67 protein-coding genes are annotated in these 47,952 nt (G+C 37.4%); 60 read left to right on the plus strand and 7 right to left on the minus strand.

Going from position 1 to position 47,952, the window contains the following annotated elements; all coding sequences use genetic code 11:
* Nucleotides 1-74: 74 nt before the first annotated feature.
* The gene (gene sodB / locus CYP28_RS08645; RefSeq protein ID WP_072595214.1) at nucleotides 75-692 is read left to right on the plus strand and encodes a superoxide dismutase [Fe]; all 618 of its coding nucleotides are present in this window, start codon (nucleotides 75-77) and stop codon (nucleotides 690-692) included.
* A 538-nt stretch (nucleotides 693-1,230) separates the two neighbouring features.
* Here sodB and CYP28_RS08655 read toward each other — a convergent pair.
* Entirely contained in the window at nucleotides 1,231-2,397 is a 1,167-nt protein-coding gene (locus tag CYP28_RS08655) for a MalY/PatB family protein (RefSeq protein ID WP_103593878.1), read from the minus strand.
* A gap of 99 nt (nucleotides 2,398-2,496) precedes the next feature.
* On the opposite strand from CYP28_RS08655, the gene CYP28_RS08660 reads away from it, so the two are divergent.
* From CYP28_RS08660 to tpx, 3 genes are all read left to right on the plus strand, one after another.
* Nucleotides 2,497-2,952, plus strand: a complete 456-nt coding sequence (locus CYP28_RS08660) for a DIP1984 family protein (RefSeq protein ID WP_103593879.1) — start codon at nucleotides 2,497-2,499, stop codon at nucleotides 2,950-2,952.
* 216 nt (nucleotides 2,953-3,168) lie between these two features.
* Complete coding sequence (locus tag CYP28_RS08665; protein WP_103593880.1) at nucleotides 3,169-4,311, plus strand: trans-sulfuration enzyme family protein; 1,143 nt, start codon at nucleotides 3,169-3,171, stop codon at nucleotides 4,309-4,311.
* 14 nt (nucleotides 4,312-4,325) lie between these two features.
* Nucleotides 4,326-4,850: a thiol peroxidase gene (tpx, locus tag CYP28_RS08670; protein ID WP_103593881.1), complete on the plus strand. Its 525-nt coding sequence runs from the start codon at nucleotides 4,326-4,328 to the stop codon at nucleotides 4,848-4,850.
* Nucleotides 4,851-4,895: 45 nt separating this feature from the next.
* Here the strand turns inward: tpx and CYP28_RS08675 are convergent, their stop codons facing one another.
* The 3 genes from CYP28_RS08675 to CYP28_RS08685 all read right to left on the minus strand — a co-directional run bounded on the left by CYP28_RS08675 (nucleotide 4,896) and on the right by CYP28_RS08685 (nucleotide 7,474).
* A complete protein-coding gene (locus CYP28_RS08675) occupies nucleotides 4,896-5,447 on the minus strand; it encodes a ribonuclease HII (RefSeq protein ID WP_103593882.1) in 552 nt (183 codons plus the stop codon).
* Complete coding sequence (locus CYP28_RS08680; protein WP_103593883.1) at nucleotides 5,447-6,301, minus strand: S-adenosylmethionine tRNA ribosyltransferase; 855 nt, start codon at nucleotides 6,299-6,301, stop codon at nucleotides 5,447-5,449. Before CYP28_RS08680 ends, CYP28_RS08675 begins: the two co-directional genes overlap by 1 nt.
* A 78-nt stretch (nucleotides 6,302-6,379) precedes the next feature.
* Entirely contained in the window at nucleotides 6,380-7,474 is a 1,095-nt protein-coding gene (locus CYP28_RS08685) for an ATP-binding protein (protein ID WP_103593884.1), read from the minus strand.
* A gap of 149 nt (nucleotides 7,475-7,623) precedes the next feature.
* Here CYP28_RS08685 and CYP28_RS08690 point away from each other — a divergent pair, with 149 nt between their 5' ends.
* The 45 genes from CYP28_RS08690 to CYP28_RS08910 all read left to right on the plus strand — a co-directional run bounded on the left by CYP28_RS08690 (nucleotide 7,624) and on the right by CYP28_RS08910 (nucleotide 35,208).
* Nucleotides 7,624-7,974 (plus strand): hypothetical protein, encoded by a 351-nt coding sequence (locus CYP28_RS08690; protein WP_103593885.1) that lies wholly within the window; start codon nucleotides 7,624-7,626, stop codon nucleotides 7,972-7,974.
* A gap of 15 nt (nucleotides 7,975-7,989) precedes the next feature.
* A complete protein-coding gene (locus tag CYP28_RS08695; protein ID WP_103593886.1) occupies nucleotides 7,990-8,529 on the plus strand; it encodes a tetratricopeptide repeat protein in 540 nt (179 codons plus the stop codon).
* Nucleotides 8,530-8,957: 428 nt separating this feature from the next.
* On the plus strand, nucleotides 8,958-9,266 hold the full coding sequence (rpsJ, locus tag CYP28_RS08700) for a 30S ribosomal protein S10 (protein ID WP_009295257.1): 309 nt from the start codon (nucleotides 8,958-8,960) through the stop codon (nucleotides 9,264-9,266).
* 20 nt (nucleotides 9,267-9,286) lie between these two features.
* Nucleotides 9,287-9,865 carry a 50S ribosomal protein L3 gene (rplC, locus tag CYP28_RS08705; RefSeq protein ID WP_103593887.1) on the plus strand — a complete coding sequence of 193 codons (579 nt, stop codon included), beginning with the start codon at nucleotides 9,287-9,289 and terminating at the stop codon, nucleotides 9,863-9,865.
* Complete coding sequence (rplD, locus tag CYP28_RS08710) at nucleotides 9,862-10,476, plus strand: 50S ribosomal protein L4 (RefSeq protein ID WP_021092445.1); 615 nt, start codon at nucleotides 9,862-9,864, stop codon at nucleotides 10,474-10,476. The genes rplC and rplD overlap by 4 nt, the downstream gene beginning before the upstream one ends.
* A gap of 1 nt (nucleotide 10,477) precedes the next feature.
* Entirely contained in the window at nucleotides 10,478-10,759 is a 282-nt protein-coding gene (locus CYP28_RS08715) for a 50S ribosomal protein L23 (RefSeq protein ID WP_002941535.1), read from the plus strand.
* Between the two features lies 1 nt (nucleotide 10,760).
* Nucleotides 10,761-11,594, plus strand: coding sequence for a 50S ribosomal protein L2 (gene rplB, locus CYP28_RS08720; RefSeq protein WP_103593888.1), 834 nt, complete (start codon nucleotides 10,761-10,763; stop codon nucleotides 11,592-11,594).
* Between the two features lie 2 nt (nucleotides 11,595-11,596).
* Nucleotides 11,597-11,878 carry a 30S ribosomal protein S19 gene (rpsS, locus tag CYP28_RS08725; protein ID WP_002941639.1) on the plus strand — a complete coding sequence of 94 codons (282 nt, stop codon included), beginning with the start codon at nucleotides 11,597-11,599 and terminating at the stop codon, nucleotides 11,876-11,878.
* A gap of 11 nt (nucleotides 11,879-11,889) precedes the next feature.
* On the plus strand, nucleotides 11,890-12,222 hold the full coding sequence (gene rplV / locus CYP28_RS08730; RefSeq protein ID WP_009295259.1) for a 50S ribosomal protein L22: 333 nt from the start codon (nucleotides 11,890-11,892) through the stop codon (nucleotides 12,220-12,222).
* A gap of 1 nt (nucleotide 12,223) precedes the next feature.
* Nucleotides 12,224-12,922 carry a 30S ribosomal protein S3 gene (rpsC, locus tag CYP28_RS08735; RefSeq protein ID WP_002941650.1) on the plus strand — a complete coding sequence of 233 codons (699 nt, stop codon included), beginning with the start codon at nucleotides 12,224-12,226 and terminating at the stop codon, nucleotides 12,920-12,922.
* Nucleotides 12,923-12,924: 2 nt separating this feature from the next.
* Complete coding sequence (gene rplP / locus CYP28_RS08740; RefSeq protein WP_021091116.1) at nucleotides 12,925-13,350, plus strand: 50S ribosomal protein L16; 426 nt, start codon at nucleotides 12,925-12,927, stop codon at nucleotides 13,348-13,350.
* A complete protein-coding gene (rpmC, locus tag CYP28_RS08745) occupies nucleotides 13,337-13,531 on the plus strand; it encodes a 50S ribosomal protein L29 (RefSeq protein ID WP_002941625.1) in 195 nt (64 codons plus the stop codon). Before rplP ends, rpmC begins: the two co-directional genes overlap by 14 nt.
* Before the next feature lies 1 nt (nucleotide 13,532).
* Nucleotides 13,533-13,784: a 30S ribosomal protein S17 gene (rpsQ, locus tag CYP28_RS08750; RefSeq protein WP_021091107.1), complete on the plus strand. Its 252-nt coding sequence runs from the start codon at nucleotides 13,533-13,535 to the stop codon at nucleotides 13,782-13,784.
* Nucleotides 13,784-14,152: a 50S ribosomal protein L14 gene (gene rplN / locus CYP28_RS08755; RefSeq protein ID WP_021091075.1), complete on the plus strand. Its 369-nt coding sequence runs from the start codon at nucleotides 13,784-13,786 to the stop codon at nucleotides 14,150-14,152. Before rpsQ ends, rplN begins: the two co-directional genes overlap by 1 nt.
* Complete coding sequence (gene rplX / locus CYP28_RS08760; RefSeq protein ID WP_103571563.1) at nucleotides 14,152-14,388, plus strand: 50S ribosomal protein L24; 237 nt, start codon at nucleotides 14,152-14,154, stop codon at nucleotides 14,386-14,388. The genes rplN and rplX overlap by 1 nt, the downstream gene beginning before the upstream one ends.
* A 5-nt stretch (nucleotides 14,389-14,393) precedes the next feature.
* A complete protein-coding gene (rplE, locus tag CYP28_RS08765) occupies nucleotides 14,394-14,939 on the plus strand; it encodes a 50S ribosomal protein L5 (RefSeq protein WP_002941643.1) in 546 nt (181 codons plus the stop codon).
* A gap of 1 nt (nucleotide 14,940) precedes the next feature.
* Entirely contained in the window at nucleotides 14,941-15,126 is a 186-nt protein-coding gene (locus CYP28_RS08770) for a type Z 30S ribosomal protein S14 (protein WP_002941532.1), read from the plus strand.
* 9 nt (nucleotides 15,127-15,135) lie between these two features.
* Nucleotides 15,136-15,531 (plus strand): 30S ribosomal protein S8, encoded by a 396-nt coding sequence (rpsH, locus tag CYP28_RS08775; RefSeq protein ID WP_021091129.1) that lies wholly within the window; start codon nucleotides 15,136-15,138, stop codon nucleotides 15,529-15,531.
* A gap of 190 nt (nucleotides 15,532-15,721) precedes the next feature.
* Entirely contained in the window at nucleotides 15,722-16,258 is a 537-nt protein-coding gene (gene rplF / locus CYP28_RS08780) for a 50S ribosomal protein L6 (RefSeq protein WP_103593889.1), read from the plus strand.
* A gap of 10 nt (nucleotides 16,259-16,268) precedes the next feature.
* A complete protein-coding gene (gene rplR / locus CYP28_RS08785) occupies nucleotides 16,269-16,625 on the plus strand; it encodes a 50S ribosomal protein L18 (protein ID WP_103593890.1) in 357 nt (118 codons plus the stop codon).
* A 15-nt stretch (nucleotides 16,626-16,640) separates the two neighbouring features.
* Nucleotides 16,641-17,084 (plus strand): 30S ribosomal protein S5, encoded by a 444-nt coding sequence (gene rpsE, locus CYP28_RS08790; RefSeq protein WP_002941646.1) that lies wholly within the window; start codon nucleotides 16,641-16,643, stop codon nucleotides 17,082-17,084.
* A gap of 15 nt (nucleotides 17,085-17,099) precedes the next feature.
* The gene (gene rplO / locus CYP28_RS08795; protein WP_021089212.1) at nucleotides 17,100-17,501 is read left to right on the plus strand and encodes a 50S ribosomal protein L15; all 402 of its coding nucleotides are present in this window, start codon (nucleotides 17,100-17,102) and stop codon (nucleotides 17,499-17,501) included.
* Nucleotides 17,501-18,763, plus strand: a complete 1,263-nt coding sequence (gene secY / locus CYP28_RS08800) for a preprotein translocase subunit SecY (RefSeq protein WP_054197277.1) — start codon at nucleotides 17,501-17,503, stop codon at nucleotides 18,761-18,763. Before rplO ends, secY begins: the two co-directional genes overlap by 1 nt.
* 1 nt (nucleotide 18,764) lies before the next feature.
* On the plus strand, nucleotides 18,765-19,523 hold the full coding sequence (gene map, locus CYP28_RS08805; protein ID WP_103593891.1) for a type I methionyl aminopeptidase: 759 nt from the start codon (nucleotides 18,765-18,767) through the stop codon (nucleotides 19,521-19,523).
* A 32-nt stretch (nucleotides 19,524-19,555) separates the two neighbouring features.
* On the plus strand, nucleotides 19,556-19,774 hold the full coding sequence (gene infA / locus CYP28_RS08810) for a translation initiation factor IF-1 (RefSeq protein ID WP_002848031.1): 219 nt from the start codon (nucleotides 19,556-19,558) through the stop codon (nucleotides 19,772-19,774).
* 189 nt (nucleotides 19,775-19,963) lie between these two features.
* Nucleotides 19,964-20,077: a 50S ribosomal protein L36 gene (gene rpmJ / locus CYP28_RS08815; RefSeq protein ID WP_002941545.1), complete on the plus strand. Its 114-nt coding sequence runs from the start codon at nucleotides 19,964-19,966 to the stop codon at nucleotides 20,075-20,077.
* 3 nt (nucleotides 20,078-20,080) lie between these two features.
* Nucleotides 20,081-20,449 (plus strand): 30S ribosomal protein S13, encoded by a 369-nt coding sequence (gene rpsM, locus CYP28_RS08820; RefSeq protein WP_012140556.1) that lies wholly within the window; start codon nucleotides 20,081-20,083, stop codon nucleotides 20,447-20,449.
* A gap of 22 nt (nucleotides 20,450-20,471) precedes the next feature.
* On the plus strand, nucleotides 20,472-20,864 hold the full coding sequence (rpsK, locus tag CYP28_RS08825) for a 30S ribosomal protein S11 (protein WP_103593892.1): 393 nt from the start codon (nucleotides 20,472-20,474) through the stop codon (nucleotides 20,862-20,864).
* A gap of 25 nt (nucleotides 20,865-20,889) precedes the next feature.
* A complete protein-coding gene (rpsD, locus tag CYP28_RS08830) occupies nucleotides 20,890-21,516 on the plus strand; it encodes a 30S ribosomal protein S4 (protein WP_054197275.1) in 627 nt (208 codons plus the stop codon).
* 14 nt (nucleotides 21,517-21,530) lie between these two features.
* Nucleotides 21,531-22,547, plus strand: coding sequence for a DNA-directed RNA polymerase subunit alpha (locus CYP28_RS08835; protein ID WP_103593893.1), 1,017 nt, complete (start codon nucleotides 21,531-21,533; stop codon nucleotides 22,545-22,547).
* An 11-nt stretch (nucleotides 22,548-22,558) separates the two neighbouring features.
* Nucleotides 22,559-22,915 carry a 50S ribosomal protein L17 gene (rplQ, locus tag CYP28_RS08840; protein WP_002941584.1) on the plus strand — a complete coding sequence of 119 codons (357 nt, stop codon included), beginning with the start codon at nucleotides 22,559-22,561 and terminating at the stop codon, nucleotides 22,913-22,915.
* 275 nt (nucleotides 22,916-23,190) lie between these two features.
* Nucleotides 23,191-24,195, plus strand: coding sequence for a hypothetical protein (locus CYP28_RS08845; protein WP_103593894.1), 1,005 nt, complete (start codon nucleotides 23,191-23,193; stop codon nucleotides 24,193-24,195).
* 122 nt (nucleotides 24,196-24,317) lie between these two features.
* Nucleotides 24,318-24,926, plus strand: a complete 609-nt coding sequence (locus CYP28_RS08850; protein ID WP_103593895.1) for a hypothetical protein — start codon at nucleotides 24,318-24,320, stop codon at nucleotides 24,924-24,926.
* Nucleotides 24,923-25,672, plus strand: coding sequence for an ABC transporter permease (locus tag CYP28_RS08855; RefSeq protein WP_103593896.1), 750 nt, complete (start codon nucleotides 24,923-24,925; stop codon nucleotides 25,670-25,672). The genes CYP28_RS08850 and CYP28_RS08855 overlap by 4 nt, the downstream gene beginning before the upstream one ends.
* Nucleotides 25,669-26,361, plus strand: a complete 693-nt coding sequence (locus CYP28_RS08860) for an ABC transporter ATP-binding protein (RefSeq protein WP_103593897.1) — start codon at nucleotides 25,669-25,671, stop codon at nucleotides 26,359-26,361. The genes CYP28_RS08855 and CYP28_RS08860 overlap by 4 nt, the downstream gene beginning before the upstream one ends.
* A gap of 76 nt (nucleotides 26,362-26,437) precedes the next feature.
* Nucleotides 26,438-27,355 carry an NrtA/SsuA/CpmA family ABC transporter substrate-binding protein gene (locus tag CYP28_RS08865; protein WP_103593898.1) on the plus strand — a complete coding sequence of 306 codons (918 nt, stop codon included), beginning with the start codon at nucleotides 26,438-26,440 and terminating at the stop codon, nucleotides 27,353-27,355.
* Between the two features lie 209 nt (nucleotides 27,356-27,564).
* Nucleotides 27,565-27,840, plus strand: a complete 276-nt coding sequence (locus tag CYP28_RS08870) for a NifU family protein (RefSeq protein WP_021091089.1) — start codon at nucleotides 27,565-27,567, stop codon at nucleotides 27,838-27,840.
* Nucleotides 27,827-28,381, plus strand: a complete 555-nt coding sequence (locus tag CYP28_RS08875) for a hypothetical protein (RefSeq protein WP_021091130.1) — start codon at nucleotides 27,827-27,829, stop codon at nucleotides 28,379-28,381. The genes CYP28_RS08870 and CYP28_RS08875 overlap by 14 nt, the downstream gene beginning before the upstream one ends.
* Nucleotides 28,359-29,642: a UDP-N-acetylmuramoyl-L-alanyl-D-glutamate--2,6-diaminopimelate ligase gene (locus tag CYP28_RS08880; protein WP_103593899.1), complete on the plus strand. Its 1,284-nt coding sequence runs from the start codon at nucleotides 28,359-28,361 to the stop codon at nucleotides 29,640-29,642. The genes CYP28_RS08875 and CYP28_RS08880 overlap by 23 nt, the downstream gene beginning before the upstream one ends.
* A gap of 2 nt (nucleotides 29,643-29,644) precedes the next feature.
* Nucleotides 29,645-29,992 carry an aspartate 1-decarboxylase gene (panD, locus tag CYP28_RS08885; protein WP_002941539.1) on the plus strand — a complete coding sequence of 116 codons (348 nt, stop codon included), beginning with the start codon at nucleotides 29,645-29,647 and terminating at the stop codon, nucleotides 29,990-29,992.
* 3 nt (nucleotides 29,993-29,995) lie between these two features.
* Entirely contained in the window at nucleotides 29,996-30,310 is a 315-nt protein-coding gene (locus CYP28_RS08890) for a YbaB/EbfC family nucleoid-associated protein (protein WP_002941513.1), read from the plus strand.
* Nucleotides 30,307-31,416, plus strand: coding sequence for a DUF7488 domain-containing protein (locus CYP28_RS08895; RefSeq protein WP_103593900.1), 1,110 nt, complete (start codon nucleotides 30,307-30,309; stop codon nucleotides 31,414-31,416). Before CYP28_RS08890 ends, CYP28_RS08895 begins: the two co-directional genes overlap by 4 nt.
* The gene (locus CYP28_RS08900; RefSeq protein ID WP_103593901.1) at nucleotides 31,413-32,312 is read left to right on the plus strand and encodes a polyprenyl synthetase family protein; all 900 of its coding nucleotides are present in this window, start codon (nucleotides 31,413-31,415) and stop codon (nucleotides 32,310-32,312) included. Before CYP28_RS08895 ends, CYP28_RS08900 begins: the two co-directional genes overlap by 4 nt.
* A 133-nt stretch (nucleotides 32,313-32,445) precedes the next feature.
* Nucleotides 32,446-34,356 carry a transketolase gene (gene tkt / locus CYP28_RS08905; protein WP_103593902.1) on the plus strand — a complete coding sequence of 637 codons (1,911 nt, stop codon included), beginning with the start codon at nucleotides 32,446-32,448 and terminating at the stop codon, nucleotides 34,354-34,356.
* 57 nt (nucleotides 34,357-34,413) lie between these two features.
* On the plus strand, nucleotides 34,414-35,208 hold the full coding sequence (locus CYP28_RS08910; RefSeq protein WP_103593903.1) for an undecaprenyl-diphosphate phosphatase: 795 nt from the start codon (nucleotides 34,414-34,416) through the stop codon (nucleotides 35,206-35,208).
* Between the two features lie 106 nt (nucleotides 35,209-35,314).
* On the opposite strand, the gene CYP28_RS08915 is transcribed toward CYP28_RS08910, so the two are convergent.
* The 3 genes from CYP28_RS08915 to moaC are packed head-to-tail and all read right to left on the minus strand — an operon-like array spanning nucleotide 35,315 to nucleotide 37,281.
* Entirely contained in the window at nucleotides 35,315-36,553 is a 1,239-nt protein-coding gene (locus CYP28_RS08915; RefSeq protein ID WP_103593904.1) for a hypothetical protein, read from the minus strand.
* A 10-nt stretch (nucleotides 36,554-36,563) separates the two neighbouring features.
* Complete coding sequence (locus tag CYP28_RS08920) at nucleotides 36,564-36,830, minus strand: HP0495 family protein (RefSeq protein ID WP_087578003.1); 267 nt, start codon at nucleotides 36,828-36,830, stop codon at nucleotides 36,564-36,566.
* Entirely contained in the window at nucleotides 36,805-37,281 is a 477-nt protein-coding gene (moaC, locus tag CYP28_RS08925) for a cyclic pyranopterin monophosphate synthase MoaC (RefSeq protein ID WP_180996951.1), read from the minus strand. Before moaC ends, CYP28_RS08920 begins: the two co-directional genes overlap by 26 nt.
* A 418-nt stretch (nucleotides 37,282-37,699) precedes the next feature.
* Here moaC and CYP28_RS08930 point away from each other — a divergent pair, with 418 nt between their 5' ends.
* The 11 genes from CYP28_RS08930 (at nucleotide 37,700) to CYP28_RS08980 (ending at nucleotide 47,812) form a co-directional block, all read left to right on the plus strand.
* The gene (locus CYP28_RS08930) at nucleotides 37,700-38,518 is read left to right on the plus strand and encodes an ATP-dependent protease (protein ID WP_103593906.1); all 819 of its coding nucleotides are present in this window, start codon (nucleotides 37,700-37,702) and stop codon (nucleotides 38,516-38,518) included.
* A 12-nt stretch (nucleotides 38,519-38,530) separates the two neighbouring features.
* Nucleotides 38,531-41,119, plus strand: a complete 2,589-nt coding sequence (gene nosZ, locus CYP28_RS08935) for a Sec-dependent nitrous-oxide reductase (protein ID WP_103593907.1) — start codon at nucleotides 38,531-38,533, stop codon at nucleotides 41,117-41,119.
* Nucleotides 41,120-41,202: 83 nt separating this feature from the next.
* The gene (locus CYP28_RS08940; protein ID WP_072595072.1) at nucleotides 41,203-41,958 is read left to right on the plus strand and encodes a cytochrome C; all 756 of its coding nucleotides are present in this window, start codon (nucleotides 41,203-41,205) and stop codon (nucleotides 41,956-41,958) included.
* Nucleotides 41,951-43,207 (plus strand): nitrous oxide reductase family maturation protein NosD, encoded by a 1,257-nt coding sequence (locus CYP28_RS08945; RefSeq protein ID WP_103593908.1) that lies wholly within the window; start codon nucleotides 41,951-41,953, stop codon nucleotides 43,205-43,207. Before CYP28_RS08940 ends, CYP28_RS08945 begins: the two co-directional genes overlap by 8 nt.
* The gene (locus tag CYP28_RS08950) at nucleotides 43,200-43,877 is read left to right on the plus strand and encodes a 4Fe-4S dicluster domain-containing protein (protein ID WP_103593909.1); all 678 of its coding nucleotides are present in this window, start codon (nucleotides 43,200-43,202) and stop codon (nucleotides 43,875-43,877) included. The genes CYP28_RS08945 and CYP28_RS08950 overlap by 8 nt, the downstream gene beginning before the upstream one ends.
* Complete coding sequence (locus tag CYP28_RS08955; RefSeq protein WP_084109872.1) at nucleotides 43,874-44,422, plus strand: c-type cytochrome; 549 nt, start codon at nucleotides 43,874-43,876, stop codon at nucleotides 44,420-44,422. The genes CYP28_RS08950 and CYP28_RS08955 overlap by 4 nt, the downstream gene beginning before the upstream one ends.
* On the plus strand, nucleotides 44,422-44,883 hold the full coding sequence (locus tag CYP28_RS08960) for a c-type cytochrome (protein WP_084041225.1): 462 nt from the start codon (nucleotides 44,422-44,424) through the stop codon (nucleotides 44,881-44,883). Before CYP28_RS08955 ends, CYP28_RS08960 begins: the two co-directional genes overlap by 1 nt.
* Before the next feature lie 2 nt (nucleotides 44,884-44,885).
* Entirely contained in the window at nucleotides 44,886-45,785 is a 900-nt protein-coding gene (locus CYP28_RS08965) for a NapH/MauN family ferredoxin-type protein (protein ID WP_103593910.1), read from the plus strand.
* Nucleotides 45,786-45,795: 10 nt separating this feature from the next.
* Nucleotides 45,796-46,449, plus strand: a complete 654-nt coding sequence (locus tag CYP28_RS08970) for an ABC transporter ATP-binding protein (protein WP_103593913.1) — start codon at nucleotides 45,796-45,798, stop codon at nucleotides 46,447-46,449.
* Nucleotides 46,442-47,269: an ABC transporter permease gene (locus CYP28_RS08975; RefSeq protein WP_103593911.1), complete on the plus strand. Its 828-nt coding sequence runs from the start codon at nucleotides 46,442-46,444 to the stop codon at nucleotides 47,267-47,269. Before CYP28_RS08970 ends, CYP28_RS08975 begins: the two co-directional genes overlap by 8 nt.
* Nucleotides 47,270-47,404: 135 nt before the next feature.
* Entirely contained in the window at nucleotides 47,405-47,812 is a 408-nt protein-coding gene (locus CYP28_RS08980) for a tetratricopeptide repeat protein (RefSeq protein WP_103593912.1), read from the plus strand.
* Nucleotides 47,813-47,952 lie beyond the last annotated feature (140 nt).

Below are 47,952 nucleotides of genomic sequence, written 5' to 3' on the forward strand. Positions count from 1 at the left end.
TTTAAAAGATTTTTATTTATTAATTTTTTATGGCTATAATACGAAACAACAAATTTTATTATTAAGGAATTATTATGTTTGAACTTAGAAAACTTCCATTTGATGCAAATAGCAATGCAGTAGTTAGCGCAAAAACCTGTGAATACCACTACGGCAAGCATCATGCAACTTACGTAGCAAATTTAAACAATCTTATAAAAGATACAAAATTTGCTAACGCATCTTTTTATGAAATTCTAACAAATAGCGAAGGTGGGCTTTATAACAACGTTGCTCAAGTTTACAACCACGACTTTTACTGGGACTGCATCGCTAAAAAAAGCGAGATGTCAAGCGAGCTAAAAGCTGCGATCGAAGCAAATTTTGCAAATTTCAAAGAGGAATTTTTAAAAGCAGCTACAACGCTTTTTGGCTCAGGCTGGGCGTGGCTTGTATTTGATCCAAGCAGTAAAAAGCTAGAGATCGTACAAACTAGCAATGCAAAAACTCCAGTGAGCGACGGCAAAGTACCGCTTCTAGTTGTTGATGTTTGGGAGCATGCTTACTACATCGACAACTTCAACGCTCGTCCAAAATACCTAGAGACTTTTTATGAGAATATAAACTGGGAATTTGTAAGCAAAGCTTACGAGTGGGCGCTAAAAGAGGGCCTTGGCTCAGTTGAGTTTTACACAAAAGAGCTTCATAAATAATATCTGGCGGGGCTTTCCCGCCTTTAAATTTCTGCTTTTATCTAATTTTAAAATCATCAAATTTGTCAGCAAAAACTACCTTGTTTTAAAAGAAATTGCAACTTCAAAAATGGCTCAAAATTTTGTTTTAGCAAACAATTTCTCTTAAATTTAAAGCTAGCGTGAGCTAATTCAACTTCAAATTCTACTTTGTTGAAAATTTTAAACCGCTGCTAAATTTATAAGCCAAAGCCACGTTAATGTTTAAAAAAGAATAACTCCCAAGTGCCTATGGTACTCTTTTGGTACTCTAACGCGTGCTTGCGAAATAGTAAAATGGCAAAAAACTAGACTTATAGCTTGCCCTATTGCAACCAAGTAAATATTCTATTTAATTTACAAAAGCCAGAGTGAAATACTTCGCTTTTAAGATTAAAACTATCATGATATTAAAGAAAGGTGGGGCAATATTTACTGCTTTAAAAATACTACGGGTAACTATTTCATATCAGGCAAGGGTAGCTTAAATTTCAAAGCCACCTTGCCAAATTTACTCAATTTATCTTTTTGAAGTGTATAAATTTATACCATTTTGTAAGCGTTTTAGCCCCTCAAGCACTCTGGCTCTTTGGGTTGCGATATTCATACGGAGGAAAAATCTATCTCCCCTGTAAGCATTGCCATCATTTAGCCAAAGTCCAGCTTTATCACGCAAGAAATTCATAAAGTCGCTCGAATCCTCGCAAAACGCGCTACAATCAAGCCACAAAAGATAAGTCGCATTTGAAGGCAGAAGTTTTACTGGTAAATTTTGCTCTTTTATAAAATTTATAACGATTTTTTTGTTTTCAAAAAGATACTCCCTAAGCTCATCAAGCCATGTTTGACTATCGTTAAATGCCGCTATTGTCGCAGTTATTGCAAATGCGTTTGCCTCACCTATCTCATCATAATTTACAGCCGCATTTATTCTTGCACGTATCTGCTCATTTGGCGTGATGATGGCTGAGCTTTGAAGGCCAGCTATGTTAAAGGCTTTTGTAGGCGAGATGCATGTGATTGAGTTATTTTTACACTCTTCACTAACGCTAATAAATGGAACATAGCTTAGACCAGGATCAGTTATGTCGCAGTGGATCTCATCGCTGATAACCAAAACATCATGCTTATAGCAAAGCTCGCCTATTTTTTTAAGCGTCTCTTTGTCCCAAATTTTTCCTATTGGATTGTGTGGATTGCAAAGAAGCATCATAGTTGTTAGTGGTTGAGCTAGCTTTGCTTCAAGGTCTTCAAAATCAATCTCATAAGAGCCATCTTTATAGACAAGGTCATTTGATAAAATTTCACGGCCATTATTTTTGATGCAGTTAAAAAATACGTGATAGACGGGAGCTTGAACTAAAATTTGATCTCCTGGATTGCTAAATCTTCTAATCGTAGTAGAAATCGCTGGTATAACGCCAGTGCAAAAGCACATCCATTCGTTTTCAAAGCTAACATTATGACGCCTCTTCCACCAGCCTTTAATCGCTTCGTTCCACTCTTTTGGGATAAATGAGTAGCCAAAGACGCCATTATCAAGACGCTTTTGTAGGGCATTTAAAATTTCAGGTGCAGCCTTAAAATCCATATCAGCAACCCACATTGGCAAAACATCATTTTTCATTCGCCATTTTGATGAGTTAGTGCCATCTCTGCTAATAAGCGTATCAAAATCGTACTTCATAGCTTTTCCTTAAAATAAAATTTTAAATCAATTATAACCCAAAAGATACTAATATAATTTGAAATTTTCTCTCAATTTAATATTTCAAAAGGAAAAATGATGAAATTAGCTCAGGCTCTCATTTTAAGAGCTGATACACAAAAACGTTTAGAGCAGCTAAAAGGTAGGTTACTCGATAATGCAAAAATGCAAGAAAATGAAAGACCTAGTGAAGATCCAAAACTTCTTTTAAAAGAGCTTGATAGGCTAAGCGATGAGCTATTTAGACTGATCTTGGCTATAAATTTAACAAACTCAAGTGCAAAATTTGAAGGCGCGAGTCTAACTGAAATGATCGCTAAAAAAGATACGCTAAGCCAAAAAGCAAGTGTACTTAGGGATTTTGCCAAAAGCGCAAGCCAAAAGGTCGATCTTTACTCAAATAGTGAGATAAAAATTTTAAGTAGTGTTGATGTGGCTATGCTTCAAAAGCAAATAGACGAGCTATCCAAAGAGATCAGAGAGCTAGATATGAAGCTACAAGAGGCAAACTGGCAAGTTGATCTTGTAGAGTAAAATTTATGGTGAAAATGTAGCTAAAGGCGAGTAAAAAGAAAAATTTATTAGGCTTGCGGGGAGAGAGCAAAAGTTTAAATTTATCCCAGCAATTTAAAAAATGCATTCTTAAAAATAAATGTTACTACCACTTACTGATTTAGCTACGTTTTGGGTGGGTTTGGGGAAGATTAATCTTTATTATGTAAGATTTCATAAATTTTTAAAAGGAAATTTATGAAACTTGACACCTTGATCGTAAAGGGCATTGAAGCTAAGAATAATCCAAATAAAGCGGTCATTCCGCCTATTTTTTTAGCAAGTACATTTGTGCAAGATGATCTTGAAAATTTTCAAGAATTTGCATATTCACGTGGCAACAACCCTACAAAAAAAGCATTTGATGAAATTTTTGCAAAGGTTGAAGGCAGCAAATACGCTTTTAGCTTTGGTTCGGGCATGGCAGCAACAGCAGCTGCACTTAGCCTTATAAAAACGAGACAAAAGGTCCTACTAAATAGCAATGTTTATGGCGGCACTTATAGATATGTCACGACTGTTTTTGAAAGCCACGGCATAAAGAGCGAATTTATAGATGATCTAAATTTTTTAAGCGAAGATGATATAAGTGACGATGTGGCAGCGATATTCATCGAAACTCCGTCAAATCCTCTCTTAAGAGTGACAGATATCGCTAGAATTTCAAAGATCGCTCACAAAAAAGGCGCTCTAGTCATCGTGGATAACACATTTTTAACGCCTTATTATCAAAGAGTGCTTGATCATGGAGCTGATATCGTGGTTTATAGCGCTACAAAGTATATCGGTGGACACGCTGATGTGATCGCTGGTATCGTCACGCTAAACGATGATGCTTTGGCTGATAAGATAAAATTTGCTAAAAACACACTTGGTGGCATCATAAGCCCGATGGACGCATACTACCTAATACGTGGGCTTAAAACGCTTAGCGTTAGGTTTGATAGACAAACGCAAAATACTCATAAAATAATTAAATTTTTACAGAATAATGACGCCGTTAGCGTGGTGCATTTTGCCGGCTCATATAGCGAGCAAGAGGCAAAGATGCAAGAGGCTCAAGCAAGCGACATTGGTGCACTTATCTCATTTGAGTTAGATGAAAAATATGATGTAAATAAATTTGTAAAAGCACTAGAAATTTTTGATCTAGCAGTGAGCCTTGGCGGCGTAGAAAGCCTCATTTGCAGGCCTGCGACGATGACACATGAGGCATATCCAAAAGAGGCGCTAGATAAGATCGGCATAAAGCAAAACTTGCTTCGCCTAGCAATCGGTATCGAAAACGCTGATGATCTAATAGCAGATCTTGATCAAGCATTTAAAAAAGCAAAAAAATAATAAAGGAGATAGATATGGCAACTACAAAATTTAAAGGTAGTGAGGTAAATTTAAGTGGAAACGAGGTCTTTGTAGGCTCTTATGCGCCTGAAGCAAAAGTCGTAGCACAAGATCTTAGCGAGTTTAGTGTAGGTGGAAATAATGGCGTAGAAGTCCTTGTTTGCTTACCATCACTTGATACCGGCGTTTGCGCAGCAGAGGCTCGTAAATTTAACGAAAAAGTAGCTGGCAAACACGGCGTAAAACTAAGCATCATTTCAAATGATTTGCCATTTGCGATGGGTAGATTTTGCACGACTGAAGGCATAGCAAATTTACATGTTGGAAGTGACTTTAGATACGGAGAATTTGCTAAAAACTATGGCGTTTTAATGAGCGATGGCCCACTAAAAGGACTACTTGCAAGAGCGGTATTTGTCATCAATGATGGCGTAATAATTCACAAACAAATCGTCCCTGAAGTGACAGAAGAGCCAAACTACGATGCTGTATTTGATGCTATTAAAAGTAGTGGTAGTTGTGATTGTGGCTGCCATTAAAAAGGACGTTATCTAAGCATCTATTTGATGCTTAGATAATTAATCTTAGTCAAATAGAGATTTTTCAAAAGATTTTACTACAAAGCTTTTTCTATGAAAGCTTGAATAGCCAAACTTAGCAATGGCTTCTAAATGTGCCTTTGTGCCGTATCCTTTGTGCCCAGCAAAGCCGTACTTTGAGTAAATTTTATCCCAGCCTTTCATCAAACTATCACGGCTAACCTTAGCTAATATGCTAGCAGCGCTTACCCCAGCGACTTTGCTGTCAGCTTTTATCATCGTTGTGATACCAACGCCATAGTCTAAATTTCCATCATAAATGATCTCAAAACCCTCAAAGTGCGCCTTAAAAATTTTGAGCGCTCGTCTTAAGCACTCACTTAGCCCAAGTTCGTCTATTTGCGCATTTGAGAAGTAGATGATGAGAAAATTTGAGCTTTTTATGATCTCTTTAAAAAGCTCCTCACGCTTTTTTGCGGTTAGTTTTTTGGAGTCGTTTAGGCCTGAAATTTCTTTATTAAGCACGCAGGCCGCTACGCTTAAAGGCCCAGCTAAAGCCCCACGTCCAGCCTCATCTATGCCACAAATTTTTACCATTAAAGCCCGATTTCATCGCTAAAGTAAGGTCTTAGCTCATCAAGTGGCACGCTAATTTGCTCCTCGTTTAAAAAGGTAAGCCCAAGTGGCGAAAGTACAAAATTTTCGCTAACACCTGCTGTTGCGAGGATTGCTTTTAGATGAGGGTCGTTCATATCTTTAAAAATCTGCTTTAACTTTAGCTTTTTGTTGGTTTTAAGTAAGACGACATCGCAGCTAGTTTTATTATTTTTATAGGTGCAGATGCTTTTTATTTTGTCATTTATATAGTAGATGTTATCTAGGCTCTCAAATTGGTTATTTGGCCATTTTTTACGCTCACTTTTTAGGTCATAAAGTATCGAGAGTAATTTATTTTTATTTTTTTTAGCCGATTCTTTGGCAAATATATCGTTAATTATAGCTTCGTATCTCGTGCCGTTTGCTTCGGTCATTTGTATGCCAATATTTAGCATTTCATACTCTTTTTCTTTTTTGATAGTCGCATTATAGGCTTTGTTTTTAACGATTATTTTGCCCTTTAGCTCGCCATTTTCATTTTTAACGTCTAAATTTATCTTATCAGATACAGCATTTAGCGATGAAATTTCACTGCTATTTTGCTCAAGATTACCTTTTTCGTAGTCGTATTTTGTACCATCAAAAAAGATATGTCCGCTTATCTTGGCCGGCACTTTAAAGCTCTTGCTTTGCTTGAAATTTTCAAATTCATCTTTAAAATAGTTCATATAAACTTCAAATTTTATACCATTTGCCTCACCAATAAATTTATAAAATTTTGCCCAGTTTTCGTGATTTATCTCATAGCCAAATAAGCTTACTATAAGTATAAAAATCCCAATAAATGCTCTCATGTCCGTCCTTCATAGTTTTGTTGATTATAGCTTCTTTACTTTAAGCTTTTAAAACAATAATCAAATAAAGGTTTAAATTCATAAACCTAGACTCCACCTAGAAAATGGCAAAATTTCGCATTTTATGCCCTCAAAGCTAAGCTCAGCTTGGTTTGCGACGCTAATTATTTGAAGCTTACTTACACCCAGCTCTTTTAAGCTTGCGTGGAGTTTTTTAAATTTCAAAAAGATGATCTCTGGTGCAGAAAACGGCACACAGATGATCGCAATCTTCCTTTTATTAAGGAAGAAATCAATATCTTTTGTATAAAAAATCTGCTCGTTAAATTTGGCTAGCTCGCAAAAAACAGTGTTGTTAAAATTTTTAGCAAAGTCCTTTTTTAGGCTTATCGCGCTTTTAAATGCAAAGTCGTTAAAATAAAGCCTTTTCGCGGCGTTTGGCTCGTTAAATTTTTCTACTAGGCTAACCGCACTCATGTTTTCCAGCTCGCTAAGCGCGCCGTAAACGCTATCTTTTGAGATTTTGCGGGCGGATTTTAGCGTACTAAAAATCTCAAAAACGCTCACGTTTTGCGCCTGAGCTTTCGCGCACTCTTTTAGTACGGCTAGCTGTGTGTCGGAGAGTGAGGATTTTAGCGCGGTTTGTAGATTTACCGTAACATTTTCGGCGTCGCAAAAGGCCGACGCGGGGCTCCTGCCGTGAAGCAAAAAGTGGCTAAAAAGCGTCTCTGGATCGATCTTTTTTGAAAAAAATGCGATAAACTCTTCGTAGTCTAAAAAATCCAAATTTAGCTCGCTAAAGCCATTTAAATTTGCGTCTTTAAACCCAGAGGCGACGATAAAATTTTGCAAATTTAGCTCTAAAATCGGCCCAAATTTATCCCAAAATTTCTGCTCGAAATCATCGATCGCTAGAATTTTTATCTGCGGATTTTGGCGTAAAAACTCGGGCAAATTTGACAAAATATCATCCGCGTCTATGCGAAGGTCGCCTAAATTTACATATAAATACTCTTTGCTCTCAAATGCCGATAAAAAGCCCGTGACGAGCGAGGTTTTGCCGCTTCCTATGCCGCCTTTTATCAGCGTTTTGGGTGCGGTGATCTCAAATTTTCTATTTATAAATTTGACGTTTTTTGGCGGATTTTGATAAAGCGCGTTTAGAGTTTGCATTTTTAGCCTTTAAAATTTGGAAAATTATAGCGAAGTTTCCTTGTAAAGAGGAAAGTAATTAAAATTTGGCGCCAAAAAACAAGGACAAATTTAATGATTTTTAAGTAGGAAGGGGATAGAATGTATTAAATTTATTTTAAGGGAGCAATGTGTCGGACAATTCAGTCAATGAAAACGAAGCCTCTACCCAAAAAGGCGGAGAGGATGGCAAGAAAGATGGCGAAACACGAAACGTAAAAGATGACAAAAAAAATGAAGCTTTCGTTCAGGTTTCTTTGTCGATTTTTAGCGGTATTATCGGCGGTATAGCTACAAATATATTAGACGGAAAAGTTTCGTGCTTAAGCATTGTAGTTATTATAGTCGTCGGTTATATCATTCACAAAGTGATAACTTGCCGCGATAAACTAGATGAAAAGATAGGGGTTCCTATCTTGATAGGCTTATTGCTTGTAGTAATACTTATATTTGCGTGTTTGGCGCATTGGGTGCAAAAATAATTTCAAAGGATAAAAATGAAAAAAGCTATTTTAGTTTTGGTGGTTTTGGCAAATTTAGTATCTGCAGGAGGAGAAAATTTTTCAGAGAATAAAAAGGAGTGCGAGGGCGGAAGTGTCTATACTTGTCTTAGTTATGGCGAAAGCTATCTTTTTGGTAGAGATTTTGGCTCTCGCGATAATATTCCTAGGGATTATATAAAAGCAAAATTTTTCCTTGAAAAAGCTTGCAAAAAAGATAACGTTAAAAAAGAGGATAAGTTTTTTGTTAGAGAGGCTTACTTTTACCTAGGATATATGTATCTTGAAGGGCTAGGCGTTGAGAAAGACGATAAAAAAGCTTTTGAATTATTCAACACGGCTTATGACGGCAAGCTTGATGAGTTGTATTATAGATTAGGAGAGATGTATTTTAGAGGGTACGATGTATATAGTTTTAGAAAAGTGCGCGAAGATGGAGAAAAAAGTAGAGAGTATTATGACAAGTCTTGCGACGACGGATATCCGTATGCGTGCAATGATATAGCTACAATTCTTTATAAATATGATCACGTATGATCACGAAAATGACGAAGCTGCACAATACTATAAGAAAACTTGCGAGCTTATAAAGAAGAATGATTCTGACGTAAAAAAAGATTTACAAGAAGCTTGCGATATGTATGAATTGCTAAAATAGTCCAAATTTTACCCGAGTCAGATTTGTACTCGGGTAAACCAGCTCGAATTTATTAAAAATAAAATTTAAATTTCTAGCTTCAGATTTTCCTCTAAATTTATAAAAGCTTCCTTATTAAAAGGAAATAATTAATCAAAATTCATCAAAAAATAACGTTTTTCTTGACAACTATAATGGCTTTTTTGTAAAATCCCTATCTCTTTACGAAAGACCTATGTCTTGCTCGTACGATCGCTTGATCCTATGCGGGTTATTTTGATGTAAAGAGGTCGCGAGTTTGCGACAAGTTCTTTTTAAAGGAAAACACATGGAAAGAATCAGGTTAAAGCTAAAAGCTTACGACCATAGAGTTCTAGACCGCACTGTTGCAGCAATCGTAGAAGCTGTCAAACGAACAGGTGCCGACGTTCGTGGCCCGGTACCAATGCCTACAAAGATCAAACGCTATACAGTCTTAAAATCTCCACACATCAACAAAGACTCACGTGAGCAGTTTGAGATGAGAATACACGCTCGTATGCTTGACATCGTAGCTGCTACTCCAGAAACTGTAGATAGCCTAACAAAACTCGACCTAGCTCCAGAAGTTAATGTCGAAGTTCGTGCGATGAAATAAGCGGACAAAAGGATAAGAGTATGGAATATATTGTAGAAAAAATAGGCATGAGTAGAACGATTGCCACGAAGAGTACGCCAGTTACACTACTTAAGCTAGTTGAGGCTAAAGTATGTGAGATCGACGAAAACAAACGTGCTATCGTAGCATATGCCCACACTAAAGCAAGCAACAAAGCTATCGCTGGTCAGCAAAAGAAATACAATCTGACTGCAGAATTTAACAAATTTGCTACGCTTGAAGTAGCCAATAGCGAAGTTGGAAACCTAGACTTTACGCCATTAAATGAGGCTAAAATTTTAAAAGTTAGCTTTAACTCAAAAGGTAGAGGCTACCAAGGTGTGGTAAAAAGACATGGTTTCGGTGGTGGTCCAAAAAGCCACGGCTCACGTTTCCACAGACGCCACGGTTCAATCGGTAACTGCGAATGGCCAGGTCGTGTTCAACCAGGTATGAAAATGGCAGGACACATGGGCAATGAGAAAGTTACTGTTAAAAACGAGCTAATAAGCTTTGACGCTCAAAATGGCATCGTAGTTGTAAAAGGTTGCGTTCCTGGTCACAATGGTGCAATGGGTAAAATAAGGATTGTAAAATGAGTAAAATTCACGTATTAAACGATAAATTTGAAAATTCAGGCGAGTTAGAGCTTCCTGCAAGCTACGCTGAAGTAAATCCGCACAACCTATATCTTTATGTAAAATCTTACCTTGCTGGTATAAGAGCAAATACGGCTCATACTAAAAGCCGTGCTTTTGTAAGCGGTGGTGGTAAAAAACCATGGAGACAAAAAGGACGTGGTGGTGCAAGAGCGGGTTCAACTAGAACTAACGTTTGGGTAGGCGGTGCAGTTGCATTTGGTCCAACAAACGAGAAAAACTATTTTCAAAAAGTCAATAAAAAACAAAAAAGACTAGCTCTTGAGTACGCTTTGGCAGTAAAAGCACAAGATGGTAAAATTTTCGCAGTAGATAGCATCTCAATCGAGTCTGGAAAGACAAAAGATGCAGCTAATATCATCAAAAATCTAAAAGTAAAAGACGCACTTATCGTTAAAGATTTACTAGACGATAAAACACTACTTGCTTTTAGAAATTTAGCAAACTGCTATGTAGTAGATGCAAATGAGGTAAATGCTTATCTTGTCTCTACATTTAGTTCGGTTATCATTGAAAAAGCTGCACTAAAAACTATAACAAAAGAGGGCTAAAATGGCGGATATAACTGATATCAAAACAATTATTTATACAGAAAAAACTCTAGGCCTTCAAGAACAAGGCGTTGTTGTTATCCAAACTTCACCAAGAGTTACAAAAAACAGCTTAAAAGCGGTTTTACAAGAGTATTTTGGAGTAACGCCTGTTCGCGTAAATTCACTTAGAATTAGCGGCAAGGTTAAGCGTTTTAGAGGAAGAGCAGGCCAACGTGACGAGATAAAGAAATTCTACGTTAAGTTACCTGAAGGCGTAAGCCTAGAAAATACGGAGGCGTAAGATGGCTATAAAATCATATAAACCATATACACCTAGTCGTAGATATATGACTGGACTAAGCTCTGAAGATATAACAGCTAAACCAAGCGTTAGAAGCTTGCTTGTTAAACTACCTGCAACTGGTGGTAGAAACAATAATGGTCGTATAACTTCAAGACACAAAGAAGCAGGTGCAAAAAAACTTTATCGTATCATCGACTTTAAACGTCGCAAATTTGGTATAGAGGGTAAAGTTGAAGCGATCGAGTACGATCCAAACAGAAACTGCCGTATCGCTCTTATAGCTTACAAAGATGGTGAAAAACGCTATATCATTAGACCAAATGGCCTAAATGTTGGCGATGTTATCGCATCTATCGATGAGGGTTCACTAGATATTAAGCCAGGCAACGCTATGAAACTAAGATTTATCCCAGTTGGTACTATCGTTCATAACGTAGAGCTAAAACCTGGTAAAGGCGCTCAGATAGCTCGTTCAGCTGGTGGTTATGCTCAGCTAATGGGTAAAGAAGAGAAGTATGTTATCTTAAGAATGCCAAGTGGCGAGATGAGACAAGTACTAGCTGAGTGTATGGCAAGTATCGGTGTAGTTGGCAACGAAGACTGGGCTAACATTACTATCGGTAAAGCTGGACGTAATCGCTACCGCGGTGTTCGCCCACAAACACGTGGTTCTGCTATGAACCCAGTTGATCACCCACACGGCGGTGGTGAAGGTAAGAAAAATTCAGGCCGTCACCCAGTTACTCCATGGGGTAAACCAACTAAAGGTGCTAAGACTCGCCGTAAAAAAGCTAGCGATAAGCTTATAATTTCAAGAAGGAAAGGAAAATAGAGATGGCAAGATCACTCAAAAAAGGTCCTTTCGTAGATGATCATGTAATGAAAAAAGTTATTGCCGCAAAAAATGCAAACGATAACAAACCAATCAAAACTTGGTCAAGACGTAGCACGATTGTACCTGAAATGATTGGACTAACATTTAACGTTCATAATGGCAAGAGCTTTATTCCTGTATATGTTACAGAAAATCATATAGGCTATAAACTTGGCGAATTTGCTCCAACACGCACATTTAAGGGTCACAAAGGCTCAGTGCAAAAGAAAATCGGCAAGTAAGGGGAGATAATATGAGTAAAGCAATTATAAAATTCGTAAGACTTTCTCCTACAAAAGCAAGACTTATAGCAAGAGAAGTTCAAGGCATGAATGCCGAGCTAGCACTTGCAAGCTTGCAATTTATGCCAAATCGTGGTGCTAAATTTATAGCAAACGCTATTAGCTCAGCAGTAGCAAATGGCGGATTTGAGCCAGAAGAGGTTGTAGTAACTAGTTGCCGCGTTGACGCTGGTCCTGTATTAAAGAGATTTAGACCAAGAGCAAGAGGAACAGCGAGCAAAATTCGCAAACCTACTTCTCATGTAATGGTAGAAGTATCTAAACCTGAAAAGAAGGAAGCATAATATGGGACAAAAAGTAAATCCAATAGGTCTTAGACTAGGAATTAACCGCAACTGGGAATCTAGATGGTTTCCAACCAAACAAAGTCTTCCTGAAAATATCGGTGAAGATTACAAAATTCGTGCATTTTTAAAGAAAAAACTTTACTATGCAGGAATTAGCCAAATTCTAATCGAAAGAACGGCTAAAAAACTTCGTGTAACCGTAGTTGCAGCTCGTCCTGGTATCATCATCGGCAAAAAAGGTCAAGATGTTGAAAACCTAAAGAATGAAGTTAGCAAACTTATCGGTAAAGAAGTAAATGTAAATATCAAAGAAGAAAGAAAAGCTCAAGCTTCAGCTCAACTTGCTGCTGAAAACGTAGCTATGCAACTTGAAAAGCGTGTCGCATTTAGACGTGCTATGAAAAAAGTTATCCAAGGCGCTCAAAAATCAGGTGCTAAAGGTATCAAAATTTCAGTTGCTGGTCGTTTAGGTGGTGCTGAGATGGCAAGAACCGAGTGGTATCTAGAAGGTCGCGTTCCGCTTCATACTCTTAGAGCAAAGATCGATTACGGTGTAGCTGAGGCTCATACGACTTATGGAAACATAGGTATTAAAGTATGGATTTTTAAAGGTGAGGTTCTTCAAAAAGGTGTTCAACCTGAGAAAACTGAAGAAGAGGCGCCTAAGAAAACACGTAGAGCAAGAAGAGGTAAATAATTATGTTGATGCCTAAAAGAACGAAATTTCGTAAGCAAATGAAAGGTCGCAACCGTGGTTATGCGACTCGTGGAGCATCTTTAGCAACTGGCGAATTTGCACTTAAAGCTGTTGAAGCTGGTAGAATAAATTCTCGCCAAATAGAAGCTGCTCGTCAAGCTCTAACTCGTCATGTAAAAAGACAGGCTAAAATTTGGATTAGGGTTTTCCCTGATAAGCCACTTACTAAAAAACCTCTACAAACTCGTATGGGTAAAGGTAAGGCTGGAGTTGAAGAGTGGGTTATGAATATCAAACCTGGTCGTATAATATTTGAAATGGCTGGTGTTAGCGAAGAGTTGGCTCGTGAAGCTCTAACTTTGGCTTTACACAAACTTCCTTTCAAATCAAAATTTGTAACGCGAGAGAGTGAAAATGAAATATACTGAGTTAAAAGATAAGAGCGTTGCAGAATTAAACGCGTTGCTAAAAGAGAAAAAGGTGCTTTTATTTACTTTAAGACAAAAGCTAAAAACTATGCAGTTAAGCAACCCTAATGAGATTAGTGCTGTTCGCAAAGAGATAGCTCAGATCAACACTGCAATTAGTGCAACAAGACAAGGGGCGTAAAATGGCATTAAAAAGAGAAATTCAAGGTGTTGTTTTACAAAAAGCTGGAGATAAAACAGCTACTATTTTGGTAGAAAGACGCGTTATGCATCCAAGATACCATAAATTTGTAAAACGCTTTAAAAAATATTTAGTTCACGATGAGAAAAATGAGACAAGAGCAGGCGATACGGTTGTTGCGATCGAGTGCAGACCACTTTCAGCTCGCAAGAATTTTCGCTTAAAAGCTGTATTGGCAAAGGGAGTTGAGTAATGATTCAAAGTTTTACAAGACTTGCAGTTGCTGATAATAGTGGTGCAAAAGAGTTAATGTGTATAAAAGTTCTTGGCGGCAGCAAAAGAAGATACGCTACACTTGGCGATATCATAGTTTGCTCTGTTAAAAAAGCTCTTCCAAATGGTAAGATCAAAAAAGGACAAGTTGTAAAAGCTGTTGTTGTAAGAACTAAAAAAGAGGTTCAAAGAGATAATGGTTCGCTAATCCGCTTTGACGAGAATGCAGCTGTTATACTTGATAGCAAAAAAGAGCCAGTCGGCACTCGTATTTTTGGACCAGTTGGACGTGAAGTTAGATATGCTAACTTTATGAAGATTGTTTCGCTAGCTCCGGAGGTTTTATAATGGCTAATGTAAAATTTAAAGTCAAAAAAGGCGATACTGTTAAGATCATCGCTGGTGACGATAAAGGCAAAACTGGTAAAATTTTAGCAGTTCTTGCAAAAAAAGGTCAGGTTGTAGTTGAGGGATGCAAAGTAGCTAAAAAAGCTATCAAACCAAGCGAAAAAACTCCAAATGGTGGTCACGTAAATAAAGAGATGCCAATTGACATATCAAACGTCGCGAAAGTTGAAGGATAAGAGATATGAGTAGATTAAAAGATAAATTTAACGAAACTATCAAGCCAGCTCTCGTAAAAGAATTTGACATCAAAAATCCAATGCTTATCCCTGCACTCGAGAAGATCGTGATCAGTGTAGGTGCTGGAGACTCTGCGAAAGATCAGAAAGTGCTTCAAAATATGGCTGATACCATTTCACTTATCGCTGGACAAAAAGCAGTTATCACTGATGCTAAAAAATCAGTTGCTGGCTTTAAAGTTCGCGAAGGTTTTCCTGTTGGTATCAAAGTAACTTTAAGAAAAGAGCAAATGTATGCTTTCTTAGATAAGCTAATCAGTGTTGCTCTTCCAAGAGTTAAAGACTTCCGTGGTCTTCCAAAAAATGGCTTTGATGGACGTGGAAACTATAACTTTGGTCTTAGCGAGCAGCTAATGTTTCCAGAGGTTGAGTATGATAAAATTTTACGAACTCATGGTATGAATATTACGATTGCTACTACGGCTAAAAACGATAAAGAGGCATTCAAATTGCTAGAGCTATTTGGTGTGCCGTTTGCAAAAGGAAAGTAAAATGGCAAAGAAATCAATGATAGCAAAAGCTGCACGCAAGCCAAAATTTGCGGTTCGTGGCTATACTAGATGCCAAATTTGCGGTCGTCCGCACTCTGTTTATAAAGATTTTGGAATTTGCCGTGTTTGTCTAAGAAAAATGGCTAACGAAGGCCTAATACCTGGTCTTAAAAAAGCAAGTTGGTAAGGAAGAGAAATGTTAAACGATTTAATATCAGATGGATTAACACGCATTAGAAATGCAAGTATGAGAAAGCTTGAAACTGCGAAATTGCTTCATTCTAAGGTTGTTGAGGCTACTCTTTCTATCCTTGCAGCAAAAGGCTATGTAGAGAGCTACAACGTTATCGAAGAAGGTAACAAGAAATTTATAAACGTAGTTTTAAAGTATGATGAGTACGGCAGAAGCGTTATAAACGAGCTTAAAAGGGTTTCAAAACCTGGTCGCCGTGTTTATCAAGGCAAAGACGACATTAAGCGTTTTAAGAATGGTTACGGAACAGTTATCGTTAGCACAAGCAAAGGCGTTATGAGCGGTATTGAAGCAAGTAAAGCTGGCGTTGGCGGCGAAGTTCTTTGTACAGTTTGGTAATAAACTGCATTAAACGCTATTTAACCTTATGATTTTAAGGTTAAATTTTTAGCTTGGTAAAATTTTAGATTTTGCCAAAGCTAAATTTAGAAATTCAAATAAAGGTTTCGTCAAATTTGACGATAAAATTTACGGCATTGTGGTGTTTATTCGTAAATGTAGGAACACCCTAGACAAGTAAAGGAAAAAAATGTCACGTATTGGAAAACAGCCTATCGCTATCCCAAGTGGTGTAGACGTTAGCGTTGAAAATAATGTCCTAAAATTTAAAAAGGGCAATCATATAAAAGAGCTTGACACAAAAGGTCACGTTGATGTCAAGATAGAAAATGGTCATATAGTTTTTGCTCCAAAGGGCGAAGATCGCCAAAGTAGAGCTTACTGGGGAACATATAGAGCACTTGCTAATAATATCGTAACTGGTATCACTGCGGGATTCACTCGCCAGCTTGAGATCAACGGCGTTGGTTACAAAGCAGCTGCAAAAGGTAAAATTTTAGAGCTTTCTCTTGGTTTTTCACACCTTATCAACTATGAGTTACCAGTAGGCATTGAAGCTAGTGTTGAGAAAAACGTTATTACTATCAAAGGTGATGACAAACAAGTAGTGGGCCAAGTGGCTGCTCAAGTTAGAGGATTTAGACCACCTGAGCCATACAAAGGCAAGGGCGTTAAATATATAGAAGAACGTATCATCCGCAAAGCGGGCAAGACATCTAAGAAGTAAGGAGCGGTAAATGACAGCAAAAGTACTAAAAAGAAAAATCGCTCTTAGAATTAAGAGAAAAAGAAGAATCAGAGGTAAAATTTCTGGTGTTGCAACTTGCCCAAGAGTTTCTATTTTTAAATCAAATAGAACTATTTACGTTCAAGCAATTGACGACGTTACAGCTACTACACTAGCTGCAGTTGATGGTAGAAAATTAGGCATAAAAGCAAACAAAGAAGGTGCGGTCACTTTAGCTAAAGAATTTGCTAAGGCTTTAAAAGCTAAGAAGATAGATGTTGCAGTTTTTGATAGAAATGGTTATTTGTATCATGGCGTTATCGCAGCATTTGCTGAAGCTTTAAGAGAAAATGGCATCAAGCTATAACCCAAAGGAAAATCGATGGAAAAATATAATAGAGAAGAATTTGAAGAAGTAATCGTCGATATCGGTCGGGTTACAAAGGTTGTTAAAGGTGGTCGTAGATTTAGATTTACAGCTTTAGTTGTTGTTGGTAATAGAAATGGCCTAGTCGGCTTTGGATATGGCAAAGCTAAAGAGGTGCCAGATGCGATGAGAAAAGCGATTGACGATGCATTTAAAAATATTATCCATGTTAAGATCAAGGGCACAACTATTCCTCACGATGTAGAGGTAAAATACAACGCAAGTAGAATGCTACTTCGCCCAGCTAGCGAGGGTACTGGTGTTATCGCTGGTGGTAGTGCACGTCCTATTATCGAGCTTGCAGGTATTAAGGATATCCTTACTAAATCACTTGGCTCAAACAACTCAGCAAACGTCGTTCGTGCTACTATAAAAGCACTTAGTTTGCTAAAAAGCTAAGAGAAAGGAGTTAAGATGGCATTAGAAAAATTAACACCTGCTGCAGGTTCAACTCATGCAACCAAAAGAATAGGTCGTGGCCAAGGCAGTGGCAATGGCAAAACTGCTGGCAAAGGTAATAAAGGTCAAAGAGCAAGAAAAGGCTACAATGAGAAAAGAGGTTTTGAGGGCGGACAGCAACCACTTCAAAGACGTCTTCCAAAAGTAGGTTTTACTTCTAAATTTGAAAAACCTTATGTTATTAATGTCGAGAAAATTGCAGCTATAAAAGAGCTTGCTGAAATTTCAATAGCAACAATAGCTAGCGTTCATAAAATTTCAAAGAGCGTTACTAAGATAAAACTAATCGGTGCAAGTGCAAAAGCTCTTGCTTCTAAGATCAAAGACGAGAACGTTAGCGTTAGCGGAACAAAATAATGGATAAAACACTGACCAACAAGATTTTAATCACGTTGGCATTTTTGTTCGCATACAGGATACTGGCTTATGTGCCAGTTCCTGGTGTTAATGTCGACGTAATTAAAGAATTTTTTAATTCAAACAATAGCAATGCCTTGGGTCTGTTTAATATGTTTAGTGGTAAGGCTGCTGAGCGTTTAAGTATCATCTCTTTAGGTATTATGCCTTACATTACAGCTTCGATCATTATGGAGCTTTTAGCAGCAACATTTCCAAAATTAGGCCAGATGAAAAAAGAACGTGACGGTATGCAAAAGTATATGCAAATAATACGTTATGCAACCATCGTTATCACTCTTGTACAATCAATTGGTGTTTCTATCGGACTTCAAAGCTTAAGCGGACGCGGTGGCGAACAAGCTATCATGATAGATATAAATTTATTTATCGCGATCTCTGCTGTATCTATGCTAACTGGAACTATGCTACTTATGTGGATAGGTGAGCAAATAACACAACGTGGTATAGGCAACGGCATAAGTCTTATCATCTTTGCTGGTATCGTCTCTGGTATACCTAGTGCGATCGGTGGAACTGTAAATTTGGTAAATACTTCTGAGATGAATTTCCTAACAGTTATCGCTATTTTGGTGATTATCTTAGCTACTATTGGTGCTATTATATTTGTCGAGATGGGCGAAAGGCGTATCCCTATTTCTTACTCAAGAAAAGTGATAATGGAAAATCAAAACAAACGTATAATGAACTATATACCGATCAAAGTAAATTTAAGTGGCGTTATTCCACCGATATTTGCTAGTGCGATTTTGATGTTTCCTAGTACTATTTTACAAGCTAGTACAAATCCGATCATCCAAGCTATCAACGACTTTTTAAGTCCAAATGGCTATATGTTTAACTTTTTAACATTTTTATTTATTATCTTCTTTGCGTTTTTCTATGCATCGATCGTATTTAACACAAAAGATATAAGTGAAAATTTAAAGAAACAAGGCGGATTTATTCCAGGTGTTAGACCAGGCGAGAGTACAGCTAGCTATCTAAATGAAGTAGCTGGTAGGCTAACTTTGGGCGGCGCTTTATACTTGGGTATCATTTCAACACTACCTTGGGTACTTGTAAAGACTATGGGTGTTCCATTTTATTTTGGTGGTACATCAGTGCTTATCGTGGTTTCAGTAGCACTTGATACGATGAGGCGTATAGAAGCTCAGTCTTATACAAACAAATACCAAACTCTAAGTGCAGTAGGTCTATAAAATGGCTATCACGCTAAAAAGACCAGCTGAGATAGAGAAAATGAGAGCGGCGAACAAGATCGTCGCTCGAACTCTTGATCACATTTCTACGATCATAAAACCTGGAATTTCACTTCTTGAGATAGATAAAATTTGTGAAGATATGATAAGGGCTGCTGGGGCAAAACCTGCTTTTAAAGGTCTTTATGGCTTTCCAAATGCAGCTTGCATAAGTGTCAATGAAGTGGTGATCCACGGAATCCCAAATGAATACAAGCTAAAAGAGGGCGATATCGTTAGTGTTGATATTGGCTCAAATTTGGATGGTTATTTTGGTGACTCGGCTAGGACATTTGGAGTTGGTAAAATTTCAAAAGAAGATGAGGCTTTGATCGCTTGCTCAAAAGATGCACTATATTTTGCGATTGATATCATAAGAGCTGGTATGCATTTTAAAGAAATTTGCTACGAGCTTGAGAAATTTATTCTTGGTAGAGGTTATGTACCTTTACGTGGATATTGCGGTCACGGTATAGGAAAAAGGCCACACGAAGAGCCAGAAATTCCAAACTACCTTGAGGGGCATAACCCAAAAGCTGGACCAAAGATAAAAGAGGGAATGGTTTTTTGTATAGAGCCAATGATCTGCCAAAAAGACGGCACGCCAGTTTTAGGAAGCGATAACTGGAAAGTAACCTCAAAAGATGGTTTGAGAACTAGCCATTATGAGCATTGCATGGCGATAGTTAATGGCAAAGCCGAAATTTTAAGCCAAGCATAAAATAGAGTAAAAAGTTAGAGAAAGGAGAATTTGTGGCAAAAGACGATGTCATTGAGATTGATGGAAACGTTGTTGAAGCACTGCCAAATGCAACTTTTAAAGTTGAGCTTGACAACAAACATATAATTTTATGTCATATCGCCGGAAAAATGAGAATGCATTATATAAAGATAATGCCTGGCGACCGCGTAAAAGTAGAACTTACGCCATATAGCCTAGACAAGGGCAGGATCACTTATAGATATAAGTAAATTTAACCCCTTGGCAAATATGCTAAGTAAATTTAAAGCTGGTTTTGGATAAAATCCAAACTTTGCGAAAAGCTGTATGAAGAATTATTTTCAAAGTTCCCCACTTATTTTGAAAATAGTTGGTTTAAATTCTTTCTTTAGACCTGATGCAGCCCCTAAAAAAGTGGAATAAATTTTTAGGAGACTAAAATGAAAGTTCGTCCTTCTGTAAAGAAGATGTGTGACAAATGTAAAATTGTCAAACGTAGTGGCATAATTCGTGTTATCTGCGAAAATCCAAAACATAAACAAAGACAAGGATAAGGCATGGCACGTATTGCAGGTGTAGATTTACCAAACAAAAAGAGAATCGAGTATGGTTTGACTTATATTTATGGTATAGGTCTTTATAAATCTCGTCAAATTCTTGACGCAGCTGGAATTTCTTACGACAAGAGAGTTTACGAGCTTAGCGAAGACGAAGCAGCAGCTATCCGTAAAGAAATTCAAGAGCACCACGTCGTTGAGGGTGATTTGAGAAAACAAGTTGCTATGGATATCAAAGCTCTTATGGATCTTGGAAGTTATAGAGGTCTTCGCCACAGAAAAGGTCTTCCTGTTCGTGGTCAAAAGACTAAAACTAATGCTAGAACCAGAAAAGGCAGACGTAAAACTGTCGGTGCGGCTACTAAGTAAGGCAAGGGTTAAAGGATAATAAATGGCAAAAAGAAAAATAGTTAAGAAAAAAGTAGTTAGAAAAAGTATAGCCAAAGGTATCGTTTATATCAGTGCAACATTTAACAATACTATGGTAACTGTAACTGATGAAATGGGAAATGCTATTGCATGGAGTAGTGCAGGTGGCTTAGGCTTTAAAGGTAGTAAAAAATCAACTCCTTACGCAGCTCAACAAGCAGTTGAAGATGCTTTAACAAAAGCAAAAGAGCACGGCATTAAAGAAGTTGGCATTAAGGTTCAAGGTCCAGGTAGCGGACGTGAAACGGCTGTTAAAAGTGTAGGAACTGTTGAAGGAATTAAGGTATCTTTCTTTAAAGACATTACACCTTTACCACACAATGGTTGTAGACCGCCAAAACGCCGCCGCGTATAATTAGAGAAAAATAGGAGAAATTATTATGGCTAGATATACAGGACCTGTTGAAAAATTAGAAAGACGTCTTGGTGTGTCTCTTGCATTAAAAGGCGAAAGAAGACTTGCTGGTAAAAGTGCTTTTGAAAAAAGACCTTATGCGCCAGGACAACATGGACAAAGAAGAGCAAAAATAAGCGAATATGGCTTACAACTTCGCGAGAAGCAAAAAGCTAAATTTATGTATGGTGTTTCTGAGAAACAATTTAGAAGATTATTTCAAGAAGCAGCACGTCGTGAGGGTAATACCGGTGCTCTTTTGGTTCAACTATTAGAGCAAAGATTAGATAATGTTGTTTATAGAATGGGCTTTGCAACAACTCGTCGTTTTGCTCGTCAGCTAGTAACTCATGGACATATTTTAGTAAATGGCAAAAGAGTAGATATACCATCTTACAGAGTTGAACCTGGTGCAAAAGTAGAGATTGTTGAAAAATCTAAGAACAATCCACAAATTGTTCGTGCGATAGATCTTACAGCGCAAACTGGTATTGTTGCTTGGGTAGATGTTGAAAAAGAGAAAAAATTTGGAATTTTCACTAGAAATCCAGAAAGAGAAGAGGTTATCATTCCTGTTGAGGAAAGATTTATAGTAGAGCTTTATTCAAAATAATAGAGGGTATAAAGATGAGAAAGATTACTACATCAGCTTATATGCCAACTGAAATTGAAGTTAAAAGTGTTAGCGAAAATGTTGCTAACATTACAGCATATCCTTTTGAGGCAGGTTATGCTGTTACCTTGGCTCATCCATTGCGTCGTCTTCTTTACACAAGCACAGTAGGTTTTGCTCCTATTGGTGTAAAGATAAAAGGCGTTAGCCACGAATTTGACAGTATGCGTGGTATGCTAGAAGACGTAGCTTTTTTTATTATAAATTTGAAAAAAATCAGATTTAAATTAAAAAGCACTAGTGAGCGCGAAGTTATAGAGTATAGCTTTAAAGGACCAAAAGAGATAACCGGGGCTGATCTAAATAATGATCTAGTTGAGATCGTTAACCCAGATGCATACCTTGCTACAATAAACGAAGATGCTGAGTTAAATTTTTCAGTTATCATTCAAAAAGGTATCGGATATGTTCCTAGTGAAGAGATCAGAGAAGAGATTGAAGACGACTATATCGCACTTGATGCTTTTTTTACACCTGTTAAAAAAGCGGTTTATGATATACAAAATGTCTTGGTTGAGGATGATCCAGACTATGAAAAGATCGTATTTACTATAACAACTGATGGTCAAGTTAGTCCGATAGAGGCTTTTAAAAATTGTTTAGAAGCTATGTATCAACAAATGTCAGTATTTAAAGGAATTTTGGATATTGATGTTAGCGCCCCAGTTGCTAGTTCAAGTGCAAGCGGCGAGTTCTCAAAGCTACTTTCTAGTGTAGAAGATCTAAATTTAAGTGCTAGAAGTTTTAACTGCCTTGACAAGGCCGATATTAGATTTATTGGCGAGCTTGCATTAATGGACGAAAACGAGCTTAAAGAGCTTAAAAATTTAGGTAAAAAATCTCTTGAAGAGATTAAAGCGGTTATGGAAGAGATAGGCTATCCAGTTGGTGCCGATGTGTTAAAAGATGGCAAAGAGCAACTAAGAAAGAAAATAACCGAGCTTAAAGCACAAATGAGTGTAAAAGAATAAAAGGACAATAGATGAGACATAAACACGGATATCGCAAACTTGGTAGAACGTCATCTCATAGATCTGCATTGCTTAAAAATTTGGCGATAGCTATCATCAAAAGCGAAAAGATAGAGACGACTTTACCAAAAGCAAAAGAGCTTAGAAGCTATGTTGAGAAGCTAATCACAAGAGCTAGAAAAGGTGACTCTAACGCTCACAGAGCAGTATTTGCTTCTTTGCAAGATAAAGAAACAACAAATAAATTAGTTACCGAAGTAGCTCCAAAATTTAAAGAGCGCAATGGCGGCTATACAAGAATCATCAAGACTCGTGTTCGCAGAGGCGATGCGGCAGAGATGGCTTATATAGAGCTAGTAGCTGAATAATTATTAGAGAGCTTCGGCTCTCTTTTTTATTTTTTATATAAAACCCCCACTTTTAAAATAAAATCCTTCTTTTAAAAGCTTTCTCAAACTATAAATTTCTTTAATTATCTACCAAAATTATTAACCAAAAAACATAAAATTTCTAGTTAAAAGTTGCAAATTTTCTAATCTAAAATCATATATTTTAAATTTTTATCTTTGGGCTCTATGCTAAAATTTTATTTTATAAAGACGATATTTGTTTCAGGCATCTAATAAATTTCAAAGGATTTGAGATGATAGGTAGTGTAAATGGAGTTGGGACAAATTTTTATGTTGGCTCGCAAAGTAGTAGAGCGCAAGAGCTTGATACTAAAAATACTAAACCCAATATAGACAAAAATTCTTTAAATGATTTATCTAGCAGTTTAGTTGATGAACGAAAAAGTCATACCGATACTATAGGTGGGCCAATAAATTTAAATGAAACAAATACGATAAAATTTCAAAAAAATAGCGAGAATCTAACATTTGCTAGCAATTTCTCACTCTCGGGCATAGCTGCTAATGGCAAGATAAGCATCTGGGGCAAGCTCATGGGATACGACAAACAAGTCAGCCAAGATGAGATAAATGATCTCAAAAATTTTATCAACGAGACCAAAGCACTTGGCTTTGGCAGAGCTCACGAAGAGATCATAGGATATTATCCAACAGATGTCGATCTCTTTGCAAAAGAGTACACATCAAAACTTGATGGCAACACACTTCTTGGACTTGGTCACAAGAGTCACGTGGAAGGGTTTGAGATACTTGATAAGGACCTAAGCATAGATGAATTTAAGGATAAGTGGATTGATTATGCACTTAGGCAGTATCTTGGTGAAAGAGTCGGTGTGGAGAGCATTACGATAGGCAAAAAGGCTATCTCTATGCTAACAAGCACTAATAAGCCACCAATCGAGTACCAGACGCTACAAAATATAAATTTCACTGACGAAGAGAGCAGACAGAGATTTCTTACGCTTATGAAAGCTGGCATGAAGAGTGGGGCGGATTTTAAAGAGGTGGTAGAGGGCGTGCTCTCGCTTTATAATGTACAAAATACAGACAAACTTGATGGCAATAAGGTCTATGCCTCAGTGATCGGACGAAGTGAGAAACTGGCTACTTACAACATCAACAAAGATGAGAAATTTGCCTATCTTAAGGAGCTAATGCAACTTGAGAAAAACGGAGTTGATATACTAAAACTAATGGAAAAAGTGGAGCAAAAACAGAAATTAGATATAAAAGTGTAGGCTAAATTTAGTTTTTTGCACCGCTTATCTTTATGATTTTAGTCATAAGAGGCTCTTTTTACTTGGTTTAAATTTTTAAATGATAGAATCTTGATTTCTATTATTAAAATTACGGAGAACTCGTGAGAAAGCTACTTTGGCTAAATCCCGTTGTAAAAAATATGTATGACTTCTCTGCGTTAAAAGAGCTCTTGCAAAACAAGGGCTTTAACATAGTGGAGTGCAAAAAAGATCATGTTTGTGATGTCAAAAATTCATATAAAAATTTATGCTCTAAAGGCATGGTCTTAGATAGTCGCTGTCCAAGAGCTGTAAATTTTATAAGATCAAATTTCAAAGATTTTTCAAACAATATTTCAAACTTAAATCCCATTTTAATTGAAAGCGCCATTGAACTTAGCTCGAAGCTAAAAGAAGATGAGTGGCTTTATATAACAACGCCTTGTGAGGATTTGGCTGAGCTTGGAAATTCTTTAAAGCTAGAGCGAACTACATTTTTAACATGGAAAAATTTTAAAGAGTTAAACGACATAAATTTACAAACAAGTAAAATAGAGTCAAGTCCGATTCCACCTGGATTTTTTGAAAATTTAGGCATAAAAACACTAAGCTTATGTAGCAAAGAAAAGATACAAAACGCATTTTCATACAAATTTAGCGAGCTTAAAAACTATCAGATCATCGAGCTTTTATACTGCGAAAACGGCTGTCACAATGGAGATGGGCTGTGATAGAAATTTTAAAAAAGAGCGTTTTGATCCTAGCGATCTTTGCTCTCTGGCAGGTCGTTTGCGAGCTAGAAATTTTCACACCTTATATCTTGCCAAGTCCTATTACGACACTTAAAACAATGTTTGATATGAGCTTAAGTGGTGAGCTAATAACGCATGTGATGATTAGCTTTAAGCGTATATTTGTTGGTTATATTTTGGCTTTTGTTTTGGCATTTGTTTTTGGTGGAGTGGCGGCGCTATTTCCAAAAGCTAGTATTTATTATGAGTGGATACTAGAGTTTTTTAGAAATGTTCCGCCACTTAGCCTTATTGCTATTTTGGTACTTTGGTTTGGTATAAACGAAACACCAAAAATTATTATTATCATCCTAGCATCGTTTTTTCCAATGTTTTTAAGCATTTCAAAAGGGCTAACTAGCTGCGATGTGAAGCTTATTGAAGTTGGTAAAATTTTTTGTTTTAGCAAATTTGAAATTTTTTACAAAATCATCCTAAAAAATGCCATAAAGGATATCTTTGTCGGTATGCGTATAGGTTTTGGCTACGCTATGCGAGCGATTGTGGGGGCGGAGATGATCGCAGCTTCTAGTGGGCTAGGCTATTTCATACTTGACGCTGAGGAGCTTTCGCGTGCAGATAGGATATTTGTAGGCATTTTTACGATAGGAATTTGCGGTGTGCTCATAGATAGGATATTTTTATTTTTGATATCTAAATTTAGCCTTTTGCGAAGTGAAAAATGATAGAAATTTTAAATTTATCCAAGCATTTTTTTATTAATGGCAAGCGTATCGACGTTTTAAAAGAGCTAGATTTAAGCATAAAAAAAGATAAGATCACCGTTATACTTGGCAGAAGTGGTTGCGGTAAAACTACGCTTTTAAGGCTTATTGCTGGACTTGAGGGCGTAAGTCTAGGTGAGATAAAATTTAAAGAGCAAGCAAAGATCGGCTTTGTATTTCAAGAGCCTAGGCTCATGCCTTTTTTAAATGTCTATGAAAATATCGTATTTGCGCTTAAAAAGTATGAGATAGACGAGGTAAAGATAGATAGGCTCATATCAATGATAGGGCTTAATGAGTTTAAATTCGCCACTGTTTCGCAGCTATCTGGCGGTATGAGCTCGCGTGTTTCTCTTGCAAGAGTGCTTGCATATAAAGCAAATTTGATCCTTATGGATGAGCCATTTGCGGCACTTGATGCTTTTACGAGAGCCAGCATGCAGGCTGAAATTTTAAAGCTCCAAGCCGGCAAAACCATCATTTTTGTCACTCATAACGTCGATGAAGCCCTATATTTAGCAGATGAGGTAATTTTGCTTGAAAAAGGCGGGATGAAATCAAGCTATGATCTATCAAATCTAGCCAAGCCAAGAGATTTGCTTTGCAATGAATTAATAAATTTAAAGCGTAAAATTTTAAGTGAAATTTAGCATTTTATAAAATGATAATTAAAACCAAAACGAAGCAAAAAGTTATATAATTTGGAAAATTTTTAAAGGAGCAAATATGAGAAAGTTTTTTAAGATTTTGTGTGCAGCCTCTTTGCTTTGTCTAGTCGCAAACGCAAGTGAGCTAGATAAGATCGGCATGACCTACGTCAAATCGCCGCTAAACGTCCCCTCAATCGTCGATAAATTTAAAGGCTTTTATGCTAAATCTTTTGGCGTGCCAGTCGAGTACTCCGAGATCACCTCAGGTGCAAAGCAGACTCAAGCTCTAGCTTCAAATTCGCTCCAGTTTCTAAACTGCGTGGGCGGAACTTCGGTCATACTTGCTGCGGCAAACAAAGCTGACATAAAGATTATAAGTGCATATTCAAGAGCACCTGAAGCTTTTGCAATATTTGCTAAAGATAAAAGCATAAAAACCGCTAAAGACTTAAAAGGTAAAAAAATAGCAGGGCCAAAAGGTACGATATTAAATGAGCTTTTGGTTAGGTATCTTGCTCTTAGCGGACTTGGTATAAATGACGTAGAGTTCGTTTCTATGGGCATCCCATCTGCACAAGCTGCACTTGAAAATGGCAGTGTCGATGCAGCACTTCTTGCTGGACCAGCTGCTTATAATGCTAAAAAATCAGGACTTAGTGTCGTAACAACAGGCAAGGGCGTCATCACTCCAGTCATCGTCACTGCCACAAGCGGAGAATTTTACAAAAAGCATAAAGATCTAGTTGAAAAATTTAAAAAGGCTCAAGATGAAATTTTGTCTTTTATGAAAGCAAATGAGGAAGAGGCATTAAAATTTACAGCTGAAGAGACTGGGCTTAGCATAGAGGCGGTAAAGAGTATGTATCCGCAGTATGACTTTAGTCCAAAGATCACGCCTGAAGATATAAAAGCACTTGAAGCTACGCAAGAATTTATGCTTGAGAGCAAGATGATCGAGCAAAAAGTAGATATAAAATCTCTTCTAATAGATTAAACAAAAAGGACAAAATTTGCCCTTTTGCCCTAAAACTAATAATCAAAAATTTACTAAATTTTAGCTCAAATATTTAAAAACTAAAGCTGACTAGGCGTATCAAAAAGGTTTACATTACAAAGCAAAATTAGCACTAAGCAAAAATATAGCCATTATTTTTTGCATTTTTATTTTGCTATAATAGCCCAAAAATTTAATAGGAAAAAGATATGATCCCATTTAGCGATGAAGAACTTTTAAAACCAGTCAGTGCGAGTTTGCAAAAGGTATTACCGATGCTTGAAAATGATGGCGGTGGCATGGAGCTACTTGGCATAAAAAACGGCAAAATTTATGTAAGACTTACAGGGCATTGCCATGGATGTGCAGCTAGCACAACTACACTAAAATATGGACTCGAAAGACAACTTCGTATGGATATTCACCCAGAGCTTGAGGTCGTAAATATCCCGATTGGCGAGGAATTTGACATTGATAGATTATAAAAAAATAGGCATTAAACACTTTAAACGCTCAAAATTTAAAGAAGCGATCTTTTACTTCTCTCTAGCTTACGAAAAGACACAGGATAAAAATTTACTATTTTTGATACAAATTTGCTCCCTTGGCGAGAAAAATGCAGAGGAAGCAAAACTTTTATTTGACTATTTTATGGATAAACTAAGAGCTGGCGAAGATGATGAAGGAATGGATGAAATTTTAAAAATTTTAGAATCAAGATTGGCTAGCGATGAGTATTTTGAAGAGCAAGACGCGATCAGCTACGAGGACTTTAAAAAGGCTGTTTATAAGGACGGGAGCTTCAAAAAGGTCTTTGAAAATATCATGTTCTCAACCAAGGTAATGATCTCAAACAAAGATGATTTTTTAGAATTTTTGGGAAATTTGATAAAAAATGACTTCATAGAAATGAGTATAAACTATCTTGAGAGTGCGGCGGTGATGTTTGGCGGTGACGAGCGTATAGATCAGCTTTTTAAAGAGATACAAAAAAGACAAAACGATGAAAATATCAGTAGAAAATAGCTTCATAACAGATGACTCAAACGAGTGCGAAGAGGGCTCATTTTTCGTGCAAACTGCTGCAAACGCAAAATTTGCAGAGGTAGCGGTAAAAAATGGCGCAAAGATAATCAGCCTTGAAGAGTGTAAAAAGCTTTTAAAAATCGATGAAAGCTTAAAGATAGTTGGCATCACAGGTACAAATGGCAAGACCACAACGGCTGCTGCTATCTATGAAATTTTGCGAAATTTAGGCAAAAAATGCGGCCTAAGTGGTACAAGAGGGGCATTTATAGAGGGCAAGCAGATAGATGACAAAGCGCTTACGACGAGTGCTATTTTAAGGACTCTTTCATACCTTAAAGCAGCTAGCGAGCAAGGCTGCGAGTACTTCGTGATGGAGGTTAGCTCGCATGCGATCGCTCAAAAGCGTATAGAGAGCTTGAAATTTGCTCTTAAAATTTTTACAAATTTGACTCAAGACCACCTCGACTACCACAAGAGCATGGAGGAGTATGCTAGGGTAAAGTCGAGCTTTTTTGATGATGATTGCATGAAGCTTATAAATGCTGATGATAATGGCATTAAATTTAACCCAAAAAACGCTTATACGTATTCGCTCAAAAAGCCAGCCAGCTTTGCGCCGATAGTTTATGGTTTAAAGGACGGCATAGACGCGGTTATCAAGACGCCAAATGGCGATGTGGAGATAGACTCAAGCTTGCAAGGCGAGTTTAATCTTTACAACCTAATTGCAGCACTTGGTGCTGTTTGCTTGCTAGAGCGTCCAGACGCAGCTATACTTCCAAAAGCGATAAGTAAATTTAAAGGAGTTAGCGGCAGGATGGAGGTTGTAAGTACCGATCCACTAGTCATCGTGGATTTTGCCCATACGCCTGATGGCATAGAAAAGGTGCTAAACTCGCTTAGACATCTAAATTTGATAGCGGTCTTTGGCGCAGGCGGTGACAGGGATAGGACAAAACGTCCAAAAATGGGAGCGATAGCTCAAAAATACGCAAGAATTTGCATCGTCACAAGTGACAATCCAAGAAGCGAAGAGCCAGAGAGCATAATTGATGAAATTTGCGCTGGCATGAGCCAAAATGAAAATTTGATACGAAACGCCAACCGCAAAGAGGCGATCGCGCTAGCCATTAGCAAGCTAGAGCCTGGCTGGGCGCTTGTCATACTTGGCAAAGGTGACGAGCCATATCAAGAGATAAAGGGCGTCAAGCACCCATTTAGCGATAAAGAAGTTGTAATTGAGCTTTTAAAGAGGTAAAAATGAATATAGAAATTTTAGCTAGCAAGATCCATAGAGCCGTCGTAACAGACGCAAATTTAAACTATGTTGGCTCGATCAGCATAGGCGAGGAGCTGATAAAAGCTGCAAATTTAATAGAAAATCAAAAGGTTGAAATTTTAGACGTAAATAATGGCGAGAGATTTGCCACATATGTGATAAAGGGCAAAAAAGGCGAAATTTGCCTAAACGGCGCAGCTGCTAGAAAGGTCTGCGTTGGCGACGTGGTCATCATCGTGGCTTATGCTAGCATGAAATTTAAAAAGGCTAAGAAATTTAAGCCAACCATCGTGCATGTAAATAACAAAAACGAGATCATAAAGGAGTAGGCGATGTTTGAGGGATTTGACTTTTCAAAGATGGGGCAGATGCTTGAGGATGTGCAAAAGCAAGCCAAGCAGATGGAAGAAGAGAGCAAAAATAAAGAATTTGGCGCAAAAAGTGGCGGCGGACTTGTAAGCGTGAGGGCAAACGGCAGTGGCGAGATACTTGATATCAGCATAGATGATAGCTTGCTTGAAGATAAAGAGAGTATGCAAATTTTACTAATAAGCGCCGTAAATGACGTGCTAAAATCTGTTGAAGCTGATAAGAAAAACACCGCTTCAAGGATGCTTGGTGGCCTTGCTTCTATGGGGATAAAATGAGACTAAATTATAAATTTACCCTTGCTTTTTTGCTATCAGCGCTTTGCCTAAACGCCGATCCTAGACCTACGCAAGAGGACTTTAACGCCTGCTTTGAAAAGAACAAAAACTCAATCGTCTCGGTAAATAAACATTTTGGTGTGGCTATCACTAAAAATTTGATCGCAGTGCCAAAAAGCGAGGGAGCCCCACTTGGCGAATATGTCAAATTCGACCCATATTTGCAGCTCTTTTTGGTCCGCTCTAGCAAGGAGCTAAGCCCTGTTGTGATGGCTGATGAGACCAACGAGGAGCGCATCAAAAAGAGCACTTGGGTTGGCATCTTAAATGACGCAAACAACACCGTCATGGGTCACATCAAGTCTTTGGGGCAAAATTTAGGCGACTTTGATACGCTAAGCTTCGAGTATAACGCGACTGGCGAGATAAACACACCTTGTTGCAAAATGATAGGCATAGCTGTTGGAGCTGATAAGTTTATACCAAATCGCTATTTAAAGCACTTTGTATCTTATGATGACGTCTATTACGGTGACATCGGCGTGAAATTTTTACAAAAAGAGGATAAATTTTTTGTGGGTCTTGTTGACCCTTTGGGCCGTGGCAAGATGATGATGGTTGATGACGAGCTAGTGAGTGTAAATGGTATCAAGCCAAAGAGCCTAAGAGAGCTAAATGAGATGGTGCTTTTTGCTCCAAAGGGCGCAAAGCTTGACATCATCGTAAAGCGCGATAAGCAAGAAATGCTCTTTCAAGTGCCAGTAAGCGGGGATGTGAAATTTAACCAAAGCCTCGATGTAGACGCCCCTTCAAGCCTTGATATACCAAATTTCAACATCATGCCAAAAGAAGCACAAACAATGCTTGATGATAAGATTTTGGTGGATTATGGTATCACAGTGGATAAAAATTTAGTCGTTACCAAGGTCGAGCCAAAGTCGAATGCAGAAATTTTTGGCATCAAGATCGGTGATAAAATTTTGGGTTTTGATAAACAGAGCGTGAGTAGTCGTGAAGAGCTTTTAGAGAAGCTTGGTGAATTAAAAAATTTTACGCTTCTATTTACTAGAAATGACTTTCAGTTCTTTGCAAGAGTGCCAAAATGAGCCTACTTGAGGACTTTGTAAAATTTCTAAACGCAAATTTACCAAAGGCGCCTAGCTTTCATCCTTACTACGAGGAGGCGCTTGGCGTTATGCTAAAGGCTGGAGGCAAGCACTTTAGGGCGCTTTTGCTTCTTGGTGTGGTGGAAAACGTAGATAAAAGCCTCACGCAAAGGGCCATGAGAGTGGCTTTGGGGCTTGAGATGATGCATACATACTCGCTTATCCATGATGACTTGCCTTCGATGGATAACGCAAGCCTTAGACGTGGCACACCAACACTTCATGTCACATACGACGAGACTACTGCGATACTTGCAGGAGATGCGCTAAATACGCATGCTTTCTATGAAATTTCACATGCCGATTTACCAGCCGACACGCGTATAAAATGCGTAGAAATTTTAAGCGAAAATGCTGGCGTTAGCGGCATGGTGTTAGGTCAGGCGCTGGATTGTTTTTTTGAAAATACGAACAAAGAGGACATCAAAATAGCAAAGGCTAAATTTGGCCTCTCTGGCAAGATGCTAAGCCTTGATGAGCTAGTCTTTTTACACATCCACAAAACTGCAAAGCTCATCGCTGCTAGCCTAAAAATGGGCGCTGTGATAGTAAATTTAGACGAGATAGAGTGCGAGAAAATTTATGATATCGGACTAAAGCTCGGCCTTGCTTTTCAGATACAAGATGACATCATCGATCTTACAAGCGATGAGGCGGCCGCTGGAAAGCCTGTGCATAACGACTTAGCTAAAAACTCATTTACAAATTTACTTGACCTTGAGGGCGCAAAAAAGAAAAAAGACGAGCTAATTTGCGAGATAGAAGAGGCGCTAAAACAGATAGATGCAAATATCGCAAAGATGATCTTGGAGCTTACGGATAAACACCTTAGATAAAAGCTAGAAATTTCTAGCTTTTTGCTAATAAAAATTTAGAAAATTTATATCACTTTTTAGACATTTTAAACCAAAACGCAAGGCAAGTTTTAATCACTTTTTTGTATAATCTGGCGCAATAAAAGGAGATCATATGCTAAAAAAACAAGCCGATACTATAAGATTTTTGTGCGCTGACATGGTGCAAAACGCTAACAGCGGACACCCAGGCGCACCTATGGGTCTAGCTGATATTATGGTGGTTTTAAGCAACTTTTTAAAACACAATCCAAAAAATCCAAAATGGCTAAATAGAGATAGGCTCGTTTTTAGCGGTGGTCACGCTTCAAGTTTGGTTTATAGCTTCTTGCACCTAAGCGGCTACGATTTAAGCCTTGATGAGCTTAAAAATTTTCGACAACTTGGCTCAAACACTCCAGGACACCCAGAAATTCACACTCCAGGCGTTGAGGTTGCTACTGGCCCACTTGGCCAAGGTATAGCAAATGCAGTAGGTCTAGCTATGGCAGAAAAATACGCTGCAAACGTGCTAAATGAACCAGACAATAAAATAATCGATCATAAAATTTACTGCCTTTGCGGCGACGGCGATCTTGAAGAGGGTATAAGCTACGAGGCATGTTCGGTAGCCGGAAATTTAAGACTAGATAACCTTGTGCTCATTTACGACTCAAATAACATTACGATCGAGGGCGACACGGCGATAGCTTTTAGTGAGGATGTAAAAGCGAGGTTTGAGGCGCAGGGCTGGGAGGTCGCGCGTATCGATGGACACGATTATGACCAGATCGAATTTGCACTAGAGCAGGCAAACGAGAAAGAGTCGCCATATCTTATCATCGCAAATACACGCATAGCACGTGGTGCAATGGAGCTTGAAGGCAGCCACCACAGCCACGGCGCACCACTTGGCGAAGAGATCATCAAAAAGGCAAAGGCCGCAGCTGGCTTTGATCCTGAGAAGAAATTTGCCATTGATGAGGACGTGCTTTTAAGGTTTAGAGGCGCAGTTGAAAAGGGCGATCTTGAAGAAGCGATGTGGAACAAAAAGGTTGAGGCACTAAGCATTGAAGGCAAAAATTTACTAAACTCGCTTCTTAATCCAGACTTTAGTAAGATCGAATTTCCAGACTTTAGCGGCAAGAAGCTAGCCACAAGAGATACAAACCATGTCATTTTAAATGAGATAGCTAAAAAACTACCTGGCTTTATCGGCGGCAGCGCTGACTTAGCTCCTTCAAATAAGACTGAGCTAAAGGGTATGGGCGACTTCCCAAATGGCAAAAATATCCACTACGGCATCAGAGAGCACGCCATGGCGGCCATCAACAACGGTATCGCCAGATACGGCCTTTTCTTGCCATTTTCAGCGACATTTTTCATCTTCAGCGACTATCTAAAGCCAAGTGCGAGGATAGCAGCGCTAATGGCCATAAAACACTTTTTTGTCTTCACGCACGATAGTATCGGCGTTGGCGAAGATGGTCCGACGCACCAGCCTATCGAACAGCTTAGCACATTTAGAGCGATGCCAAATTTCTACACTTTCCGCCCAGCTGATGGCAACGAAAATGCAGCTAGCTGGAAAGTGGCTCTAAATTTAAACGCTCCAAGTGCCTTTGTGCTTAGCCGTCAAGGGCTTGATCCACTTGAAAAAGGCGAATTTGGAGAGGTGAGTAACGGCGCATATCTGCTAAGCTCGGTAAAAGAAGCAAAGATAACATTTATAGCAAGCGGTAGCGAGGTCTCACTTTGCGTAAAAGCAGCCGCACTTCTAGCTGAGCAGGGCATCGGTGCAAATATCGTATCGGCACCTTGTTTTGACCTACTTTGCGAGCAGCCAGATGAGTATGTGGCTAAAATTTTAGACAAAAATACAACCATCATCGCAGTTGAAGCTGCAACTGGCTATGAGTGGTATAAATTTGCCGACGCAGTTTATGGTATGAATAGCTTTGGCGCTAGTGGCAAGGCTAACGAGCTATTTGATCACTTTGGATTTACTCCGCAAAAACTTGCAAATTTTGCTAGCGAACTTATATAAATTTAATCTTGGGGAGTAAAATCCCCAACTGCAATCTAAAATCAAAAAAGGTATTTTATGGAAATTTCTCACGTTATCGTTTTGGCCTTGGTGCAAGGTATAAGCGAGTTTTTGCCGATATCTAGCTCGGCTCATCTTATCTTGGTACCAAAGCTACTTGGCTGGCCAGATCAGGGGCTTGCCTTTGATGTGGCAGTGCACGTTGGTACGCTAAGTGCGATACTTTTTTATTTTAAAGATACGATTTTTAAGCTACTTCGTGACTTTTTTGCCTCGATCGTACAAAGAAAGATGGTGGGCGATAGCTTGCTTGTTTTGTGTGTCGGCTTTGCTACCATTCCAGTTGGGATATTTGGGCTTTTGTTTAACAACATTATCGAAGAGTACGCAAGAAGCGGCGTTGTGATCGCTATTACTACGATCGTCTTTGGCATAGCGCTTTACTTTGCAGATATTCGCTCGACAAATAAAAGCGAATATGAAATGACCATAAAATTTGCACTTATTATCGGCCTTGCTCAAGCTGTGGCGCTCATCCCTGGCGTCTCAAGATCAGGCATAACGATGACAGCAGCACTTTTTTTAGGATTTAGCCACAAGGGTAGTGCAAATTTCTCATTTTTGATGTCGATCCCAGTCATCATCCTAGCCGGTGGACTTGAGAGCATCAAGCTCATAAAAGACCCAAATGCGCTTCCTTGGAGCGATATCGCCCTTGGAGTCATCATAAGTGCAGTTAGTGCTTATCTCTGCGTTAAGCTATTTATGGGGATTATCTCAAGGATTAGGATGCTTCCTTTTGTCATCTACCGCTTGATTTTAGGAGCATTTTTACTTTATCTATTTTTATGATTTAAAGCTTTAAAAAGTAAAGGCCAAGTGTGGAAAATTTTCACACTTGGCAAGAATATTTAGCGTGAGTATCTTTCAAGAAAAATTTCAAGATAAGCTTGATAATTTAATCCTCTTTTTTATCTTTTTTAATAACATTTAACAGATCTTTTGCAGCTTGATAAGCTCTATCTCCAAATTTCTTGGCTTCTGATTTGATGTCTATTTGCTTAATGTCTTCAAATTTTTCATTGGCTTTTTTCTCAAGATTAGCGATCTCTTGTTTGATCTCTTCGATTTTGTCGTTTGTATCAAAATTTAGTTTTAGCTTTTTACTCTTGTCATTTAGCTCTTGTTTTAGGGCTTCAAATTTATTATTTGCCTCGCTCATAAGCTTTGCCATACCATTTGACTTTAATTCTTCTATCCTTGAAATAATCTGCTCTCTTGCTTGATCGCTAATGCGTTTAAATTTTGCTAGATTTGTATCTAGCTCGCTATTTATCACATTTTCGATCTCATTTCTTGCTACACCTTCAAATTCTTTTTCAAGTTCCCTAAGCAAGGCTATAAATTCTTCATCAATATTTTTTAAATTTAGTAGTTGCGAGTTTAGCCTAAGCTCATCCGGAGCAAATTTTGCCTCATCTTTGAGCTTTTCTATGGCTCTTAAAATGCCATCTCTTGTACCACTTATCGCTCCACTTATCAACTCTTTTGCAAAGATATGACCCTCGTCTGCTAAATTTGCCGCTGCTATGATGATGTTTTTTGAAATTTCAAGTATCCGCTCTTTGCTAAACTCTCCTCCAATTATCGCAACATAGGTCATATTTTTAGCTATCGCACCAGCTGTTTCCTCGACATCTTTTGCACCTTCAAGAGTTGTTAAAAATGCGATTTGAGCACTCTCTTTTAAGATACCAAGAAGCCTTGTTTCTCTAATGATCGCATTATTTAAAAGCTCTAAAATTTCCTCTTTTTCACTAAAATTTCTATCTTTTACGACTTCTTCAGCTGCTTCAAATGAAATTTTGAGCCTATTTTTTATCTCCTCACGTTTTGCTTCTATTGCACGACTTAGCTCATCTTTTTTATCAAGAAGCTCGTAAAGTGCCTTTTCTTCAGTGCCGACAATGGCCTGATTTATTCCCTCCATAGCACTTTTTAGATTTTTTGCGTTTATGAGATCTTCTTTGTTCATTTTGTCATAAAGCTCGTTCATTTTAGCCTTTAAAATTTCTGGCAAAGCATTTATATCTTTGTTTGCAGCATCTTGAAAGAAGTTATTGCAAAGAGCTTTTATGCTTATTAATAAGCCATCGCTGCTTTTATAATCATGTAAATTTTGTTCTAAATTGTTCATATCTTTTACCTTATAAAACGTATTTTGCTTCGTGTTTTAGTGCAGAAAATATCTCGAGTCTCTCTTCTTCGCTCAAAACTAGCACGGCTAGGTCATAGCTTGCGTACTTTTTATCTTTGCTAAATTTTGAAAAGACTAGTTTAAATTCTCTATCTTTTACTATCTCTTTTACCTTTTCTTCTACATTTACATCTACATCAAATATTATTTTATATTCCCAATGTGTTGGGTAATCGATTTTTGCTTTTTTGTTATTTAGATCGCATATACTCGCCACTTTTTCCTCCTGTTTTACTCTCTAATACGATATTACTTATTTCCATGCTTTTATCTATAGCTTTTACCATATCATAAATCGTTAAAAGCCCCACGCTAACGCCAGTTAATGCCTCCATCTCAACGCCTGTTTTGCCCTCTATTTTTACACTCACATAAAGCTTAAAAGCACAAATTTCAGGCAGCTCCTCGATATCACAATCCACACCTAAAATAGCTAGTGGATGGCACATCGGAATTAGCTCACTTGTCTTTTTTGCACCCATTATCGCAGCAACGACAGCCGTTTGGATGACTGGGCCTTTTTTGCCAGTATTTTCTTTTATTGCCTTGAAGGCCTCTTTGCTCATCTTGATGATCCCGCTAGCAGTTGCCACTCTTTTTGTAGGATCTTTTGGGCTTACATCGACCATTTTTGGACGATCTTTCTCATCTAAATGCGTTAGCATTATCTCTCCTTTTTTGGCGGATTATAGCCTATTTAAACAAATTTAAATTACCAATAGGTTTAAGCTAAAAATATAACAAATACATAAAATCTAGCTTTTTACTTAAATACCAAAGAGAATTCTCATTCCTTAATATAATTATTTAATTTAAATAATTTTTTTAATAAATTATTTATAATTTAATTTTTAATGCATAAAATACCTAAAATAAAGAGCTTTATAGATAATAAATTTTATTAAAACTATATTAGTATTGATTAAATCATAATGTCTATATAATGTAAATAATAAAATTTAAAAAAATTTATTGATATTTTTCTTTAAAAGCTTAAAAAAATAAATTAATCGCTAATTTGCTTTTAAGAGTTAAGTATGTATAGTTTTTTTGCTTAATAAATTTATGATGAAAGTGCCTTGGATCATGAGATTTCTGCTTTGTATAAGTTTGTTTTTGATAACAGCTTTTGCCCAGCAATTAGGCTGCTTTATTAATGAAAGTAACCAAAGCATCGTCTTTATAAAAGATGGACAAATTAAAAATTTGGATCTAAAAGAGACGATTTATAAAAATCAAGAGTGCGGAAATGATGGAGAATTCTTTTATATCGCAAATTTAAACAATGAGATTATTGAAGTGGCAAATGAGAGAAATTTTTTATTTGCCATGCCAAATGTTGGCTGTAAAATCTCACAAATTGTGGCAATTAAAAATAAAATTTACGTAGCTTGCGATATGGCTAATGAAGTCAGCATAGGCGTTTTTGATAAAAATCTAAATAAACTTTTAACTAAAAATTATAAAGATGTTTATAAAATTTCAAGCTTTTTGCCAATTGATGATGAGCTATTTTTTACGAGCTTTAATGGCAAAGCATTTTTGCTTGATAAAGAGCTTAATTTAAAAGAGAAAAAGCGTGTTGGCTTTGCTCCACTTAGTGCCTGTAAATTTAAAGGGAATGATATTTTGCTTGGCTTTAGAGATGGAGAAATTTTAGATTTTAAAAGTGGAATCAAAAAGCAAGTTTTAAAATCTAAAATTTCAGCTCTTGCGTGTATGGAGGATGAAATTTTCATAGGTGATGAGGATGGAGTAGTCTATAAATTTGATAAAGATCTTAAGTTAAAAGGACAAAAGGCTCTTTTTAGCAATGAGATAAAAAGAATTTTTATAGACAAAGGCGTCTTAAATGGTGTAAATTTAGACAATGAGATAAAGAGTTTAGAGATAAATTCATTTTAAAAAGGAGAGTAAATGCAAAAGTTATTTTGTGTCGCAAGTGCTGCGTTGCTTGGGCTATCTTTAACGACTGCTTGTGCTGCTAGTAGTGACCTTGAAAAAGTCATGAAAGAGCGTGGGCTAAGCGAAAAAGATGTCCTTGCAGCTGCTAAAACTTATCAGCCTAGCGGTAAAAAAGATGATTTCATCGTCTTTTCATCTGGCGGGCAAAGCGGTCAAGTGCTAGTTTATGGCGTTCCGTCGATGAGAATTTATAAATACATCGGCGTTTTCACACCAGAGCCTTGGCAAGGATATGGCTATGACAATGAGTCAAAAGCTGTTTTGAAACAAGGCAATATCAGAGGCAAAGAGATAACATGGGGCGATACACACCACCCAAATTTTAGTGAGAAAAATGGTGAGTATGTTGGTGATTATCTATTTATCAACGATAAGGCTAACCCAAGAATCGCAGTTATAAATTTGCATGACTTTGAGACAACTCAAATCGTTGTAAACCCTATCATGAAGAGTGAGCATGGCGGCAGCTTCATCACTCCAAATAGCGAGTATGTTATCGAAGCTAGCCAATATGCAGCTCCACTTGATAACAACTACCACTCAATAGACGACTATGAAGCAGTTTATAGAGGTGCTGTAACATTTTGGAAATTTGACTATCCAAAAGGCAAGATCGATGAGAAAGAGTCATTCTCTCTTGAGCTTCCACCATACTGGCAAGATTTAAGTGATGCTGGTAAGGGCGAGAGCTACGGCTGGGGCTTTACAAACTCAATAAATACTGAGATGTATACTGGCGGTATCGAAAAAGGCCTCCCTCCATTTGAAGCAGGTGCAAGTAGAAATGACACTGACTTCTTACACGTTTATAACTGGAAAATTTTAGAAAAACTTGTTCAAGACAAGAAAAACTACAAAGTTATAAATGGTCACAAGGTAGTTACAATAGACGCTGCTGTAAAAGCAGGTGCGTTATTTTTGATCCCAGAATCAAAGAGCCCACATGGTTGTGACGTAACTCCAGATGGTAGATATATCATTATTGGCGGTAAGCTTGATACTCACGCATCAGTTTATGACTTTAAAAAGATCAAAGAGCTAATCGATAAAAAAGAGTATGCTGGCACTGACCCATACGGCATACCTATCTTAGATAGAGAAAAGACAATGCACGGACAAGTCGAACTTGGCCTTGGACCACTGCATACATCATTTGACTCACAAGATGGCGTACTTTATACTTCACTTTACGTTGATAGTCAAATCGTAAAATGGGACTATAAAAATTTAAAAGTGCTTGATAAGATAAATGTTCACTACAATATCGGCCACCTTGATACAATGGAAGGCAAATCAGCAAAACCAGTTGGCAAATATGCAATCGCTCTTGATAAACTTTCAATTGATCGCTTTAGCCCAGTTGGCCCACTTCATCCACAAAATCACCAGCTAATAGACATCACTGGCGCAAAAATGGATCTAATCTATGATATGCCAATACCACTTGGCGAGCCACACGATGTTGTTTCAATAGCTGCTAGTAAACTAAGTCCAGCGCTTACTTACAACATGGGTACAAACTCAAGAACAGGCGAGGCTAGCCCATATGCAACTCTAGCTGGTCAAGAAAGAGTTGAAAGAAACGGCAAAAATGTAACCGTCTATGCGACAATGATCAGAAGTCACATCAACCCAGAGCACATCGAGGTAAATAAAGGCGATAATGTAACAATTCACTTAACAAACCTAGAGCGCGCTCAAGATGAGACTCACGGATTTGGCATCGACCTTTACAACATTCACGCGTCACTAGAGCCTGGCAAAACTGCTTCAGTAAATTTCGTAGCTGATATGGAAGGTGTCTTCCCATACTACTGCACGGAGTTTTGCTCAGCACTTCACCTAGAGATGATGGGTTATTTACTTGTTAAAGATCCAAGTAAAAAATATGAATCTGCAAAAAATAATAAGCTAAAAACTCTAAGCCCAGAAGCTTTAAAAGCTGAATACGATAAAGTAATCGCAACTAATAAGGCAACTGATGATGTTATCCAAGAGGTTGTTAAATACCTAAAAGAGAAACATTATGAGAAATATCCAAAAGTAAAAGCTTTAGTTGATGACGCACTTGATCAATACGGTCACATCAAAGAGGTAAAAGCTAAAGCTGACGAAGCTTACAAAAAAGGCGACGTAAACGGTGCTATCCTTTGGGAGTACCAAGTATGGCAATACATGGTTAAAACAGCTGACGTTGGCTTAAGAGCTAAAAATAACCTAGCTAAAGAGATCGCAACTCCGATGAGTCCAGCTGCTGCAAAAGGTGAAGAGGCTTATCTAAAAGGCGGATGTAATGGTTGCCACGTTATCGGTCAAGTAAGCTCAGGTCCAGACCTAACAGGTGTTTTACTAAGACATGAAAATGGCGAAAAATGGGTGGCAGAATTTATCAAAGATCCTGCTAAGTTCTATAATGATGACTACATTAAATCAATGATTGATTACTTTAACCTTAGAATGCCAAATCAGCATATGAGTGATGAAGAGATCAAAAATATCATCGAATACCTAAAATGGGTAGATGAAAACGCTGGTATGTAGTTTTTAAAGGGGCGTTTTGCCCCTTTTTAAATTTTAAAATTTTATTTTTAGCAGATGAAATTTTAAAATTTAAAGGAGAGATCATGAGTAAATATAAAATTTATACCATTGTTGCACTTGTCTTAATGACTGTTTGTTTTACTTTGCCTGTTCTTGGTTGGCACGGAGCAAAAGAGCGTATAGCTGATGGTGATGAACTACCATCTTATACTTACGGTATCTATAATCTTTATAGCTCATTTCAGTATAAAAATCACCTTTTATCAAAAGATGTAGCAAGCGATCTTCATAAGATGATCGAACAAAAAGCAGAGATTGGTACGCCATCTTTTCCTATCTGGTACGTCTCTCTTGAAGCTCCAAATTATCCAAAATCAGCCTTTCCTGATGGAATTCCTGTATATTTTCACGTAGATGGATATAGTGGTGACGTGCATGAGATGAATACGATAAATCACTACATTGGTATGTATCCTATGGAGCATGGCGGAAATTTAGAGCGAGCGATAGCGCCTTATTATTTGCTTATTTCAACGCTTTGTATGCTTGCATTTTTGTATTACAATGGCAAATTTAACTCACTTCTTATGGTTCCAACGATTATCGCGCCTGTGCTATTTATGAGCGCATTTGCAGGATGGCTTTACTGGTATGGACACAATATGCAAGAGTGGGGCGCATTTAAGATTAAACCATTTATGCCAACAGTTCTAGGCGATGGTAGCGTTGCACAATTTACAACGCACTCTTATCCAAGCATTGGATTTTGGGTTATGATTGCTATGAGTGTATTTTGCATACTTGCAGTATTTTCAAAGAAAAAAGAGCTAAATGCGTAAAATTTTCAATTTCGCCCTTGCTTTCTTGCCTATTTTTAGCTCTGCAAATATTCTTCAAGATGCAATAAATAACGCTAACCCTGGTGATGTTATAAAGCTAGGGGACGGCATCTATGAAGGAAGCATAACTATAAATAAGCCGCTTAGTATCGTTGGTGAGGGTAAAAATGCTCACATAAAAGGAAATGGTAAAGGCACAGTTGTAAAGATTATTGCCTCAAATGTTACGCTTAGAAATTTAAAGATAAGTGGTAGCGGAAATGACCTTGGTGAGCTAGATGCTGGCATTGGCTGTGATAAAGCAAATAATGTCTTGGTTACGCAAAATGACTTGAGTGATGTGCTTTTTGGGATTGATTTTAAAGAGTGCAGTAGTTCAAAGATCACTGAAAATAACATCACTTCTAAAAAAGGGGCCAGTCTTGGCTTTAGAGGTGATGCGGTTAGACTCTGGTATAGCCATGAAAATTTAATAGAAGGCAATTATATTTATGATAGCCGCGATATGGTTGCATGGTATGCGAGCCACAATAAATTTTTAAAAAATAAAGCGATCCACGGTAGATACTCGCTTCACTTTATGTATGCAAATCAAAATTTAGTCGAAAACAATGATTTTATCGGCAATGCGGTCGGAATGTTTTTTATGTATTCAGCTGGCTCAAATATAAAAAATAATCTTGTTATGGATAGTGACGGCGCTTTTGGTATCGGTATCGGTCTAAAGGATGTTTCAAATTTTACTATCGAAAATAATACACTTATCTATAATGCGAGAGGAATTTTGCTTGACAACTCGCCGTTTCAGCCAGACTCAACGATAAATTTCTTAGGCAATAAAATTTTACACAACGTAGTTGGCGTATATTTTCACGCTACCCAGGGGACAAGCATCTTTGAAAATAATGATTTTATAGGCAATATGGATATCGTTGCGAACGATACTCCAGGTGATAAAATGGCATTAAATCGGTGGAGTAAAAATTATTATGATGAGTATGAGAGCTTTGATAGAGATAAAGATGGCTATGGCGATACGCCATTTATGCACCTATCGTATGCCGATCAGCTTTGGCAGTATTATCCGAATTTGCAGTTTTTCTATGGCTCAAGTGTCTTTAGTATCTTAAATTTTTTAGCCAAACTCGCGCCATTTTCTGAGCCAGTAAAGCTACTTGAAGATAGCACGCCAAGGATAAAACCACTTGATGCTTCAAATTTTAACGCGTTAAAGGCAAAGCGTGGATAGAAGAAATTTTATAATCTTAGGCTCAGTCGCAGCTGCCGCAGGATATGGCATAGGTAAAATTTTGCCAAAAAGTAGCGGCGATAAACTCTATCTTAGACCACCAGGTGCGGTTGATGACTTTGATGATCTTTGTGTTAAATGTGGTCAGTGTGTGCAGGTATGCCCTTATCACAGTATAAGTTTGCTTGATATAAAAGATGGATATTCAAATGGTACAGCATACATCGATCCTAAAAAGAGAGGTTGCTATTTATGTGATCTTTTTCCATGTGTGCTCGCCTGTCCAAGTGGTGCGTTAGATCATGCTACAAAAGTCGTTGATGATGTGAAAATGGGCGTTGCTGTCTTGAGTAATGCAAATGCCTGTATGTGCCTAAAAAGAGAAAAACTAAGCGAAGATAGCGTTGAAGATTTGCTTGTCCGCAAAGTTTATAACGATAGAGAAGAGGCAGAAAAAGATAAGATAAAAGGCAAAATCGGTCAAATTTGTGACCTTTGTGTCAGCATTTGCCCAGTTGGCGATAGTGCAATAGTAATGAGTGAAGCAAATTTACCACTCATAAAGCATGGCTGTGTTGGGTGTGGGGTGTGTGCTGAGGTTTGCCCTGTAAAAATTATAAATATTGCCCCAAAAATGAGTTATGATGAAATTTATAAGGAGAAAGAATGAGATTAATAATGTCTTTAGTGGCTGCTGCTTTGCTATTTGTCGGCTGTGAAAAGAGTGATGACAAAGCGCAAAAAGCAGCTAGCGAGCAACCAATAAATGTAGCTACGAGTGCTAGCATAAAGGTTGAAAAAAAAGAAAATAATCAAAGTACAAATAAACAAAATGACTTCATAAAATACGATATGCACGGCGAAAAGAGCGTAAAATTTGGACTTGAAGATAATAACGTAAGCCGTCAAATCGGTGCTTTAGCAATGGTAAGAACCCCTCTTCAAACTATAAATTTAAGACTTATAAAGGGCAGACTTAGCAAAAATTTCATTACAAAATGTTCAGCTTGTCACGATGATTACGCAAATGGCATCATCGGGCCATCACTTTTAACAAAAAGCGAAAATGAAATTTATACAATGATAAATGCTTATAAAAATAAAGAAAAAGTCAATGTTTTAATGCGAGATCTTGTTAAAAAAATGGATGATAGTGAAATCAGAAATTTAGCTAAAGAAATCAGTGATTTTAATACACAATTTAGGAGCAAATAATGAAAGTAGGAAAGATTATAACCATTATTTTAGCAGTAGCGATTTGCGGTATCATGGTATTTATGTTAAGCCAGACTCCGCCTAAAAAGGAAAAAGCAGCAACTAATGCTCAGCCAAAAGTAGAGCAAAATTTTACAAAAGAGCAGCCAAAGTCTAGTGAAGAATTTGCTAGCGAAGATGAGCTAAAAAAGGTAAAAGAGCTAAGTCTAAGTGTGGCTAAAGTGCACAATGAAGGCGTTAGCAAGCAATATCTAACAACTTGTGCCCCGTGTCATGGTGCAAATGCAAAAGGCGTCGTAGCTCCTGATATAACACACCTAAGTAAGGATGAATTACTTAAAAAGCTAGCTGATTATAAAGCTGGCAAGGTGCAAAACTCACTTATGAAGGGGCTACTCACAAATGTTAGTGATAGCGAGCTTGAAAGCCTTGCAGATGAAATTTCTAAATTTAAAAAGTAAAAATGGACAAATATAACACTCGTGCGACGGTTAGAAATGTAAGCTTTCTAAGCACGTTAATCACAACTACAAAAGATGGCAAGAAGCGTCCTAGTATACGTTTTTGGCGCATATTTACCATCATTTTAGTTCATCTTTTATTTGTGCTTTCATATAGAGTTGATATACAAATTTTAGAAGGCGACATCAGTGCGTCAAGGATATTTGGTTTTCACTTGGCAGATGCTTTTATGAGCCTGCAAGTTTTTCTGGCGACACATGAAATCCATGTAAATTTAATAATTGGCTCACTTAGTATCTTGGCCTTTTATATCATTTTTGGTGGTAGAGGCTTTTGCTCTTGGATCTGTCCTTATTCGTTGATAAGCGAAATAGCTGAGAAGATCCATGAAAATTTACGTGCTAAAAAGATAGTAAGGCCACGAGTTTTTGACACAAAGTGGCGATATGTTTTTACTATTTTATTTTTAACCCTTAGCTTTGCTAGTGCAAGCCTTACATTTGAAATTTTTAATGTTGTTGGGATTTTTTCAAGATTTATTATCTATGGCTATTTTCATGCTATTTGGTTCGTTGTGGCCATGCTTATGGTTGAAATTTTCTTCTCACGTAGAGCTTGGTGCAGGTATGTCTGTCCTATTGGAGCTACTTACTCAGTGCTAGCTAAACCAAATGCCATAAAAGTTAGCTGGGATAAAGAAAGGTGCGATCACTGCTTAGTTTGCACTGATGTTTGTCTAGTGCCTCACGTACTTTTTATGACAAAAAAGGGAGCAAAGCTTGACGAGAGCAAAAATATCTTTAGGATAGCTGGCGCTGATTGCACGCTTTGTGGTAGGTGTATTGATGTGTGTCATCAAGACGCACTAAAATTTGACAATGGCTTTAAAAAACTCATATAAGGAAAAATTTTTGATAGATATAAAAGAAGTAACGAAAATTTTTGGCTCGCAAAGGATACTTGATAGTGTTAGCCTAAACGTAAAATCTGGTGAAAAAATAGCAATACTTGGACAAAATGGAGCTGGCAAAAGCTCGCTCATGCGTATCATTTTAGGCGAGTTTATCCCAAATAGTGGAAGTATCGCGATAAATGGCGTAAATACTCTAAAAGATAGAAAAGGGGCTTTGAAATTTATCTCATTTGTGCCACAAACCCCACCACCGCTTAAATTTAATCTACGTGAGCTTTGTGAGTTTGTTTGCAAAAGCTCAAATGTAAAATTTGAAGAGATTGAGAAATTTAGCAAGCTTTTAGAGCTTGATCTACATGCAAATTTAAATAAGCCATTTTATAAGCTCTCTGGCGGCATGAAACAAAAGATGCTAATAGCCATTGCATTTGCTAAGGATAGTGAAATTTTGATGTTTGATGAGCCAACGGCAAATCTTGATGTGAAAGCAAGGCTTTCTTTTAAAAATTTACTTGATAACTTCACGCAGAACAAAACACTTGTTTTTATCTCACACCGTATCGATGAGATAGCAAATTTATTAGATAGATGCGTCTATATGGACCTTGGTAAGATAATCAAAGAAGAAAATTTAAGGAGCAAGAGTGAATAATCTTTTTTTAATAGCAAAGCTTGATGTAAAAGAGTCTTTTCGCTCAAGATGGTTTGTGATATATGCTGCGCTTTTTTCTGCTTTGATGATAGGATTTTTATTTAGTGGTGTAACTGACTCACGTGTGCTTGGCTTTTCTGGGCTTACTAGAGCACTGCTTTTGTTTATTCAAATTTGCGTCATCATTGTGCCTATTTTTATTCTCATCTCAACCGTAAGAAGCATAAATCAAGATAGAGATACAAATTTGCTTGAATACATCCTTAGCTTCCCACTAAGCCTTAGAGAGTATTACTTTGGTAAGGCACTGGGCCGTACATTTGTTGTTTTTGTGCCACTTTTGTTTGCTCTTTTGCTTTGCGTGATCGTTGGTTTTATAAAAGGTGTTGCGATACCTTGGGGTGTATTAACACTTTATTTTGGACTACTTTTTAGCTTAAGCATCATTTTTTTATCGCTTGGATTTTTTATCTCAAGCGTGATTAAAAATCAAGAGACAGGCCAAGGTGTAGCGTTTTTACTTTGGCTTATAATGCTTGCATTTATTGATCTAGCATTAATTGGACTTCTTATGCGAAGCTCGGTTGATGAGTACGTCATTTACGCTATTGCTATACTAAATCCGATAGAACTTTTCAGGATAGCAGCGCTTAGTCTTTTTGATCCAAATTTAGCAGTTATCGGTACCGCATCTTATTTTATTTTAAGCACCTTTCCAAAGACGACATTTGTAGCTTATGCGATTATTTATCCGCTCTTACTAGGCATTATTTTGCTAGTTTGTGGCTATTTTGCCTTTAGCAAAAAAGATTTGGTTTGAGATTGTTTTTTGTTAAAGAAAAGTTGGTTTTAAATTTAGACGAAACTTGTATTATTCCACTTGTCCAACAAGAAACCTCCTTTTTGTAATAGCTCCCTTTCCCCCAAAGGGGGCTAACTTCTTCCAAGGAAATTTATGAAAAAATCTATTTTATTTTTAGCATTTGCTCTTCTATCTTTGAATGCAAACTGGGATATAAATATGCAAGAGTGTATTAATAAAAGCAACTCTAAAGCTTGCGAGAGTTTTACAAAAAAGCTTTCAAGTGAGTGTGAAAATAAAGATAAAATTTCTTGCTTTATCTATGCAGATATGCTAGGACGCGGCCTTGGCGTAGAAAAAGATACGCAAAAATCTTTTGAGATATTTAAATCGCTTTGTGATGACGGTAGTAGTGAGGCTTGCTATGAGCTAGCGATAAAGTATCTTCAAGGAAATGGCACTGAGCAAAGCTTTGATCTTTCTGCAAATGCTCTTGATAAAGCTTGCAAGATGGGCAGTAAGCGAGCTTGTAATGTATTAGAGCTTGTGCCTAAAAATTAGCCTAATTTTATGCTTGTACTAATTAAAAGAAATTTCTTAAATATAGTTTCTTTAAAGTTAAATTTACTTTAGTATTACTTGGAATTTCTTTTTTATTAACTAAAAATTTTATTAAAATTTATGCTTAAATAATACTATTT

The organism is Campylobacter concisus (assembly GCF_002914195.1).
Lineage (GTDB): Bacteria > Campylobacterota > Campylobacteria > Campylobacterales > Campylobacteraceae > Campylobacter_A > Campylobacter_A concisus_M.

Excerpts from the sequence above, each read along its gene's own strand:
- sodB (WP_072595214.1), top strand. The coding sequence starts at position 75 with ATGTTTGAACTTAGAAAACTTCCATTTGATGCAAATAGCAATGCAGTA.
- CYP28_RS08655 (WP_103593878.1), bottom strand. The coding sequence starts at position 2,397 with ATGAAGTACGATTTTGATACGCTTATTAGCAGAGATGGCACTAACTCA.
- CYP28_RS08660 (WP_103593879.1), top strand. The coding sequence starts at position 2,497 with ATGAAATTAGCTCAGGCTCTCATTTTAAGAGCTGATACACAAAAACGT.
- CYP28_RS08665 (WP_103593880.1), top strand. The coding sequence starts at position 3,169 with ATGAAACTTGACACCTTGATCGTAAAGGGCATTGAAGCTAAGAATAAT.
- tpx (WP_103593881.1), top strand. The coding sequence starts at position 4,326 with ATGGCAACTACAAAATTTAAAGGTAGTGAGGTAAATTTAAGTGGAAAC.
- CYP28_RS08675 (WP_103593882.1), bottom strand. The coding sequence starts at position 5,447 with ATGGTAAAAATTTGTGGCATAGATGAGGCTGGACGTGGGGCTTTAGCT.
- CYP28_RS08680 (WP_103593883.1), bottom strand. The coding sequence starts at position 6,301 with ATGAGAGCATTTATTGGGATTTTTATACTTATAGTAAGCTTATTTGGC.
- CYP28_RS08685 (WP_103593884.1), bottom strand. The coding sequence starts at position 7,474 with ATGCAAACTCTAAACGCGCTTTATCAAAATCCGCCAAAAAACGTCAAA.
- CYP28_RS08695 (WP_103593886.1), top strand. The coding sequence starts at position 7,990 with ATGAAAAAAGCTATTTTAGTTTTGGTGGTTTTGGCAAATTTAGTATCT.
- rpsJ (WP_009295257.1), top strand. The coding sequence starts at position 8,958 with ATGGAAAGAATCAGGTTAAAGCTAAAAGCTTACGACCATAGAGTTCTA.
- rplC (WP_103593887.1), top strand. The coding sequence starts at position 9,287 with ATGGAATATATTGTAGAAAAAATAGGCATGAGTAGAACGATTGCCACG.
- rplD (WP_021092445.1), top strand. The coding sequence starts at position 9,862 with ATGAGTAAAATTCACGTATTAAACGATAAATTTGAAAATTCAGGCGAG.
- CYP28_RS08715 (WP_002941535.1), top strand. The coding sequence starts at position 10,478 with ATGGCGGATATAACTGATATCAAAACAATTATTTATACAGAAAAAACT.
- rplB (WP_103593888.1), top strand. The coding sequence starts at position 10,761 with ATGGCTATAAAATCATATAAACCATATACACCTAGTCGTAGATATATG.
- rpsS (WP_002941639.1), top strand. The coding sequence starts at position 11,597 with ATGGCAAGATCACTCAAAAAAGGTCCTTTCGTAGATGATCATGTAATG.
- rplV (WP_009295259.1), top strand. The coding sequence starts at position 11,890 with ATGAGTAAAGCAATTATAAAATTCGTAAGACTTTCTCCTACAAAAGCA.
- rpsC (WP_002941650.1), top strand. The coding sequence starts at position 12,224 with ATGGGACAAAAAGTAAATCCAATAGGTCTTAGACTAGGAATTAACCGC.
- rplP (WP_021091116.1), top strand. The coding sequence starts at position 12,925 with ATGTTGATGCCTAAAAGAACGAAATTTCGTAAGCAAATGAAAGGTCGC.
- rpmC (WP_002941625.1), top strand. The coding sequence starts at position 13,337 with ATGAAATATACTGAGTTAAAAGATAAGAGCGTTGCAGAATTAAACGCG.
- rpsQ (WP_021091107.1), top strand. The coding sequence starts at position 13,533 with ATGGCATTAAAAAGAGAAATTCAAGGTGTTGTTTTACAAAAAGCTGGA.
- rplN (WP_021091075.1), top strand. The coding sequence starts at position 13,784 with ATGATTCAAAGTTTTACAAGACTTGCAGTTGCTGATAATAGTGGTGCA.
- rplX (WP_103571563.1), top strand. The coding sequence starts at position 14,152 with ATGGCTAATGTAAAATTTAAAGTCAAAAAAGGCGATACTGTTAAGATC.
- rplE (WP_002941643.1), top strand. The coding sequence starts at position 14,394 with ATGAGTAGATTAAAAGATAAATTTAACGAAACTATCAAGCCAGCTCTC.
- CYP28_RS08770 (WP_002941532.1), top strand. The coding sequence starts at position 14,941 with ATGGCAAAGAAATCAATGATAGCAAAAGCTGCACGCAAGCCAAAATTT.
- rpsH (WP_021091129.1), top strand. The coding sequence starts at position 15,136 with ATGTTAAACGATTTAATATCAGATGGATTAACACGCATTAGAAATGCA.
- rplF (WP_103593889.1), top strand. The coding sequence starts at position 15,722 with ATGTCACGTATTGGAAAACAGCCTATCGCTATCCCAAGTGGTGTAGAC.
- rplR (WP_103593890.1), top strand. The coding sequence starts at position 16,269 with ATGACAGCAAAAGTACTAAAAAGAAAAATCGCTCTTAGAATTAAGAGA.
- rpsE (WP_002941646.1), top strand. The coding sequence starts at position 16,641 with ATGGAAAAATATAATAGAGAAGAATTTGAAGAAGTAATCGTCGATATC.
- rplO (WP_021089212.1), top strand. The coding sequence starts at position 17,100 with ATGGCATTAGAAAAATTAACACCTGCTGCAGGTTCAACTCATGCAACC.
- secY (WP_054197277.1), top strand. The coding sequence starts at position 17,501 with ATGGATAAAACACTGACCAACAAGATTTTAATCACGTTGGCATTTTTG.
- map (WP_103593891.1), top strand. The coding sequence starts at position 18,765 with ATGGCTATCACGCTAAAAAGACCAGCTGAGATAGAGAAAATGAGAGCG.
- rpmJ (WP_002941545.1), top strand. The coding sequence starts at position 19,964 with ATGAAAGTTCGTCCTTCTGTAAAGAAGATGTGTGACAAATGTAAAATT.
- rpsM (WP_012140556.1), top strand. The coding sequence starts at position 20,081 with ATGGCACGTATTGCAGGTGTAGATTTACCAAACAAAAAGAGAATCGAG.
- rpsK (WP_103593892.1), top strand. The coding sequence starts at position 20,472 with ATGGCAAAAAGAAAAATAGTTAAGAAAAAAGTAGTTAGAAAAAGTATA.
- rpsD (WP_054197275.1), top strand. The coding sequence starts at position 20,890 with ATGGCTAGATATACAGGACCTGTTGAAAAATTAGAAAGACGTCTTGGT.
- CYP28_RS08835 (WP_103593893.1), top strand. The coding sequence starts at position 21,531 with ATGAGAAAGATTACTACATCAGCTTATATGCCAACTGAAATTGAAGTT.
- rplQ (WP_002941584.1), top strand. The coding sequence starts at position 22,559 with ATGAGACATAAACACGGATATCGCAAACTTGGTAGAACGTCATCTCAT.
- CYP28_RS08845 (WP_103593894.1), top strand. The coding sequence starts at position 23,191 with ATGATAGGTAGTGTAAATGGAGTTGGGACAAATTTTTATGTTGGCTCG.
- CYP28_RS08860 (WP_103593897.1), top strand. The coding sequence starts at position 25,669 with ATGATAGAAATTTTAAATTTATCCAAGCATTTTTTTATTAATGGCAAG.
- CYP28_RS08865 (WP_103593898.1), top strand. The coding sequence starts at position 26,438 with ATGAGAAAGTTTTTTAAGATTTTGTGTGCAGCCTCTTTGCTTTGTCTA.
- CYP28_RS08870 (WP_021091089.1), top strand. The coding sequence starts at position 27,565 with ATGATCCCATTTAGCGATGAAGAACTTTTAAAACCAGTCAGTGCGAGT.
- CYP28_RS08880 (WP_103593899.1), top strand. The coding sequence starts at position 28,359 with ATGAAAATATCAGTAGAAAATAGCTTCATAACAGATGACTCAAACGAG.
- panD (WP_002941539.1), top strand. The coding sequence starts at position 29,645 with ATGAATATAGAAATTTTAGCTAGCAAGATCCATAGAGCCGTCGTAACA.
- CYP28_RS08890 (WP_002941513.1), top strand. The coding sequence starts at position 29,996 with ATGTTTGAGGGATTTGACTTTTCAAAGATGGGGCAGATGCTTGAGGAT.
- CYP28_RS08895 (WP_103593900.1), top strand. The coding sequence starts at position 30,307 with ATGAGACTAAATTATAAATTTACCCTTGCTTTTTTGCTATCAGCGCTT.
- CYP28_RS08900 (WP_103593901.1), top strand. The coding sequence starts at position 31,413 with ATGAGCCTACTTGAGGACTTTGTAAAATTTCTAAACGCAAATTTACCA.
- tkt (WP_103593902.1), top strand. The coding sequence starts at position 32,446 with ATGCTAAAAAAACAAGCCGATACTATAAGATTTTTGTGCGCTGACATG.
- CYP28_RS08910 (WP_103593903.1), top strand. The coding sequence starts at position 34,414 with ATGGAAATTTCTCACGTTATCGTTTTGGCCTTGGTGCAAGGTATAAGC.
- CYP28_RS08915 (WP_103593904.1), bottom strand. The coding sequence starts at position 36,553 with ATGAACAATTTAGAACAAAATTTACATGATTATAAAAGCAGCGATGGC.
- CYP28_RS08930 (WP_103593906.1), top strand. The coding sequence starts at position 37,700 with ATGAGATTTCTGCTTTGTATAAGTTTGTTTTTGATAACAGCTTTTGCC.
- nosZ (WP_103593907.1), top strand. The coding sequence starts at position 38,531 with ATGCAAAAGTTATTTTGTGTCGCAAGTGCTGCGTTGCTTGGGCTATCT.
- CYP28_RS08940 (WP_072595072.1), top strand. The coding sequence starts at position 41,203 with ATGAGTAAATATAAAATTTATACCATTGTTGCACTTGTCTTAATGACT.
- CYP28_RS08945 (WP_103593908.1), top strand. The coding sequence starts at position 41,951 with ATGCGTAAAATTTTCAATTTCGCCCTTGCTTTCTTGCCTATTTTTAGC.
- CYP28_RS08955 (WP_084109872.1), top strand. The coding sequence starts at position 43,874 with ATGAGATTAATAATGTCTTTAGTGGCTGCTGCTTTGCTATTTGTCGGC.
- CYP28_RS08960 (WP_084041225.1), top strand. The coding sequence starts at position 44,422 with ATGAAAGTAGGAAAGATTATAACCATTATTTTAGCAGTAGCGATTTGC.
- CYP28_RS08965 (WP_103593910.1), top strand. The coding sequence starts at position 44,886 with ATGGACAAATATAACACTCGTGCGACGGTTAGAAATGTAAGCTTTCTA.
- CYP28_RS08980 (WP_103593912.1), top strand. The coding sequence starts at position 47,405 with ATGAAAAAATCTATTTTATTTTTAGCATTTGCTCTTCTATCTTTGAAT.